The sequence below is a fragment of the Chitinophaga sp. CC14 genome, from assembly GCF_048957795.1.
In the GTDB taxonomy this organism is placed as follows: domain Bacteria; phylum Bacteroidota; class Bacteroidia; order Chitinophagales; family Chitinophagaceae; genus Chitinophaga; species Chitinophaga ginsengisegetis.
The window spans coordinates 403,701-461,371 of the sequence record NZ_JARBFY010000006.1; the positions used below are offsets into that span (position 1 = coordinate 403,701).

The window sequence follows — 57,671 nt, forward strand, 5'->3', positions numbered from 1 at the left end:
AGCCATTCCTTACCTGATACTATCGCTGGCGAATTTTGTGCTGATCCTGGTGCTGGCGGTGTTTGTGCTGGATGTGGGCATCAAAGGCAGTATCCTGCTGTTGTTTATGGAAAGTATGCTGTTTATCATTACCTGTTTATCATTTGGGCTGATGATTTCCAACACCACCAACTCGCAGCAAACGGCGCTGCTGCTGTCGATGATGGGACTGATGATCCCCACCATGATCTTTACCGGCTTTATGTTCCCGATAGAAAATATGCCGAAGATATTCCAGCTCATCTCCAATATTATTCCTTCCCGGTGGTATTTCCTGATCATTAAATCGGTAATGCTCAAAGGACTTGGATTTGAATATGTCTGGAAAGAAACGATGGTGCTGTTAGGCATGACCATTATACTGCTCACTATTGCCCTCAAAAACTTTAAAACGCGGTTATCATGAAAGTGCTGGGTTATCTATTGAAAAAGGAGTTCAGGCAGATTTTCCGGGATAAAACGATCCTGGCCATGATGTTTGCTATGCCTACCATACAGCTGGTCATTCTCCCCCTTGCCATGAACTTTGATGTGAAGAGCGTTAATCTTGCCGTAGTGGACAATGACCACAGTTCTTATTCCCGGCAGCTGATTGCGAAAGTAGGCGCCTCCGGTTATTTCAAAATAGTGGCTGCCGAGCCTTCCTTTCAGCGCGCCATTACCTATATAGAAAGGGAAAAAGCTGATGTGGTGCTGGAGATCCCACCCAATTTTGAAAGCAACCTGGTAAGAGAAGGCAAACAGCGTGTAGGGGTATCCGTAGATGCCATTAACGGCACCAAAGCAGCCATTGGCGGCAATTACCTCATGACGGTAATTGCGGACTTCAATAAGGACATCCCCATTAATACCGGCAGGAATAGGACGCCGCCTGCGGGTGTGATTGATATTACTTATTCCAACTGGTTTAATCCGTTGGCGGAATACCGGTTTTATATAGTGCCGGCAATACTGGTGTTGCTGCTTACACTGATCGGCGGCTTTATGTCGGCCCTTAATATTGTAAGGGAAAAAGAAGTAGGCACTATAGAACAGATCAATGTAACCCCCATTCAGAAGTGGGAATTTATTCTTGGCAAACTCATTCCTTTCTGGGTGGTGGGCATGATTGTGTTTACACTTGGTTTGCTGGTGGCCTGGGGAATATATGGCATCTGGCCGGTGGGGAGTTTTGTAACAATTTATGTATTTGCCGCCATATACCTGGTAGCATTGCTGGGCTTTGGGTTACTGGTATCTACCTATACCAATAACCAGTTGCAGGCTATGTTTGTAGCATTCTTTTTTATGATGATCTTTATGCTGATGAGCGGGCTGTTTACCGCCGTAGATAGTATGCCGCCCTGGGCAAAGATGATCGCCAATTTAACGCCCGTCACACATTTTATTAAAGTAATCCGGACCATTGTGCTGAAAGGCAGCGGCTTTGCGGATGTACAGATGGAGCTATTATACCTGGTATTGTTTGCAGTGCTGTTAAACGGATGGGCCATCTTTAATTACAGGAAAACAAGTTAAGCCGTCACCTCTTTTCTTAATGATCTTCCGTGCATCCGCTCTAAGCATATTACGTTTTTACACAGTATATATCTCCTTAACATATCACCAACCGCGTGTGATTACCCAAAAAAAGGTGGTTTCCAAGTCTTCCTTCAAAAAATTACAAATCACTGACTATCAGTAAAATACACTGTAAACCAGGCTCAAACACCCGTTCCTTCTGCTATTTCAGGGCCTTTTAACGCGTATTGTTAGAAAAAATATTGAAATAAAATAGATTTTATGAATAAATTTGAACAATCAAGTAGCTACTTTTAAAATTTTAAAAAATGAGCAATAAACCCGCTACCTTATTTGACAAAGTATGGGATTCACATGTTGTGAGGAAAATTGAAGATGGTCCGGATGTATTTTTTATCGACCGCCACTTTATTCATGAAGTAACCAGCCCTGTGGCTTTTCTTGGAATGGAAAACAGGGGTTTAAAGGTAATGTTTCCTGAAAAGACGTTTGCCACAGCTGATCACAATACGCCAACTATTAACCAGCATTTACCGGTACAGGACCCGCTTTCCGCCAACCAGCTGAAAGCCCTGGAAACCAATTCCAACAAGTATGGTATTTCTCATTGGGGATTAGGTAATCCCAAGAATGGTATTGTGCACGTGGTAGGTCCGGAAAATGGTATCACCCTGCCGGGTATGACCATTGTATGCGGTGATTCCCACACCTCCACCCACGGCGCTTTTGGCGCTATTGCATTTGGTATCGGTACTTCTGAAGTAGAGATGGTACTTACCTCCCAGTGTATTATGCAGCCGAAGCCAAAGAAAATGCGGATCAACGTAACGGGTAAACTGGGTAAAGGTATTACACCGAAAGACGTAACCCTTTATATTATTTCCAGGCTCACTGCTGCCGGCGCTACCGGCTACTTTGTGGAATATGCCGGTGATGTTTTTGAAAACATGAGCATGGAAGGTCGTATGACCGTTTGTAATATGAGTATTGAGATGGGTGCGCGCGGTGGCATTATTGCGCCGGACGAAACCACTTACAACTATATCAAAGGACGTGAGAAAGCGCCCAAAGGAGCTGCATGGGATACCGCGCTGGCTTACTGGAAAACGCTGCGTACAGATGAAGGCGCCACGTTCGACAAAGAGTACACTTTTGATGCGGCCGATATTGAGCCGATGATCACTTACGGTACCAATCCGGGTATGGGTATGGGCATCACCAAACATATCCCTTCTGCGCTGGCCGGCGACAGCAAATCCAGCTACGAAAAATCATTGCAGTACATGGGCTTCCACGAGGAAGAAGCCATGCTGGGTAAAAAAGTAGATTATGTATTTATAGGCAGCTGCACCAACGGTCGTATTGAAGACTTCCGTGCATTTGCTTCTATTGTAAAAGGAAGAAAGAAAGCAGATCATGTAACTGCCTGGATCGTTCCCGGATCACACATCGTAGAGCAACAGATTAAGGAAGAAGGTATCCTGGATATCCTGACAGAAGCCGGTTTCCAGCTGCGTCAGCCCGGATGTTCTGCCTGCCTGGCAATGAACGATGATAAAGTGCCCGCCGGCAAATACGCCGTGAGCACCAGTAACAGGAACTTTGAAGGCAGACAGGGACCTGGTTCCAGGACCATGCTGGCCAGTCCGCTGGTAGCCGCTGCTGCTGCAGTAACCGGCGTGGTAACTGACCCGAGAGAACTGATTGCTTAATCATCCCCTTCTTACAAATTTTATAAACGATCAACAAAAAATGGCTTACGATAAATTCACGATATTAAGGAGTACAGCAGTACCCATGCCCATTGAAAATGTGGACACTGACCAGATCATTCCTGCACGATTCCTGAAAGCTACTGAGCGCACCGGCTTTGGCGATAACCTGTTCCGCGACTGGCGCTATGAAACAGACGGCACACCAAAAAAAGATTTCGTTTTAAATAACCCGATCTATTCCGGTAAAATACTGGTAGCGGGTAAAAACTTTGGCAGCGGCAGCAGCCGTGAGCACGCTGCGTGGGCTATCTACGACTATGGGTTCCGTTGCGTAGTGTCCAGCTTCTTTGCCGACATCTTCAAAAACAACTCTTTAAATATCGGTATCTTACCCGTACAGGTAAGCCCCGAATTCCTCGATAAAATATTCACAGCGATAGAATCCGATCCCAAAGCGGAAGTGGAAATCAACCTGGAAGCGCAAACCATCACCATCCCGGCTACCGGGGAAAGCGAGTCCTTTGCCATCAACAGCTATAAAAAGCACAACATGATGAATGGCTATGATGATATTGATTACCTGCAGGCCATGAAGGACGAAATAACAACATTCGCCGGCAAGAGCCTGTACTAAAACATTCCATAAGTATTATGCCAGTGACCCAGCGCCACGTTGAAATAATGGACACCACACTCCGTGATGGTGAACAAACCAGCGGAGTATCTTTTTCGCCATCAGAGAAACTAACCATTGCACAGCTTTTACTGACAGAGGTAAAGGTTGACAGGATTGAAATTGCCTCCGCCCGGGTTTCAGAGGGTGAATTTACTGCGGTAAAGGCAATTACCAAATGGGCCAAAGCCAACGGCTTTTTGAACAAAGTGGAAGTACTCACCTTTGTGGATGGCGACGTTTCCGTAGAATGGATGCTGAAAGCCGGCGCCAAAGTAATGAACCTGCTCACCAAAGGCTCGCTTAATCATTTAACCCACCAGTTAAAGAAAAAGCCCGCGGAACATTTCGCAGAAGTAGCTGCCGTGATTGCACTGGCCAATAAAAAAGGACTGGAATGCAATGTGTACCTGGAAGACTGGAGCAACGGTATGCGACACTCCAGGGAATATGTATTCCAGTACCTCGACTTTCTCCAGAAGGTACCCGTAAAAAGGATCATGCTGCCGGATACATTGGGCGTACTCACACCTGATGAAGTAAAGGAATTTGTTACGGAGATCGTGCAACGCTATCCGAAAAGTCATTTCGATTTTCATGCGCACAACGATTACGACCTCGGCACCGCCAACGTACTGGAAGGCGTAAAAGCAGGCGCACATGGCATTCACCTCACCATTAACGGCATGGGCGAAAGAGCAGGTAACGCTTCGCTGGCCAGCGCCATCGCTGTATTAAATGACTTTTTACCGGAAGTAAAAACCTCCGTGGCCGAAACCTCATTGTATACCGTGAGCAAGCTGGTGGAAACCTTTTCAGGATTCCGCATCCCGGTGAATAAACCGATTGTGGGAGAAAACGTGTTTACCCAAACAGCCGGTATTCACGCGGATGGCGACAAAAAAAATAAACTGTACTTCAGTGACCTGATGCCGGAACGTTTTGGCCGTACCCGCAAATATGCACTGGGTAAAACCAGCGGCAAAGCCAATATTGAAAACAACCTGCAACAGCTGGGCATTAAACTGTCGGACCCCGATCTGAAAAAGGTAACGCAGCGGATCATCGAGCTGGGCGACCGGAAAGAAGTGCTTACGCAGGCGGATCTGCCTTATATCATTTCTGATGTGCTGGACAGCAACCGGATCGAGGAAAAAGTGACCGTAGAAAACTATGTGCTCACCCACTCCAAAAACCTGAACCCTTCTGTTACCGTGAAGATCTCCATTAACGGGGAAGTATTCGAGGAACATTCACAGGGCGATGGCCAGTACGATGCATTTATGAACGCATTAAAGAAGGTATACAAAAAGCTGAAGCGCGACCTGCCCACACTGGCGGATTACGCAGTGCGCATTCCTCCCGGCGGTAAAAGCGATGCGTTGTGCGAAACCATTATTACCTGGAGCCTGAACAACAAAGAGTTCAAAACCCGGGGACTGGACAGCGACCAGACCGTATCTGCCATTAAGGCCACACAAAAAATGCTGAACCTAATCTAAACTATCAATAACAACTGAATGGCTACCAAACATATTTTAATAGTTCCGGGTGATGGAATCGGACAGGAAGTAACTGCAGTAGGAAAAAAAGTATTGGATAAGATTGCTGCGAAATTCGGGCACACCTTTACTTATGATGAAGCGCTGATAGGCCACGTAGCCATTGAAGCCACCGGCAACCCGTTACCGGACGAATCGCTGGAAAAGATGCGTAAATCAGATGCCGTGCTGTTTGGCGCGGTAGGTCATCCTAAATATGATAACGATCCTTCTGCCAAAGTAAGACCCGAACAAGGCCTGCTGAAAATGCGCAAAGAGCTGGGGCTGTATGCCAACCTCCGCCCGATTAAATTATTTGATGAATTACTGGGCGCATCCAGCATCAAACCCGAAATATTAAAGGGCGCCGATATCCTGTTCTTCCGTGAACTGACCGGCGACATTTACTTTGGTGAGAAAGGCAGAAAGAATAACGGCGACACGGCGTACGACATAGCGGAATACAGTCGCTATGAAGTAGAACGCATTGCCCGCAAAGCTTTTGACGCGGCAAGAACCAGGAGGAAAAAACTCTGTTCCGTTGATAAAGCCAATGTTATTGAAACTTCGCGTCTCTGGCGGGAAGTAGTGCAGAAGGTAGCATTGGAATATCCTGACGTGGAAGTGGAACACCAGTTTGTGGATGCCACTGCGATGTTGCTGATCAAGGACCCGCGCCGTTTTGATGTGGTGGTTACTGCCAACCTGTTTGGCGACATCCTGACCGATGAAGCGTCGCAGATAGCCGGATCAATGGGTATGCTGGCCTCCGCCTCTATTGGCGATGGTACAGGCGTGTATGAACCCATTCATGGCTCCGCGCACGATATTACCGGTAAAGGCGTAGCCAACCCGCTGGCCTCTATCCTATCTGCTGCCCTGTTACTGGATATCTCCTTTGGTATGAAGGCAGAATCAGAAGCCGTGATCAGCGCCGTGGACGGCGTATTGAAAGCAGGCTTCCGTACCGGGGATATCGCCGACAAGCAAACACCGGCCGATAAAATACTGGGTACCAACGCAATGGGAGAAGAAGTGCTGAAATTACTGTAGGCAATACTGACAATCTATAAAACAAATGCCTCCCTCCGGGAGGCTTTGTTGTTTTATAGCCGAACAATAATAACCCTGACGGAATCCCGCCCATAAATGTCAGAATTGCACCACACAGGTATTCAATTTCCGGGGTATGTTTGTGATGTACTTAAAAACATATCATTATGAGAAGAATAGTTTCCTTCATGCATGTTTCCCTGGATGGTTTTGTAGCCGGACCTGCCGGAGAAATGGACTGGATCAGTGTTGGCGATGAAATATTTGATTTCGCCGCACAACGTACCAACGAAGCAGATACCGCCTTATATGGCAGGGTGACCTACGAAATGATGGACAGCTACTGGCCTACCGCCGCCGACCAACCCAATGCCAGCAAGCATGATATTGAACATTCCACCTGGTACAACCAGGTAGATAAAATAGTGCTGTCCAACACGATGAAGGGAGTACCGAAAGACAAAACCACGGTGATCAGCAATGACCTCCTCTCCGGAAAAATCAATGCCCTGAAACAACTGCCCGGCAAAGAAATTATCATGTTTGGCAGCCCGGGCGCTACCCAGTCGCTCATGCAACACCACCTGGTAGATGAATTCTGGCTGTTTGTAAACCCCGTACTATTAGGCGAAGGCATTCCGCTGTTTAAAGATATTAAGGAACGCGTAGCCCTGAAATTAGTGGCAAGTACGGCCTTCCCTGATTCGGGCGTAGTGTGTTTGCACTACGAGAAAAAATAAATCTCTTTAGAATATGAACGGCTGATAGGATCTATCAGCCGTTTGTATATTTACCGTTCATCATCTTCTAAAACATCCGGTAAGTACATACCTATATTTCCTGTAATAACACTCCCGTTATAGCATATAAATTGCGCTAATAATATACATTAGCAGGAAATAAACCCCTACAGATGAAAAAGAAAACGGTCTTTTTTATTGCCCTGATAATTTCCGTCACCACTTACATAAATACCTGCTTTTCGCAGGTGAAAGCCCAGGGTTTTACCATCAGCGGCCAGCTTCGTGCCGATGACCCTGCGTTGCTGAAAGACGTGGTGATACAATTGCTGAACGCCACGGATAAGAAGATGGTAAAAATTGAATACGCCGACAGCACCGGCAGGTTTACCTTTGAGCAAATACCCGCGGGCAGTTATGTGATTGCTACACAGAGTATGATTTTCGGGAGATATGAATCCGCCCCGTTCCGGCATGAAAAAAATACCACGGCCGGTACTATCCCGTTGCAGGTGAAGTCCACCGCTTTAAAAGAAACATCGGTGACAGCGGTGAAACCCTTTATCCAGCAGCAATACGACAAAACCGTACTGAATGTGGAAGGTTCCATTTCCGCCGCCGGCAGCACGGCGCTGGAAGTACTGGAAAAGGCGCCTGGCATTACCATTGACCAGAACGATAATATTGCCATGCGTGGCAGGCAGGGCGTGCTGATTATGATAGATGGCAAACAGGTGCCCATGTCGGGGCAGGACCTGGCCAATATGCTGCGGAATATGTCGGCCAGCCAGATTGAAACGATCGACCTGATCACCAACCCTTCTGCTAAATACGATGCCGCCGGCAACGCCGGTATTATCGACATCCGGCTGAAGAAAGGAAAGAAATCCGGCACCAACGGGAATGCGTCTCTCAGCCTGAGCCAGGGCAGGTATCCCAAAGTAAATCCATCTTTCAACTTCAACAGCAAACACCAACACCTCAATATTTTTGGTTCTTATAATTACAACTACCGGGAAGAGCTGAATGATCTTACCATTTACCGGCAGTTTTATGATGAAAACAATGCCTATACCGGCGGCAACAACTACCAGAACTTTTTCAAGTTCCGGAACAACAATCACAATGTGCGTTTGGGAGCTGATTACAACATCAGTAAAAATGTGGTGGTGGGTTTTGCTGCCAATGGCATGTTCAATGCCAGTAACATCACTACCCATAGTGTAGCCCAATCTGTTGATGCGCACCAGGCAAATACGGGTTCCTTTATTACACTGGGTGATAACTATCCCGGCAGGAACAACCGGAGCATCAACCTGAATTACAAACACACGCTGGATACCAGCGGGCGGGAACTCACCGCCGACCTGGACTACGCCCGTTTTTCCTCTTCCGAAAAACAAAATTATATTACCCGCTACTACGATATCCGGCAGGTGGAAAGCAAAACACCGTATGCGCTTTTTGGCGACTTAAATGGTGAGCTGAGTATCCGCTCTGTGAAAGTAGACTACACGCAACCCCTGAAAGTGATTGGCGCCAAACTGGATGCAGGCGTTAAAAGCAGCTGGGTGAAATCAGATAATGACGTGCAGTTTTTTGACAGAAGCAATGGCGGCAATGTTTTGGACAAAGGCAAAAGCAACCGTTTTATTTATAAAGAAAACATCAATGCGGCGTATGTAAATGCTTCCAAAAAATGGAAGCGTTTAAGCATGCAGCTGGGCCTGCGGGTGGAAAATACACGGGCCGACGGATCCCAGGTAACCAATGCGGAAACGTTTAACCGGAACTACACCCAGCTGTTTCCCAGCGGCTATGCAGGCTATGAATTCAACGCCACGCACGACCTCGGGCTTTCGGTGAGCCGCAGAATTGACCGGCCCTCCTACCGCGAGCTGAATCCCTTTAAAGTATTCCTGGACCCGCTGACTTCTTCCGCCGGAAATCCTTTCCTGTTGCCGGAACTCACCAACTCCTTTGAAGTAACCCATACCTTCCGGCAGCAGTACACCACTAAATTAGGGTATAGCCGTACCCGTGATAACATCCTTACCGTATTATCACCGGATGAAGCACCGGGTGCGGTGATCCAAACCGGCAGGAACCTGGCGAAGTACGATTATTATAATCTCAGCTTTGGCTTCCCTGTAAATATCCGCAAATGGCTGAGCAGCACTAATACCGCGTTGGTGTATTACGGCCGCTACAGCGGTAACCTGGTGAATACGGATCTTAATGTGAGCAGGGTATCTTTCAATTTCAATTCGGTGAACACCATCACTTTAAATCCGGTGACCACCATTGAAGTAACTGGCAGTTATGAAAGCCGGTCGTACTACGGCTTCCTGGACATAGGCAGTTTCTGGTTTGTAAATGCCGGTGCGCAGCGGCAGTTATGGAACCGGAAGGCATCTGTAAAAATAAACATAGCCGATATTTTCTTTACCAATCAAACCAATGCAGTGACCCGGCTTACCGGCTATGGCGAAACATTTAAGCAGAAAAGGGATACTCGTGTAGCCACGCTCACCTTCAATTATAAATTTGGCGGGAATGGCGCCGGTAACATCAAAAGGAAGACCGGCGGCGCCGAAGAGGAAAAGCGCAGGGCAGGATAAAAATTTATACATTTATTGCATGAACTTAGTTACCGAACTGGAAGAACTGGCCCTGGCCACCCGTTTAAAACGGCTGGCAGAACGCTTGTCGCAGGACGTGAGCCAGATATACAAAGAATCGGATCTGGACTTTGAAGCAAAATGGTACCTGATCCTGGAATTGCTGAGCCGTGAAAAAGTGATGGCTATTACGGAGATCTCTTCTTCGTTGCAGCTGAGTCATGCTGCGGTAGTACAGTTTGCGGAGCAGATGCAGGCGCATGGTCTTATTAAAACAGCGCCCGATGCCAAAGATGCGCGGAGACGGCTTATTTCCCTGACGCTTGCCGGTAAGCAAATGCATAAAAAGATCGGTCCTGTTTTGCAGGTGATCAAAGAAGAAAACCGGAAATGGCTGGCCGAAGCCAGCGCAGACCTTTTGCAGCTTTTATCGGAGCTGGAGAAATCGCTCGATGAAAGAAGTATGTATAAGCGTATTAAGGTGAGCCTGGTAGAGCAATCTGCCAGGTGAGCCGGTTATCTAATACCCAGTTTATCCAATACATGGTTAACCACTCTGTCGCAGCGGATAAGATGGAATGGAAATACGAGGTCGTTTTTATAGTAATCGGAGATCTTGCCGCGCAGCATGAGCCGTGCCCTGATATACCGGACCTTTACATTTACCGTGGAGATATTCAAGGCAGCAGCGGTAGCTGCTACGTTTAAACCTTCCACTTCCCGCATTACAAATACCAGGCGGTACTTTTCGGGAATCTGCAGCAGGGCCAGTTCCATTACCCTTCCCAACTCCTTATCGATAACTTTTGCCACGGGCGACTCTTTTATACCGGCAGCATTTGCCGGGTGATGATCATCTAATACAGATATATCCTCACTGCCTGACCGGCTTTTCTTTTTGAGCAACTGACTGCATTCATTAATCATAATCCGTGTAAGCCAGGTACCGAAAGCCGATTCCTTTCTAAACTTATCGAGGTTATGATAGGCATTGATATAGGTGTTCTGCATCATATCCTCCACATCCATATCGTTGTCCAGCATCGTCATTCCTATGCGGAACAGGCGGGCGTTGTGACGTCGCATCAGCTGCTCATACAGCCGCTCTTCCCCGGCCAGTACTTTAGAGATTAACTCGTTGTCAATTTCAATGTCGGTTTGCGGCAGTGTGGTCATTCTTCATTTATTAGATGATTAATCGGTGGAGAAGTTACAAAAAACTTTTATGGGATTTTGTAACCATTTGAATTTTTTATACTCTAATTACTATAGGGCCTGTTAACGGCCCCTATTTTCAATATAACCCAATCGTGTAGCGCATGGCTATGAAACCAGATAACATTTTTCATCTTCCCGGCATAAAAATGCCGGAGCTAACCCATCAGAAAATCCAGGAGCTGAAGAAAACGGCGAAAGGAAAACTGATCACCGGTACCTCTATTACGGCGTTTCCGGCATTGTTAAAATCAATGGAAGCTGCGCTACAGGAGCAACTGGCGCAATACGATCATATCAAACAAACCAATGGAGAGAACGCCAAACGGAAAATGCTGCTCCTGGAAATGCTGGACGATCATCTTTACCTCGAATTTGCCTATCACATTATGTTTATCAAATGGCGGGAACAACAAATCAGTAAAGCATCCTGATACCGGCATCTGTGACGTATGTTGCTAATCTCATTAAAACTATACATTTGCAACCAAACAAATGTTATGGAGAATTACAGCATCGTCATTTTTATACTGGCCATTATGATTGTGCTGTCTGCGGTGGCAGACAAGATAAAGTTACCCTACCCGGTGCTGCTGATTTCTGCGGGAATAGGCATTGGATTTATTCCTGCCCTGCCAAATATTACGCTGAACCCTGATATTGTGTTCCTGATATTTCTCCCGCCATTGCTGTATGATGCTGCGTTTAACATCTCCCCACAGGAATTTAAAACCCACTTCAACACCATTGGCACGCTGGCCATTGGCCTGGTATTTTTAACAGCGGGCGCTGTAGCAGTGATTGCGCATTATCTTATTCCCGGCATGAGCTGGCCACTGGCTTTTGTGCTGGGCGCTATCCTGTCGGCCACAGATGCCGTGGCGGCCATGAGCATTACCAAAGGACTGGGACTTTCACATAAAACCATCACCATCCTTGAAGGGGAAAGCCTGATCAATGATGCTTCCGCACTGGTAACCTATCGCTTTGCCATTGCGGCGGCCACAGGTACCGCCTTTGTATTCTGGAAGGCTACGCTGGAATTTTTTATACTGATGGCGGGCGGCGTACTGGCGGGCATAGTAGTGGGCAGGATACTGGCCGTGATCCTGAAAAGGGTGCATAAAAACGACCTGGTTACCATCAGCTTTATGCTGCTCATGCCTTTTGTTACCTACCTGCTGGCAGAAGAGCTGCATGTATCCGGTGTAATTGCTGTAGTGGTGCTGGGGCTGGTGATTGCAAGGATCAGCGGGAAGGTTTTCCCGGAGAAATTAAAGCAGCAGTCCAGGTCTATATGGGATATTATCATCTTCCTGCTGAACGGGCTGATCTTTATTATTATCGGGCTGCAATTTCCCTATATCATTAAAAGTATCCCCAGTCACCAGATCCTGCCCTATATCGGCTATGGGTTTATTATTACAGTAGCCGCCCTGTTGTTACGTATGGGCAGGGTATTTCTCCAACAGATCAATTTAGACCAGGCCTTCAAAAAGGGTAAGGGCCGGATCACTGAAAACGCCCTGCTGGATTTCAAGAACAGCCTGATCATCAGCTGGTCCGGTATGCGGGGTATTGTGTCGCTGGCTATTGCCATCGGCCTGCCATTGACGCTGAAAGACGATGCGCCGTTCCCGGAGCGGAATGCGATCATATTTATTTCCGTGGTGGTGGTGCTGTTTACCCTTATCGGGCAGGGCATTTCTTTACCCTGGATTGTAAAAGCTGTAAAACTCTCCCCGGCAGACAATAAGAAGCCGCAGCACTGATTGATTACTTCGCGGATGCGTCGGGCATGCTTCGGACATGGGTATCTCATGGACTATCCATACTGTTCGCATGCACTCCTCATGCACTATTGATGCACTATCCATGCACTATCCATGCACTACCAATAATGCTGCGCCCGCTAATACTTCCATTTTTTTTATCCGGGAGATGACATACTGCGCAGGGTATAATTGCCTGCAGGCAGTTCAAACAGCGTATAGCCATTCCTGGTTCCTTTCTTTTTCATATGCCCGCTGCTTTCTTTTACCTGCGCGCCTTCCGCCTCCGGGAGTTCCACGGTTGCCGTGCAATTGGGAGGAACGGTTACCTGCAGGGTAATGCCGCCGGCAGTGCGTTGCCACGCCGTTTTGATTTCGCCTGCGGAAGAGGCAAAGGAGGCATGCGCCCAGCTCAGTTGGGAAGCCGTTAACAGCGGCGGGCGGATCACAAAATGGCGGAAACCTTTCCCTGACTGTGGATCGCGGCGTATGCCGGCTACCCCGTTAATATACCATGCGCCCGGGTAAAGATAGGAACTGTGCAGGAGTGAATGACCGGGCAAATCTTTCTCCCACATTTCCCAGATAGTAGTGGCGCCGTTGGCTTTCATGTAACCCCAGCCGGGATAGGTGGTTTGCGAGGTCATGCTGTAAATAAGATCATCGCGGCCTTCATCACGCAGGAGTTTGAACAGGAGCGCGCCACCGGTAATGCCTACATGAATATGGCCTTTGCGGTTGATGAGGATCTCTGTTTCAAGTCTTTTCATTACAGCAGCCCGCTGTGCCGGTGGTGGCACTTCTGCCAGCAAGGCTGCGGCCAGATTGGCCATAGAGCTGTCGGAATAACTGTGATCAGCGGCATTGTAAAACTTTGCGTTGATAGCGTTACTGGCCTCCGCAGCCTGTTGTTCCCATTGCACGGCGGCAGTATTTTTACCCAATACCCGCGCAATTTTTGCGGCGGTGCGGAGGTTAAATACGCGGTAACAGTTATTGAGGCAAACCGTTTGTGGTTTATCGTTATTCATGCCTTCGGCGGTAGCGCCCGGCCAGAGCCAGTCGCCCAGGAAGTCCCAGGGGCCGCCAAACCTCATGAGCAGGTGATCTTTCGTTTGTGTATCCAAAAAAGCCAGCCAGTTTTTTATCATCTCAAAATTCTTTTCCAGCACCCTTCTATCGCCCTCCTGCTGGTACAGGAACCAGGGCAGCGATACGCAGATGCCACCCCAGGAAGGGCCACCGCCGCCCATAAAGGTGGGCGCCGTATGTGGCAGAATGCCTTTATGCAAATACCGGCCACTCATCAATCCTTTGTGTGCCCAGGCGGTATCATACATGTTGCCTACAATGGATTCGGTTCCCTGCACGTCGCGCCAGTCTTCCATCCATTTGGTATAAAAGGCGCCGAGGTGGTAGTTGAACATGCCCGTTTCGCAGGTAGCGTGTGCATCGCCGCCGTAGCCGAGGCGTTCGCGCTGCGGGCAATCCACCACATACCCGCCGAGTGACAGGTTTTCGTAAGTCCAGCGTACCCGGTCGTAGATCCAGTTCTGTAACGAATCCGAGCAGGCGAAGGTAGTAGCGGGTTCATAGGCCGTGCGTACCAGCCAGCCGCGGATATCGTCCGGGGAGGGTTTGTATTTCAGTCCGCGGATCGTAATCCACCGGCCGGAGCTGTAGTTAAAATGATTGCGGAATTCACCGTGTCCTTCTTTGCCGATGATAAAGGCGCTGTGCAGTCCAAAGGTCATATCCATCTGTTCCCTTTCGGAGAACTGAAAATCGATCCGGTCGCCGGGTTGTCCTTTTACGCGGATGGCGGTCCAGCCGGCGAAATTCACGCCCATGTCTACACGAAAACTCCCATCCGGGCGGGCTACAACCGCCACGGGTGTTATTTCGTTCATTACTTTATTGGGCTCCGTCATTTGTGCCGACAGCAGCAAACGGGGATGGTATTCCGTGGCTGCGCGCCAGGTGCTTTCATCGGCCTGGATGGTGTTCCAGTTGTCTATCTCTTTACTGGCATCCCACAACTCGCCGCCCATGCGGTTGGAGTCCCATACGCCGAGGAGTTTATTGGGACTGGGATGTGTGAGCCAGGTGCGGTCTGTTTTAAGGAACACGGCAGGTGTTGCCGCGTCCTTATTATAAATGGCGGCCTGTGCTATCACGATAGGCGTTTGCGGCTTGCCTGGCGCAATATAGGGCCCGAAGATAGACCAGGAGGTACCGAGCCAGAGGGTGACCACATTTTTCCCGGGATGCAGTGCCGACGCAATATCGTAGGTCACATAGCGCGCCCTTTTCACATGATTGGTAACTGCCGGGGCCATCACGCCGTCGCCTATCTTTTTTCCATTCACATACAATTCATGAAATCCTACAGAGGCAATAAAGATATTGGCTTTCTGTGGCTGTTCTGTGAGGTCAAATGTTTTCCGCAGCCAGGGGTCAGCAATATTGCAATCCCGCTGGCGTGGATCAAAAATCTCGTCCGAGCCTATCCATGTAGCTTTCCAGCTGCCGGGTTGCAGCAAACCGGTAGTCCAGGTAGCGGTGGAACTCCAGTCTGATACACGCCCCTTCTCGTCCTTTACGCTTACTTTCCAGTAGTACCGCTGATCCTCCCGCAGGGGCCTGCCTTTGTAGTCGATATGCTGCATATCGTCTGTAGTTACCCACCCCGTGGACCATACCGTGCCTTTATTGCTTTCCAGCTCCTTTGCCGTGGATGCCACCAGGATACGGTATGCCGTTTGTCTTTGCCCATAGGCATTGGAATCGGTGGCCTGCAATGTCCAGCCCAGGCGGGGTTGCAGCTCATCGATGCCAAGAGGATTGACCAGGTACTCACAACGGAGATTCACGGGCAGTACGGACGACTGCCCCCTGGCGCAGATAGCGGTGGTGCATAATACCAGCAACAGCAAAAGGGGAAACCTGTTTTTCATAACGGATAAACGACGCTTTTTACGCGGGTGAACTTAAAGTTAAAAATTTGTCCGGGCAACCTGTACTATCCTGCAGCTGATAACTGCCGGGAGAATTGTATCTTTATACAAGACTTCTTTCTACTTACTCCTAAAGGATGCGTGAATGAAAAAATCACTGCTGCTGTTCTACTGCCTTATTTTATGGATCCTTCCCGCTATTGCCCGCCAGGAGCCGCCAGATACGGTTAAAACCGGCATATACATTACCAGCATCCATGATATCGACTTCAAACAAAGTGAGTTTACCGTGAACCTCTGGTTATGGCTCACCTATAAAAATAAACAATTCGATTTTGTACAGAACCTGGAAATCCCGCAGGCCAAAACTTTTACAAAATCCTACTCCACCATCGACTCCTCCAATGGCCGGATTTATTTGCTGATGAAACTGCAATGCGTGATGAAAGATTCCTGGCGCATCAACAACTTTCCCTTCGACCGGCAGCGGTTGCGGTTTTCTATTGAAAACTCCCAGTTCGATTCCAAATCACTGGTATTTTCGGTGGATTCGCTGGGTAAACATTTCGATCCCCGCTTTACGCTGAGAGGATGGACTATCGACAGCTTCCGGATAAACACTGGTACAAAAGCCTATGAAACTGCCTTTGGCGACAACAACATTCCCAGTCCTCATACAGAATACAGTAATTTTACCGTGAGAATAGGAATCAGCAGAGATGCCACCCAGTTGTTCTGGAAGATGTTTCTCGGTATGTACGTTTCTTTCCTGATTGCGTATATCTGTTTTTATATACACCCCGACAATATTGATTCCCGGTTTGGATTGGGCGTTGGGTCGCTGTTTGCGGCCATTGGTAACAAATACATTATTGATTCTTCCCTCCCCGACTCCACCACTTTTACACTGGTGGATACCCTGCATGGCATCACCCTGTTCTTTATTTTTGTGGTGATCACTTCGTCTGCATGGTCGTTGCAGCTCATTAAAGCGGATAAATTCAGGCAGAGCCGCCGGCTGGATATCGGGTTATCGATAGTGGTGCTGCTGGTGTATGTGCTGCTGAATATTTATTTTATTACGCAGGCGGTGTATGGGAAGTAGTCCCATCTCCCTACTTCTTCACCCGGAAAAAACTGATATTCTTTCTCTGTTCAAAGCCCATGTGCTCATACAAACGCACTGCACGTTCATTGGTCCGGGTTACATGTAAAAAAGAGGTAATGCCCGCACCGGCGTGCTGATAACATAACTGTGTAATCAGCTTTTGCGCATATCCGCGGCCGGTATGCTCCGGGTGCGTGCAAATAGCGCTTAATTCTGTAAACCCGGTTAGCTGCATCCGCTCGCCGGCCATAGCGATGAGTTGACCGTTGTGCCGGATGCCATAGTAATTGCCCATCAGGCGGGTACCGTGATTGAAAAAGCCGGGCTGGATGCTATTGATCAGTTCATACATATCGCCGGCGTCTTCCGGTCCCAGCAGGGAAACCATTGCCGCGTCTTCTTCTGATAAAGGTGGGGGCATAGTTCTCCGCACCATCTGGGCGCAGGGCAGTTCATTTTCTACGGTCCAGCTATCTGGTAATACAGGCAATTCGCCGATGATATAGAATGTTTCCCCGGCATCGATCAGCGTATCCAGTGCTGCAATGCTGTCGTTGTTCGTTTGCCTGGCGGCAATAAAGGGCGCAATTTCCCGGCGGTATCTTTTAGCCTGGTCTGTTCCTTGTGCAAAGTGTGCATGCTCACTGGTTAACGCACCCCAGGCGGGGTTGTCTAAAATGGTTTCCTTCATGGGGCTAAATTATGTATTTATCAGAAGAAATAACCGGAGCGGGATATTTTTTGTCGGGTGCTAACGTGAACGGATATATTTTTCAGGAAGTATCCCCTATAAAAAGGCGGTTCCCTTTGGAGGAAACCGCCTTTCTTTTTATACCTGTTAGTGTTCCAGGTTTAATATTTCTATTCTTCTGAAATCAACGGGTTGACCTTCGCTTTGCAGGGCAATAAAGCCTTTGGAAAGCAGCTTGCCATCAACTTTAATGGTAGAGTCGTAGTTCTTTACCACGCCGCCGCCAATCTGCGGTTTGGAATACTGCAATACCGTATCGCCGTTGATGATATGTGTGATCAGGGAATCGCCGAGTACAATCAGTTCGCCCCTCACCCACTGCTCACCATCATATGTTTTGGAGGTAGATTCGATACAATGCGTTTCGTCCAGTTTTCCTTTGTATACCACATTGGTGCCAGGGGAACACATGTTACCCGTGGGTCGTGGTTTTCCATCTCCCAAACCGGCCAGCAGCTGCATTTCCACGGAGATGGGCCAATCCTGTTCTTTAGGCATGGTGCGTGGGTCCTGGGAGTGAAACATCACGCCGCTGTTCAGCAGGGTATATTCCGGTGCAGACGGATACCATTTTCCCACAAACCGGTATTCAAATTTGAGATGATAATGCGAGAAGGGTTGTTTGTAGTAGAGATGCCCGAACTGATCGTTAAAATCGCCGTACTGGTCGTAGCGTATTTTGATGATACTGTCTTCCACCCGGAAAGTATTTCCGAAGTTCTCTCCTGTTTCGTGGTGATGGATTTTCACGATCCAGTCGTTGATATCTTTTCCATTAAACAGGGACACCCATTCGGGTTTCTTATCCTGTTTTTTTGCTTCATTGCAGGAAATACTGCCTGCCAGCAGTGCCATCATCAGCAGTTTACGTAACGTACGGGTTTTGTTCATATAAATAATCAGAGGTTTTATTTTCATTTCTCTTTTTTCCGGCTGCCCGCTGGTTGTATAACACCACCGGATTGCTGTTAAAATAAAATAAAACGGACAGAAAAGTAAATAAACTGTATGATTGGGAGGGATTTATTTGCCGGGAGGAGAAAAAAAAGCCTGGCGGAGGGCCAGGCGATGGGGTATTACAACTGGAATGCAATTGATGCGTCAGGTAGATTATAAATTTTTGAGCCACTATCATAAATAAGGGACTTAATAGCAATACCATTAATTAACCCGTTTGCTGCACTACTGGTAGCATCATCATTTATGAAAAGATAGGCACCATTAGCGGGGCCGTAATCTGCGTTATATTCTCCATAACCATCCATACCACTAACAGCGTCGCGGACAACACCAACATACAAATTCCTGGTTCCGTCAGCGCTATAAGCGGGCAACACAAATTTCTCCGACATGGCGCCCAGGGCAATATTTTTTATGGTAGTAACGGAATCAGCTGGATTAGCCGTGTAGTCTTTACTGTTATTGCGATAGATAGTAACATTTATTTTCCCGGAGCCAAATCCGGTATAATTATTAACAAGGATGAAAGCGATACTATCGCTGGATGGGCGGTCAAAATCACCCGGGTTTACAAAGCGGTTAAATCCCAGCGTAGGATCATAAGCATAACTAAGTGACACTCTATCTGTTTTAACCGTTACAGTAGTATCAACCAATGCCTCAGCAGCACCTGCTTTATGGATACTGATATTTAACTGCTCCTTTTGTTTCAGTACTACGTTAAAAAATCTTCTGTTTGTTGTTTGTGTTTGTGCCAGTTTCCCATCTATATATAAGTCAAGCGTGTCACCGGTTTGGATCACAAAGGGAATATAAACTTCCACAAATTTCTCGCCTTCAAGCACAGTTCCTTTTTTACAAGATAACAGCTGCATACCCAATAATATGCACAACAAAAACATTACAGTAGAATACCTCATTTTATAAAACGTTGATTAAAAGTGGCTGATCTGTAAAACAGACCAGCCACGCCATAAAGAATAATTAGTAAGCAAAGACAGTCCATCCGCTGGCCCAGTTGTTGGTGCCATCAAATGCGCCTCTGTAGGTAGTACCGGTTAAACCTGCAGGTAAACCAGTAGTTAAACCGCCGGTTAAAGCAGGAGATGCAACGGTAGGAGCACCTGTTCTAGGCATGTAGAAGCCAGCAATACCTCTGTTGAACGGATTCACCAGTTTGAGGGAAGCGTTCGGATCAGCAGCTACATATGAAGTGTTGTTGTCAACGCCATCAGGGTACGGTTTAGTACCGGCATATGCAGGGCTGCTGGTAAATGCCAGGTTGAAAGCATGTACCATGTTGTTTTTAATGATTGAAGTACCATCGCTATATCTCTGCTGAGTAGTCTGGTCTGCTGCAGTACCACCGGTTGGAACGGTGTTGTCCAGCAAAATACCATTGTTAAAGCCGAGGAATACAGAGTTGTACACTTCAAAGCGGCTGCTTCTTCTCCACTGCGCTGCTACACCGTATTTACCGGTACCAGAAGGCGCGAAAGTGGTTTTAGTAGCCAGGGCCTGGTTAGGCAGGCCAATGATAGTCAGGTTGGCAATCAGCGGTTTAGTAACCGGCAAAAGTGGCTGACCAAATTTGTTGTTGTCTGATTCAATACCATTAGAGGCACTCTTGTCTGCGCGGGTAGAATCTTCTACTACCAGTGCATACTGAATGCGGCCACGGTAACCGTTGTCAAAATCCAGACCATCGTCCAGCGGGTTAACAACTACCAGGTGTTTTGCATTTACAGTACCTCCAAAGAATTCGATACCATCATCAGCAGCTTTGTACACTTCTACGAAGTCGATTTCAGTTCCGCTACCAACGCCGGCCAGAGTAAGACCGTTGATTTCGTTGTCTGTTGCCAGTTCAAAACCTGCGTACTCGATACGAACATATTTCAGTTTACCTGAATTGTCTGTATCAACAGAACCACCGTAGTAAGGAGTCAATGGAGGAATACCACCAATACCTTCCACTTTGGAAGTATCGCCGTTGTTGGTAGTAGCTCTTCCGAGGATGATAATACCAGCTGTTTGACCGGCAGCAGGAGATGCGCTGTTGGTAGTAAACACAATCGGAGAAGTAGCAGTACCAACGGCTTCAATTTTTCCACCGCGGGAAACTACCAGACCACCGCCTGGGTTAACACCAGGAGTACCTGGAATTCCTTTAATAACAGAACCGGCATCGATCTGGATTACATCGAGGGTATCGATGTATACCAGTCCGCTCAGCAGGTAAGTACCACCTGTGAGGTGAATGGTATCACGGATAGTTTTTCCGGTACCTAAGATACCACTGAGCGTGGCACCATTTGCGGGCACAATCTGGGTAGCGCTCACAGGACGGTTAGCCTGTTGTGCGTCTTTTTTGCAAGATGCTGTGAACACGCTGGCAGCCAGGATAGTTGCAGCTGCGGCGTAGAGGTTAAACCTGGTCATCAAAAAAAGGATTTAAATTAGAAAATAATAACAATGATTGAAACTGTATATACCGGTATGAATACATGCTGGTTGAATTATAATTCCTGCCTGTTGTTAAAAACTATATCCTAACGTGAAACTGTAAGTCCTGCCTGGTTTTGCCTGATAAAATAAGATGTCTTTGTCTTCCTGATACAACATATCCTTCACGGGGTGTTTTTTCCCGTCTCCTATATCTCCATCTCCTGCATTTTTATATATGATAGAATAGCTGTTGAGCAGATTACCGACGTTGGCGCGGAATAACATTTTATCTTTCAGCAGGTGAAAGGCAATTTGTCCATCGAGCGCTTCTACCGGGCGTTCATACAGCGACATATAGGAATTCTCATTAGGCATAAACAGGCGGTTACTCACATAATTATACAGGAGGCTAACAGATACGAATTTCACATCGTAGTACACGCCACCATTGATCATGTAGTTGCTGGCGCCCTGTTGTGGCCTGTCTTCCCAATCCCCGATATCCTGTTTCAGCACCATCTTCTTTGATCCCGCCGGTTCTTCCACATAGGTAGGATTAATGGCTTTCCGTACCCGTGAAAACAGCCTCGTTCCATTGCCGTACAAGGTGAGATTGCGGATCACCGGTACATCAATAAAAGACAACGATTTCCTGATTTCCATCTCCACTCCCCTGTTCTCTGCCTGGTGATTATTAAGCAGGGTGAATTCATTAACAGCATTAGCCTGGTAAATCTCCATCGGGTTGTCTATTTTCTTGTAGAAAAGTGACAGGGATAAAATTTCACCGGGACCGGGATAATATTCATACCGGAAATCCAGGTGCTTTAATTTGCTGGATACGATAGGTCTTGTACTGTTATATTCTCCTCCCAGTTCAAAATCATATTCGCTGAAGAAGGATAGTTCGCGCAGATCCGGCCGGATAATGCTCTGGGCGTATGTTGCGCGGAAGTTCATTTTAGGCGTAAGGCTATACGTCAGACTGGCAGAAGGAAACAGGTTCCAGTTCTTTTCCCTGTTATAAAGGGAGCTGAGATCATACGCTTCATGGTCTGTAATTTCACCGATACTTTTTTCCAGCACCTCATTAATGCGGTTGATGTCGTAATATTCTGCACGCACACCCCATACCAGCCGGAGCTTACCTGCCAGTTTATGATCAAACATACCATAAGCAGCATGCAGGGTGGCATTGCGTTGGAAATTATCGGAGAAGTCGTCAAAGGCAAACGTGTAACCTTCGTGAGCAGGATTAAAGAAATAATCCATCGGCTGTGGAATCTTGGAATCATATCCACCTGTACCGGCGCGGGCTACGTAAAAGGAGCGGTCTTTATACCAGCCGGCATATCCTGCTTTAAAAGTATTAGTAACTGCCGCATTCCCGATATTAAAGCGGAAGGGCACTACGGTATTCACATCCCAGTTCAGATCCGATTCATAAGCACGTGTCCACCAGCGCATGGCGCCATCAATACCGCGGGATTGCGGAGGACCTACCATCATAATAGGAGAAGTTGTAAGACTGTCGTCCGGAGCTGGTGAACGCAGGTAATGATTATCCGGCCGTTGCCTGTCGAGATGCACATACGTACCGGACCATTGCACTTTAATCCCTTTACCACCAACTGCATGTTCTCCTTTCAACTGCGTTTGCCACAATTTTGTCCATTGCACATTATCGTAAAAGCCAATCGTTGGCGCAGGTACTCCAATACCACTACCATCTACCCCCTTTCCCATAAGGAGTTGCTGGTCCAGCGTATTTAAATAAAGGCTTTGCAGGCTTATTTTATGTTTACCGGCGCTATAGCCTATTCCTGCCAGAAAGCCGGTGTTTGTAGAAAACCCATATTGCTTGCCTTTAAAAAGAACAGAATCTTTCTTAGTTACCAGGCTGGGAGCATATATGTAGCCGTCCTTCTCTCCCATCCTTATATCCTGTGTTTGTAAGGTATTGCGATAGCTGGCACTGGCGATCAAACCCAGCTGCCGGCCTTTACCCAGATTGAGCACATGCCCCCATGACAACTGGTAGTTTTGCGAAGGGTGTGCATTCTTCTGGTATACTTTCCAGTTATTGGAAATAGAAGCCGGATCTTTTAATACATGCCCCGTACCTGTACTGCCCGGATTGGTATTAGCCAGGATATCATCCAGGTTTTTCCAGTTCAGTTTTCCAAAGAGATCACGGTGGGAAGATGGTTTGCCAAGATACTCGCTGCCGCCTATTTCCAGGCTGTTGAATGCTTTGCCGGTAGTATTATCATTGATGCTGCCGCCAATGGAAATGGTGAAAAAGTTTTCAGTAGGAATGGCTTTTGTTTCCACGTTCACCAGTCCGCCGCCAAACTCCGCGCTCATATCCGGTGTAATGGTTTTATATACGGTGATGTTATCGATAATGTTAGAAGGGATAATATCGTAACTGAAGTTCTTCCTGTTCAGTTCTGTGCTGGGCATGATCTGGCCGTTGAGCATAGCAGCGTTGTAGCGTTCGCTCATACCACGCACCACTACATATTTGTTGTCTACTGTGGTTACACCGCTGATGCGTTTCAGCACCTCTCCCACATTTTTATCGGGTGTGCGGGCAATCTGTTCTGCACTGATGCCATCGGATAAGCCGGCGGCATTTTTCTGTTTGTTATAGAGGGCGGAAATTGTTTCCCGCTTTGCCGCGGCGCTTACTGTTACTCCTTTGAGGTTGGATGATGAGGTAGCCAGCATTACATCTTTCAATGTTACCTTACCCGCTTTTACCACTACATTGTTAAAGCTGGACTGGGAGAAGGCCAGGTGACTGAAACGTATGTTATACGTACCTTCCGGCAGCTGAAGGCTATAAGTACCGTCCACACGGGAAGTAGTAACGTGATTGTTATCTCCTGCAAAAATGGTTACGCCGGGTATGGATTCATTCTGGTCATTAAAGATCTTTCCCTGCAAAGTGCCTGTCAGTACCTTACTGGCTACCGTAGCTTTACGGTCTTCATTGCGGATAGCAATGATATTGTCTTTCACCTCTACGTCGAGCGGAAGTTGCTGATCCAGTAGTTGTAATAATCCGGATAAGGAAAGCGTGCCTTTGGGAATATTGATGCTTAAAGATTCCACCTGGGCGGGATCATACAGGTACCTGTAGTTTCCCTGCTGCTGCAATGATTTCAGGATTTCCTTCACCGGTTGTTTTCCGGCAGGCAGTTTTACCGTTTCCGATAATCCCTGGTATTGCTGGGCGTGCAAAAGTGAACTGTTGAGTAGTGAAACAAAACACATCATTAAGCATAATCTGCGTACAAATGGCATCATTGATCGTATAGCTTTTATATTGTTTTTAAAAACGCCCCATGTGGGCAATGGTATGGCCGCACAGCAGTTCCGGCTGCTGACAGGTTAAAAAATATGAACGGGTATGTAATTAGTTTTTAGTGATTGTGCATCCTTCCGGTGTATATTTCACCTGTAGTTTGTGAACGAAGGTGATAGCTGATATAATTGTTTTGAAATCGTCTGATGTATTAAACATTCCTGAGATACGCTGCTGACCAGCATCTCCTGTTGCAATCACCTTTTCACCATACTGCCAGGATAATCTTCTGCATACCTCTTTCAACGTAGCATTGTTAAAATAGATTTTGTCTTTCATCCAGCCGGTAGCATTAAAAACGGCGCTGTCGGTGATGGCTTCCTGCATATTATTTCCTTCAAAGTTCACGGCCATTCCCGGTGTGAGTACCTGTGTATCGTTGCTGTCGGCCGATGCTACCGCTACTTTTCCTTCCAGTAAGCTGATGCAGATAGCCGTGTCCTGCCGGGTAAACGCGCTGATGTTAAAAGCGGTTCCCAACGCGGTAGTGGTTACATGCGCCGTGTGCACGCGGAAAGGCAGACTACTGTTTTGCGCTACTTCAAAATAGGCTTCTCCAATCAGTTCCACATCTCTTGATACTTCATTATAATTATCGGGATAACGGAGCACGGCATTTTTATTAAGCCATATGCGGGTACCGTCTCCCATTACCACGGATCTGATATCGTTGCCGTGATTATTCAACTCCTTCCACTGCTGGCGGGCGATGGGGTTCACCGGTACTTTCTTTCCGGTTGTTAAAAACAGGAAGTATGCGGCGGCGGAGAGGACCAGCATACCAGTGAATACGGCGGCCCATTTCAGGCCCATGTGGCGTACTTTGGTATGCGATGGCAATTCAATAGCGGGTGGCACTACCTGTATAGTGGGTCCTGCTGCTGCTTCTGCCCATTTACCATGTAAGAACTCATCCAGCAGGGTGTGATCTGCTCCCTGCAGGTACGCTTCAACAGTTATCCGTTCTTCTGCAGAACATTGTTGTTTAAAATAACGATCCAGTAATTGCTTCGTGATCACCTTTTTTATTTTGAATGATGTAACTAAATACCAGGACTATACATACAGTACGTATGGGCATTAAAAAGTGAGTAGGTAAAAAAGCGGACTTCACATTTTGGTAACATTGGAATGGGTTCACGAAGCCGTTCAGGGGCGGCTGATCAATACGGGATAGGCCATAGCAGGCGATGTAGCGGCATTTTTGGGGGCTTTTAACCCGCTATTGGAAATACGGCCGCCGGCAACGCCTATCAGTTCCAGCGCCTTGGCGGTGAGGGGATCGGCGGTGCTGCCCAGTGGCTGCAGGGGTAACGAGGCCAGTTCATCTACCTGGTAGGCCGGTACAATACCGGTGCTGTAACCACCCGCTCCTGCTGCGTTCTGTAACTTATAGGTAATGGGCATCAGTACCCAGGGGATACGTTTAGGATTACGGCCATCTGCAATGGTGATCATGCCTTCATCTTTACCCAGGGTAGTACTGCCTATCTGTATGATATTCGTATAGGGTTTGAGGTTATTAACGATCATTTCTGCGGCGGAAGCCGTGTGTGTACCTGTTAATATATATATCTTACTTAATTGCAGCTGGAAAGGCTTTACCTGGTCAAAGGCAACCGGCGTACCGCTTTCCGGGAGCGCCATTGTTTGCGCAAAGGTCATGGTACGGTTTCCCAACCGGCTGTTGCCGGTGTATTTGGCAAAGATACTTTCTGCATTAATATTGTTCCCGATCAGCGCGGTGAGTATGGCGGCCATAGCCGTGCTTCCACCCGGACTGTAGCGCAGATCCAGCACCAGCTGTTTTACGCCCTGCTGTTTATAGTTGCTGAATGTTTGCAATAAGGCGGCGCTTTGTGTATCGTCGAAGTAATTGAAGCAGAGGTAGGCAGTTTTGGGCGTGGTGTTATCCAGGATTACCGACTGCTGCACGGCAGGTTCCTGTGTGATGCCACCGGCAGTTACTTTCAGGATCGTGGTTTCGGTGATGGCGCCGTCTGCACTTTGCGTGGCTATTGTGAGGTCGCCTTTTTTATCGGCAACCAGTTTGGCAAGCAGGGAGGCGGCATTGCCGGTATTGAGCAGTGTACCGTTGATGCGTGTAAAGAGTTGTCCGCGTTTCAGTTCTTTTGAGGCAGCAGGCGATCCGGGTTGCACCAGCTGTACAACGCCCAGTGCGCCACCCGGCGCTTTGGCGTAGCTGATCACGGTAGCTTCCATGCCGTAAATGCTGCGTAAACCAGCGGGATAGGTTGCGGGTACTAAAGGATCGTACATAATGGAGAAGCGGTCGGCCGCATTTTTCAGCTGACCAAACCAGGCGGCTGCCTCCATCGACGGATCGGGAGTTGCCGGCAGGCCATCTTTCCAGTAATAGAAATAGGTCATGCTGTCCAGGATCCAGCGGTTTATTTCCGCGGTGGTAACGGGGCCTGTGGGAGTAGCCGGATCTTTATCCTTACCGCATGCCCACAGCACGCAGGCGGCGGCAATGATAACAGTGGTATTCCCTATATTTTTACGGATGAGGTGTGTGGCGGTCCTTAAATGGGTACGTACCGTGGTAATAGAGATGTTCAGCATGTCAGCAATTTCTTTGTGGGAGTACCCGGAGTCGCGGTATTGGTATACCTTACGGGGTTTATCCGGCAACGACTGGAGCACATTGCTAAGCCGGTGCCTGAGCTGTTTATAATGCATCCTGCTCTCCGTTTCATCTACTGTTCCCGGGCTGGTATGGTAGATATCTTTATGGGCTAAGGCCGATGTGGTGGCCTTCCTGCTTTCATCGATCACTACCCGTTTGGCGATCACAAACAGCAGGGGAAATATGTCTTCAGTATCACTGCTGATCGTATCTATTTTTTCCCATAAGCGGAGGAAACATTGCTGGGTAATGTCTTTAGCACGGTGGCGGTCACCGCAAAGCTTATATGAAAAGTCATAGACTTTCTGGTAGTTAACATTATACAACCTGATAAAAAATATCTCTGCAGACATGCATCTTAGAATATGGAAACCAAAATAAGCCCCCACTATTAACCCAATGTTAAAACCGGGATTTATTTTTGAAGATATCGCCTGTAAAGGGGTTATACTTATACAAATTTAATCATTTATATAATATTGATAACTTGTCTACAAACCGGCCGTTAATATCTTCCAAAGAAATAATTATTTCCTTACCCGGTTGCTTTCTTCGGCAGCCCCGCTCCGCTGCCTGCGCTGCTGCTGGTTTCCGAACGTTTTCGCCCATGTCAGCTTTATAATTTGCGCTTTACCTGATTCTGCCTGGAAGGTCACTTTACTTTTCAGGTTAAACGCTTCTTCTGCCAGCGTACCAAAATAACTACTGATACGCACCGTGCGTAGTATATCCGTTACCGTTAGCTGCAGACTTCCCCCGTTATTGTTTAATTCTTTTTTAAGTCCGGCATTCAGCGCACCGAATGGATCTGCTTTTTTGGAACCATCGTACGTTGTGCTGTTATACCAGCCGGAGATTTCAAGATTGAAACGGGCAGGCAATGTAAAGGCAGTAGAGAAGTTGGTGTTAAAGCCGAAATAATCTTTCTGTACCGGCGTGGCGGTAAAATCCAGTTTAAATTGCCGCCAACCGCCGGTAAACCCGAAGCTCATGTTCCACCAGTCGTTCACCTTCCACGGCACCAGCGCCTGGAGCGACAGGTTATGCTGGAACAACAGGTTTTGCGGAGACACCCATATCACTTCGCCGGCGGGATTGGGTGTAAGCTGGTAGCGGGCCACCGGCGCATCATCCTTGCTGTAGAGCAGCGAAAACGAGTAGCCGTGATAGTTATATCCCAGCTTTACATTATTGGTGACGGTTGGCTTCAGCATGGGATTGCCGGTTTCTACCGAGGTAGGTCCGGAGTAAACAACAAAGGAAGCCAGGTCGTTATACGCAGGCCGGCTGATCCTTTTTGTATAAGACAGCTGCCATTCTGCTTCCTGTTTTTTCCAGGTCAGGAAAATGCCCGGGAAGAATTTACCGAGAGTCCGTTTGGTGATCTGTTGTTTATTTTGCGGATCATCCATTTGTGTTTGCGAGTATTCATATCTCAAACCCGCCACCAGCCGGAGCGCCGGATGCAGCTGCGTTTCCAGCGAACCATAGGCAGCTCCTATCGCTTCTTTCATGATGATGTTATTGGTTGCCGCGGTGCTGCTCACCCAGGCGCTATCGAGGAAACTTTCTATCCTGGAATTGCTGTTGTTTTTTGTATAGGTTCCTTTTATACCTGCTTCAATTTTTATTTTGGGAGATAGTTGCCGGCTGTAATCCATTTTAAATACGCCGATGCGCATAGACGACACAGAGAAGGTTCGTTGCACCGGGGCAAAAAGCGTGTCGTTGGTACCGGGCGTATGGCCGGCGCTATCTACAAAAGAGCTGACAGCGGAAGAAGGCCGGTTGTTTTTATAGTAGAGATAATCCAGGTCGATATTCAGCTGCTCCCCTTCGCGTATTTTCTTTTCTGCATACACCGATGCGCCCAGGTTATCCCAGTTATTATTCACCCTGATATCTGCATCCATATTATAGGCAGTAGTTTTGTTTACGAGGTATTCCCCGTGATTCACCGTATGATCTGCCATCCGGCTGATGTTGCCGTTGATACTGCCGCCGATGGTAAGTCGTGGCGTGAGGTTCACATCTGCCCCCAGTATAATATTATGCGTGTTCCCTACCGGCTTTATCACGCTGAGAAAATCGGAGGAGCTGGGGCCTCCCAGCAACTGCATATCATCGGTAGCGCGGGCAAACCAGTCGTAATAAGCCCTGTCGTGCGAAAAGGAATAACTTCCATACAAGCCGGTGTTCCGGATGGTGCGGCCAAAATTGAGACTGGCAGCGGCTTTCTCCCCGTAGCCATAACCACCGGTAAGGGAGAAATTTCCCTGGTTCCGGTTTTTCTTTATTACAATATTGATCATGCCGGCGTTGCCGGAGGCGTCGTACTTTGCGGGCGGCGTATTGAGCAGTTCTATTTTTTCTACGTCGGCGGCCGTCATGCCCTGCAGGTAGATCATGAGCTGGTCGGCCGACATGCGCAGCAGTTTACCGTTCAGCATCACCATCACCCCGCTTTTGCCGTTGAGGGCGATCCCGTTGGTTCTCCGGTCGATGTTTACACCCGGAGCGCGTTCCAGTACTTCGAGCACGGAGCTGCCTTTTGTAAGTACGCTGCTTTGTACATTCACAACCGTTCCATACGCCTGTTGCTGCAGCAGTGGTTTACTTGCCTGCACCCTCACTTCTTTCAGCTGTTTTAAGGCGGGCAGGCTATCCGGTGCGGCAGACTGGCCGGCGGCCGGTGCAAATGGCAGGAGGAATAAGGTAAGGAGTAAGTAGTTCATAAAGGATAACTTCTGCTGCAAATAAATGCGTATCTCCGGCGATGGAAAAACCCGGATGACCACGGGCAGCAGGAAATTGACCACCTGCACAAAACGGGCGGTTTCCCGGTAAAACCCTTTAAAAGCGGGGAATGCAGCCGTTCAGCAGTTGTGTTGCGCGGGTGGTCATTTATTTGCTGCCGTTGATATAGTACGGGAGAAGAATCAGCAAAATGTAGTTATCTTTAGTAACAGGTAATTTTTTATATGCTGAATACCACTACAAGCCGGAACTGGCTGCTGAAATATAAACTTTACCACATTCCCTTCTGGTGTCTTTACCATTATCTCTGGTGGGTAGTGGCAATAGGGAATCCTGTGAAAGCCGCAAACTCCATTATCTTATTCCCTTTCTATATCAAGTTTGCGTTTTATGTGATCTTCCAGGCAGCCGCGGTATATTTCAACCTGTATTACCTGATTCCAAAATACCTGGAGAAGGGCCGGTATACAGCCTACATTACGCTGCTGGTAATGACCATCGCAGCAACCGCCTGCGCTATTGTTGGCGGGTATTATCTTTGCTCAGCGGTATCGGGCAAAACATTTGAGGTGCTTTTCGGGCCGGGAGATTATTGCTTCCTGCATTTCTTTGGCAACGCCCTCCCCTCCACCCTTGCCAGTATGACACTGGCCATGAGTATAAAGCTTACCCGGAACTGGCTGCAAACCAAAAGACGACAACAGCTGCTGGAAAAAGAAAAACTGGAAACAGAACTTAACTTCCTGAAGAACCAGTTTAATCCGCATTTTCTTTTTAATACTATTAACTCCATCTTCTTCCTGATCCATAAAAATCCTGACGTAGCTTCCGCTTCACTGGCGAAGTTTTCTGAATTGCTGAGATACCAGTTGTACGAATGCAACGATAAACAAATTTCCCTCAGCAAAGAGATCGGCTACCTGGAAAATTCTATTGAGCTGGAAAAGCTGCGGCTCAATAACAATGTGGAAGTTACTTTTGAGTATTACCGGCAGCCGGTATCACACCTGAGCATTGCGCCTTTTATCCTGATGACCTTTGTGGAAAATGCGTTCAAGCATGTATCCAAACATGCCGACGGCCCCAACTGGATCAGGATACAACTGCATCTCGAAGGACCGCTGCTGGCATTCAACGTTTCCAACAGCAGCGCAGCAGACGAATACAGCGCACCCATTATTGATTATGGCGGTATCGGTTTAAAAAATGTACAGCGGCGCCTGGACCTGGTATATCCCGGTCAATATGAACTGGAGATCCTCCGGGAAGCCGGCAGCTTTGAAATAAAGCTGCAACTGCAACTGGCCGAATTAAGAGTGCCACAATTGTTAGCTACTTAAATGCCTTTATTATGATCAACTGCGTGATTACAGACGACGAACCACTGGCCAGGGAAGGCATCGCCAATTACGTAAAGGAAGTGGATTTCCTCACGCTGACCGGCATCTGCGAAAACCCGGTGGAGTTGGTAAACCTGTTAAAGCGCCAACCGGCAGACCTGATCTTCCTGGATATACAAATGCCAAAACTCAGCGGACTGGATTTCCTGAAGATGGTACAAAATCCGCCTATGGTAATTATCACCACGGCGTTCCCTGAATACGCGCTGGAAGGCTTCCAGTTAAACGTACTGGACTACTTATTAAAACCCATTACGTTCGACCGGTTCTTTAAATCAGCCACCAAAGCTAGGGACTATTACCAGCTGGTAAACCCCGGCATTAAAAACGATGCTGCGCCCGCAGAAGCCGGCGCAGATCACTTCTTTATCAAATGTGGCAGCCGGTATGAAAAAATCCAGGTGGAAGATATCCTTTTTGTGGAAGGCATGCAGAACTACGTAAGCATTTATACCCGTAAGGGTAAATACATGACCCTGCTATACCTCAAAAACCTCGAACAGCAATTACCCGCACAGGCATTTATCCGGGTGCATAAGTCATACATTGTAGCGGTGAATAAAATAGACAGTATCCAGGGAAATGAAATCTGTATACAATCGCACCAGATCCCTATCAGCCGGAATTACCGGGAAGCGGTGATCCAGCAGGTGGTCATGAATAGATTGTGGGATAAAGTTTCGCGGCCGCCATTGCCGTAGGGTTAAAATTTGTATTTTTAGCGCCCTATATCCATTTTAAGTAGTATACCATGAAAGCATACTCGTTAGCCCCGGGCTGGAAAATTTTTTTTTATATATTCAGTATCCTCATAATGGGCGGTGGGGCTGCCGGTTTTGTTTATGTATTTTCAGAGGGGAATGATTCAACAGCTATCACACTTGTGAGTATCTTTTCCGGACTGGCTGTAATTGCTGGCGTATGGATCATCCTGAAAACGTATATGGGCAAAGTGATACATGGGGAAGACTTTATCCGGACAGAAACCCTGTTTGTAAAAAAAGAGCTGCTGTTTAACCAGATCAAGGGCTACACGGTAGATGAACACTATCTTCATCTTATTCCTAATGCCGAAGGATTAAAAAAATTAAAGATCGCCCTTTCTTATAACGGTACCCATGAGCTTCAGGCATGGGCGCGGAAACGTTACAGGAACCTTATTGTATCTAAATCGGAAGCGGAGGAAACGTTAAAAGAAGTAATGTCAGATGAGCGGTATGGCACTCAGCGGAATGAGCGCAAAAACCATCTTAAAAAAGCACGTTGGGATGCAAGGATGGTGACGATTATCAGTTTTATTATATCCGGCTGTATTTTCATTACACCGGTTGCATTGTATGCAGCCATATTGGCTATGATAATACCCTGGGTTGCCATTGCACTTACTTACTATTACAAAGGGCTCATTACGATTTATACGTACAAAGAAAATCCACTGCCCTCCATTTTCCTGGCGATAGTTGTTCCCGGATTTATTCTGCTGATAGACGGAAGCAGAGGTATTCATCTGGCGGATACAACGCATGTCTGGCTACCGGTGATTGCTATTACTTTACTGATGGGATCGTTTATAATCGCTACTGTCAAACACGGAATGCTTATGGCTAACCGGGCATCAGCCTGGGCGGGTACTCTCCTGTATTTATTTTTAGTTCCAACCTACAGCTATGGTGTTGTTATCACGCTAAACACCAGCTTTGATAACAGCCAGGCGCTTTATTATGAAACGCATGTTACCAACAAAAGAACCACCAGCGGAAGGTCATCCAGCCACTACCTGCAACTGGAGCCATGGGGGCCGGTACACAGGATTGAAGAATTGAAGGTACACAGTAGTTTTTACCAGAGAACGCCAGTGAGTGGCAGGGTGGGCATCTATCTGAAAAAAGGCTGGCTGGATATTCCGTGGTTCATTGTTGCGGATGCACAATAACAGAAAAGCCTTTGAATCCTTGCGATCCAAAGGCTATCAACTCAAAGTAAATCTGATTATGTAAATGTAGTCCTGCCAGGTGGTAGATACCAACGGCATCATTTCGTATCCTTTTTTCAGTTAGGTTCCTTTAACAGGTGCCTCGCAAAAACGGGGTAGCCCTGAAAAAAAGAATGGCGGCTTTCAAGAAACAAAACTGCTGGCATTCCTTTTTCCATATATCAGCAATTAAAAATTGTAAGAAGCAAGCCCGGAAAGAACCGTGCCGGAAGAAGTTCCTTCTGCTTTCACCTGCCCATCTACCAATACCTGTACTTTCAGCGTAGCAGAGACATTGGGGCCTAGACCATTGATCACTGCTTTCACGTTCCTTGCAGAAGCCGGTGCAGTAATTTCATTGCTGGTCCAGGTATTACCACTCAGATTGGAGAGTGTAGTTGCCTGGTCATCATATCCAAATACCGCAATATTCAATTCCACACCAGTGGACCCAATGGCTTTAAACACTACTTTGTGGGAAGTACCAGCTGGTTTGTCGTCGTCTTTGCTACAGGAGGTAAACAATGCGGCTACCATTAAAGCCGGGAACAAAATCTTCTTGAGTATTTTCATAAATGACAATTGTAAAACGCCTACTCTTTTTAATGCACAGTTTTCGGCAGCCCTGTTATAAAATTTCCAGAATACAGATGGTTAAAACCTTTATCGGCATCACCGCAAATGTACCCTGGATGGGCTATTTGCACAATACCGGCATACAATGATTTATTTATACCTGTTTTCAGGTATTTTTGCCGGCAACGATCATGTATAAGCAATTGTTTTATATTTTGGCTTTATGAGAAGACTATCTTTCCTGGTATTCCTGCTTACAGCAACTTCCTGGTGTAGCGGACAAACGTTTCCGTTGAATGAAAAGGCACATACAGACAGCCTGGAAAATGTATTGCAACGAACTACATCAGACAGTATCCGCGCCCGGGCAAACTACTCCCTGTCGGAATACTGGGCTGCAAAAGACTCTGTGAAATCATCACAATACCTGGAAAAGGGGAAACAGTACAGTGGAAAAAATCCCTTCCTGCAGGCACTTTATTATTATTACGAGGCGAATATCCAGAAGAAGACGAACCTTGATAAAAGCCAGGCCAACTTTCTGAAAGCAGATACATTGCTCAGCAGGTTTAACACAGCGGAAGCTTATTCTTTCCGGTCTAAAGCCTGGTACGACTACGGCGCTATTGCCCAGCGGAAAGACGACTACAAAGCATTCGCAGAGATTTTACTGAATAAGGCGATTCCATTGGCACAGCAGGCCGGCGATCAAACAGCGGTAGGGAAAAACTACCTGGCAGTGGGCATCGTATTTAAAAATGCAGGGCAGTTTGATAAAGCAGAAACATACTGCCTGAAGGCCATCGAAACATTCAGGAACGCGCACTCTCCTACCCATGAACTGGTGACCGCCTATCATACCATCGCGGAAAACTATTCCCTGTCGGCCCAGAATGCTAAAGCCAAACCCGCACTGGACAGCGCCTGGAAATTACTGGCACCTTTCCCTGAATCCGAATACCTGCTGGATCATTACGCCGCAGAAGGCATGTACTATACCCTTGAAGGGAAATTCAAAGATGCACTTGCCAGTCTTGATAAAGGAATACAACTGGCCAGGAAAAAAGGCTTACGGTATGAAGAACAGCGGTTGCAAATGCAACAGTTCTATGCCTACTTCAATGATAATAATTTTGTAAAAGCAAAGGAAATGGCTGCCCTGCTCATGCAGCAGGAGGAGATGATGAAGCTCGCCACTAACCGGCTCCAGTTGTTTTACGGCATGGCGCTTACCTGTGAAAACCTTCACGAGATGGCGCCCGCCTACACATGGATGAAGCGATACAGTGAGCTAAGTGATAGTCTCTCCAAAGCCCAGCTCACAAACGATGTACACGCCCTGGAAATAAAATACCGGAATGCAGAGAAGCAGAAAGAAATTGACGCACTGAAAGCCAAAAGCATCCAGGATGCGCTGCACACCAAAAATTCCCGGCTGGTAAACTCGCTGCTGGGCGCTGCCAGTGTAATTTTACTGGTGATACTGCTGTTTGCCATCTTCGTTTACCGCAGTAAACAAAAACTGGCGGCACAAAAAGAGCTGACCTACCGGCAACACCTGCACGAAATTGAACAACAGCAGCAACTGCAATTCAGCCAGGCCGTGTTACAGGGCGAAGAACAGGAACGCCGCCGCCTTGCCAGGGATCTCCACGATGGCCTGGGAGGCATGCTTGCCGGCGCCAAAATAAACCTCTCTGCACAGATTGAAGATACCTACTCACAGGGCCAGCGCGCGGAACTGGAAAAGATTACCCTTCAGCTGGATCATTCCGTTACGGAACTGCGGCGCATTGCACATAACATGATGCCTGTTAACCTGCTGAAGTTTGGCTTAAAAACAGCACTCAAAGACCTCTGCGAATCGCTCATGAGTGAGGCTACGCATATCGACTTCCAGGACCTGGGCTTTGAAGATACCCTCCGGGAAGAAGTTCAGATCCACATTTACCGCATTGTACAGGAACTGCTGTCCAATGCGATCCGCCATGCACAGGCTACCAATATCATATTGCAGTGCAGCCAGAATGATCATATCTTTTTTATTACCCAGGAAGATAATGGCAAGGGTTTTGACATGCAGGCCGCAGGTACTGAGAAGGGAATCGGGTTAAGCAACATCCGCAACAGGGTGGGATTCCTGAAAGGAAAAATTGATATCGACTCCGCCGTGAACGAAGGCACCACCATAAATATTGAATTACATGTTGATTAATCCCGCCACACTGGCTATTGTAGACGACCATCCGATTGTGCTTGAAGGACTGCAAAAGTTGCTCACAAATGTGAAGAGCATACAAATTACCGGGTGCTTTACTTCCGGACTGGCTTTTATGTCTTTCCTGAAAGAAAATAAAGTAGATGTACTGCTGCTGGATATTACCCTGCCGGATGCAAACGGGATAGAGCTATGCCGCGAGGTTAAGGCGCTGTCGCCCGATACACATGTACTGGCGCTGAGTAATCATTCGGAACGCAGTATGATCCTCCAGATGATCCAGAACGGCGCTACCGGTTATCTCTTAAAAAATATTTCTTCCGAAGAACTGGTGGCCTGTATCCAGGAAGCCCTCAGCGGCATGATCACTTTCAGCAAAGGCGCCAAGGAAATCATGGCGCGCCCGTCTATCAGTGAACTGAAAGGTATTCCTCAACTCACGAAACGGGAAAAGGAAATACTGCACCTCATAGCAGATGGTAAAACTACCCCTGACATTGCGCAGCAGCTTAACCTGAGCCCTTTAACCGTAGAAACGCACCGGAAAAACCTGATCCAGAAATTCCAGGTAAGAAATGTGGCGGCGCTGATTAAAATCGCTTCCCAGCAGGGGTTGTTATAAACGTTGTTGCTACTCATGCAAACCTTTTTTGCGCAGGTAAGCCAGTAACTTCTCCGGGTAATCCGTTTGGAGCACATTGGCGAAAGCGGCCTCTTTACGCAGCTGATCAAAACCGGTATCGCCCTTTTCTGATTCCAGTTTATCATACTTTCCCAAAGCGTTCATCCATACCCGTGTGCCGGCGGTGGTGATGCTTTTCATTAGGGAATCAGAATAAAAAGAGGGATCTCCGTGAATCACCGGGAACTTTCCCTGCGTTGCGGCCATCTGTTGTATTGCTACTATTTCCTCGACGCTGTGCGCGCGGGGCATTATAGGGATCTTCGGATTCCAGCTGTGCAGGGTGGGCGCTGTATGATGATCATAAATAAAGAACAACACCTGTTTTTCCATGCCATGCGCCGCAATCTGTGAATAGGCTTGCTTCGCAGCGGATTCACTATCTTCTTTAAAATCCACATCTACAATGATCCTTCCTTTGGTGAGTTTCAGCACCTGTTCAAACGAAGGGATGGTTTCGGTGGTAGGTTGACCTTTAAACAGCAAAGGAAACTGTTGCAGTTCCTGGTAGGTATAATCCCTTACTTTTCCCGGTTTGCCCGTGGTACGGGTAATGGTTTCATCGTGCATCACCACGAGGATATGATCCTTTGTTTCATGCAGATCTATTTCTACTATGTCTATTCCCTGTTCAATAGTTTCCTTTACAGCAGCAAGGGAATTTTCCGGGTATTTATTATGGGAAGCGCGGTGTGCCGCCACCATGATGTGTTCCGGGTGATGCTGAAACTCATTGAGGATAGCGTCGACAGGTATTTTTTGCTGCGCAGCTACCGGCAGGCTGATTGCACATAAGGCGGCTAATAATAAACGGTTCATCAGGTATTTATTTTTTTTCAGAGATAGACAGGATAATCATGTGAAAGTAAATCAATTCACAGAAGATCTCTACCGGCTTAATAAAAAGTTAATCTACAATTGCTGCCGTTTTAGTTCCTTCACGGCGTAATCCGCTGCCCCCATTTCGTAAATGGCCATTCCAGGGTAAGAATCCCGGTTAAAGGGCGTTACATTTGTGTTTTGCGCCTTAGCTTTAAGGTTTAAGTTGATCATACGCAGAATATATAGATAACAAGGAAAATAGTAAAAATAAGGGAACGGGTGTAAATAATTGGTATGGACGGTTGCCGGAAAAAATAGTTACATTATAGCATATTAGCACTCATCAAACAATAGCCATGAATATTACCACGCAGCGGTTAACTACGCATCACCTCGCCGAATTTGTTGAATTGCTCCAGGTATATGAAGCGGTATTTGACATGGAAAATTTCCAAATGCCCGATAAAAGCTATCTCAAAAACCTGTTGAGTGGAGAGGACCTGATTATGTTTGTTGCCATGCATGAAAAAGCCGTTATAGGCGGACTTACCGCTTATGTGCTCCCCTCCTGCTACTCGCGCTCAGCGGAGATATATGTGTATGACTTTGCGGTGCATACCAACTTTCAGAGAAAGGGTGTTGGCAAACATTTACTGTCCGCCTTCGCGGACTACTGCCGGAAGAATAACTACGCCACTTTTTTTGTACAGGCAGTCACCACCGATGTACATGCCGTGGAATTTTACCGTGCTACCGGGGGCACGCCGGAAAATGTAGTGCAGTTCACTTACACGGATATCAGATAATAAATGATCTTCCTTCTTTGTTCATTTCTTTCCGGATACCGTTTACCACATCATCCAGGGAAACCAGCGCTGATTTGCGTTCCAGTGCTTTCAGGCAGGCATATTGTACTACGTTGATAATATTTCCGCCGGTGATTTCATACTTTTTCACTTTACCGGGAATATCTTCTTCATCCAGGAACTTTACATTTGGCGGAAAGGTTTTCTGCCAGATAGCCGCCCGCTCGCGCTCTCCGGGCACCTGGAATTGTATGATGGCATTGAAGCGACGGATAAAGGCGTCGTCAATATTATTTTTCATATTGGTAGCCAGTATTACCAGGCCATTAAAATCTTCTATCCGCTGCAGCAGGTAAGATACTTCCTGGTTGGCGTATTTATCGTGTGCATCCCTAACGCTGGTGCGTTTACCAAACAACGCGTCTGCCTCATCAAAGAAAATGATCCAGCCTTTGTCGGCCGCTTTTGCAAAAAGCGTTTCGAGATTCTTTTCTGTTTCCCCGATGTATTTGGATACTACCATCGACAGGTCAATCTTATATACATCCCTGCCGGTATATTTGCCCAGTAAGCTGGCCGTGAAAGTTTTACCGGTACCGGGAGGGCCATAGAACAACGCACGGTAGCCTTTCTTCAGCTTATGCTTCATGCCCCATTCATTCATCAGCTGATCATTGTGATGCAACCATGTTTCCAGTTCCCGGATCTGCACCATAATGGATTCATCCAGCACCAGGTCGTTCCAGGTGAGTTCGGTGGCGATGAGCCGGGCAGGGAAACTCATACTGAAATGCGGCCTGCCGGGTTTTCCTTTTATAAAGAGATTTACATAGTCGATGTCCATCATGATACGGGCGCTCATCAGCGGCTCTCCTGCCTGCACATCTTCCAGCCATAATATTCTTTTGAGCGCAAATTCATGATCCGGCTCAAACAGTTCCTGTACTTCCAGGCGTTTTTTCCAGTTGGTACCGGCCAGCAGGAAGAGGGCTGTTTCCCCGGTGGGCAGGAAGCCGCGGAATTGTTTTCCGCGCACACCTCCAAGCTGCGGGAATTCGCCGGCCTGTGGCAGGAACTGCTGGATAGCGGTGTCGTAAAACTCCGGCAGGATATGCGGTACCAGTGCAATCAGTAATAAGGTGAGTTCTTCATCAGTCCATTTATTTTGCTGCATGGCTTCCGGCCTTACAATTTGCCAGGTGGCCCTGGCGGGTACGGCAGGTGGTTTGGAGGGCGTGCCTTCTTTTTTAAAGTAGGTGCCCAGCTGATAATTGATCAATGCCTGCAAATAGGCGAGTTCCGGCGCCATCGCGGTAGTTTCCGCAATGGGCGCTGCAGTTATCTTCTGTTTCGCGGTTGTTTTCTTTGGAGATACCGTGTTGTTGATCTTACTCATATGTTTGTCCCTCCTGGTTGTGTAGCTGATTTTTCTTTGGCAGCACCCTGTTGTACCACATGCGTCAGTTCATGCGCCAGCAGGTGCTTTCCGTTACTGGTATCAGGATTATATTTTCCTGCATTGAAAAAAACGTCATTCTTATGCGTAAATGCCTGTGCGCCCAGTTCCTTACTCATTTGTACGGCCGAGGCGCCTGTGTGGATATTAACATGGCTGAAGTCCACCCCGAATTTGTGCTGCATTTCATGCGCCGTTTGCCGACTCATGGGATTGCCTTTACCGGCGGAGCCTTCAATTTGTGCGGAGAGTTGTGGCGTAGCGGAAGTACTGCCGCCGCCTGCCGCTGCTTCGGACTTTTGTACATTGCCTTCTTCCTCGTGTTCGCAGGCGGCGCATTTCCGTTGCAGTTCGGGCTTGGTTTGAATATCTTTATCACGGCGCATGCGGGCGTCGTTGGTACCCAGTTTTTCTTCTGCTTCGGAAGTAGCCAGCCGCTGAACGGAGCTGATGTTTTTTTTCTGTACTACCGGGCCTACGCCACCACCGCCGCTTACCACCTTATCGGCTACGGAGTCGGCTTCGCGTTCAAAGGCATCTCCGGGTGTGTTCACGGATAATTTTGTCTGGAAGAAAGTATTATCTTTCTTTTGTTGCACGCCGCTGAAAAAGGGTTCTTTCGCGGAAGCGGCGGCGGGTAAAGATTGTTTACTATCAAACATAACCAACTATTTTATTCTGCTTAGAAAATCTTCTCCCAGTCTGCGGTAATCTTTTGCGCCATGCGAAACGGGGTCAAAGCTGAAAATATCCATGCCGGCTTCCTGTGCTTTGGCCAGTTGAATATTGGAGCGGATATAGGTATCCATCACTTTTCCATTGTATTCTGTTTCCAGTTGTTTTAACACCTGCCGGTTCATTGATTTACGGTCGTCGTACTTGGTTAAAACAATGCCGAGCACTTCAAGGTTGGTGTTCAGCTTCTTTTTTATATTCTCAAAATGATACATAAAACTGCGAACACCTTTCAGCGGGAGAAATTCTGCCTGTAGTGGCAGCAATACATAATCGCTGGCCACCAGTGCGTTTACAGTGAGCATCCCGATGGCAGGCGGACAGTCGATCAATATAAAATCAAACTGCGGCAATAAAGGTTTCAGCATCCAGCTGAACACCTGTTCACGTCCATACATGCCTACCAGTTCCAGTTCTGCGCCTGCGAGGTCCAGCGACGACGGAATGAGCATTAGTCCGCATGGCGAGGTAAGGATTACCTGCGACAACAACGCCTCTTCTCCCGCGATCTCTTTTTTCAGGGCAGTGTACAGGTGTTGCGCCGGATCTTCGGCATACCCCAGCGCCTGCGTGAGGTTCGCCTGGGGATCGGCATCTACGAGCAACACCTTCTTGCCTGCCAGCTGCAACGCGGCAGCCAGGTTAATAGCGGTGGTGGTTTTGCCGGAACCTCCTTTCTGAATAGCCAACGATATTACCGTCATAAGAAATCAGTTAATCATAATGTTCCGTTGAAAAAATACTTTGCTTTTTCCCATACAATCTTTCCTACTTTCTGACCGAGGTATTGCCCTTCCTGGTTGCCGCGCGCAAAATGGATTCCGCCGTATAACCGCGATACGCCCGCCTGTACGGCCGCTTCTGAAAAGGTATTCCAGCTTAATGATATATCCCTTGAAGGGGTATGCCCCGGTTCTATCAGCGAACTGCCTTTACTGCATAGTACGGTGGCGCCCAGTTTATCGCCGCCGGTAAACTGCGCCAGGATATATGCTGCGGCGCTGCTGAAGGTACTGTGACCGGAAACATATTCTGCAAAGGGAGGCGTGATAGCAGCTGCAGGCTGGAATGGTATCCACTCCTCTCCTTTTATTTCTTTAGTGCCCTGCCCCGGGCCGCCCCAGGCTTTTATAGTGCGTCCTTTGTATACATAGCGTACGGCTGAAACAGGACGCACGGCATCATAGTGCCGTTTGCTTTCCCAGCAGGCGATACTGGCATCCAGCAATGCGTTGCTGAGTGCAAAAAACAATTTCAGGTCCTGGTGATTGCAATGCTGATCACGATTGGATACATACTGTGCGATCTGGCACCAGTGGCCGGGTGGCGTTACTGTTCCGGGGCCATCCCACCAGTATTCTGCGATTACTTTTTGCAGGTCTGTCAGTCCTGCGCTGAGTCCGATCACCTGGTCCACCTGTTGCTGAAACTCTGTACTGCCGGGCATATAAGGCACCGGCGGACGAAACTGTTCCGGGCGTTGTAAGGCAAAAGGTTGTACCAGCGACCAGTGCGGCGTGAGGAATTGTTGTGATTTAAAGTGCCCGTTGCCATCCGGGATGAGCAGCGGTTGCCAGCGGCCCGGTTCTTTCAGCTGCTCCGGTGTATTCACCGGTTTATAGCCTGTATAATCCGACCAGGCAGGCATTTGCAGGGTGCCATATGCGTTGGCCCCATCACCGGCAAAAGCTTCCAGTACACAACGGGCGGCGAGGTTGCCGATACCTGCTGCTTTGGAAATATCCAGGGTGGTGATGGCCGGATCATAGTCGAGATGCAGCATCATATCATGGAACATATTTTTATTTTCCGGCGGCAATATTAACCGGAAGAGTTCCGTGAGTACGCGGAAAGCGGCGTAGCTATAGGCTTTGCGTTTATAAGCTGCTTTGTGTTCTTCTTTGGGGCGTTTGATATAGGCGCCGGTATTGGTACTGATGGCACAGGGGTTGTAGGCTGTCCACGCATCGTACATGGCGGTATGCACCATAGCCAGTGCGCGTGCGGCTAGCGGCGGCGGAACTGCCGAGCAGCGGATCGCTTCCACTGCCAGTTGGTTCCATTGCACTACGAGTGTTGTCGGGGTTGACATATCATCTTTTCATTTATAATAATGTAGTAATTCTCACAACGGCGCCATGCATAAAAAAGGCCAGCAGCCGTTCGTTGTCTGCCGCCACGGAGAAGATAGCGCCGGGGGCATCTATCTGCTGCTGTTCAAGTGGTGCAGTGGTGCTGATAAGAAACGGTTTACCTTCAAAGTCAACGGCTACTATGTACTTTCCATCCGGTGTGATGGTGGCGTCATTCCAGTTCCCTTTCCAGCGGTTCATTTCCTTTCCGGTGCTAGTATCCCACAAACCGATGTGATCATGCTGTAACAGGAGCAGTTGTTTTTCATCTGCCGTCATTTCAATTCTCACCGCGGGCAGCTGCTCCGGGATGATGGTAGCTGTAAATGTTTCTTTGTCGAACACGCGGAACTGCGGTGTGCCTGCCAGGATCCATTTATCGCTGATATACAACGCTGCCACCGGCAGGTTGCTTTCTTCCCAAAGAGTTTGCAGCAGGCGGCCTTCTTTGTCCAGCAGCAGCACCTTTGCGGGTGGCGGGCCGGGGTTACCGGTCCATTGCACTGATACCGCCACGGCGCTACCATCCGGCGCCCATGCAAAAACACTCGGCGTGTATTCGTTACCGTGAGATGCCCGGTATTGTCCACCTGCCGTTCTGATAGCTTCCTGCATACCAGGTATTTCGTGCCGCACATTGGCAGCCAGGTCGAGAACGCCTGTGCCCCAATACAGCTGATCGCCGATGAGCGTTGGAAAGCCCGGCTGCTGCGTATCCGTATGATGTTGCAGCAAAGGCTTATCTTCTTTCCATACGGTTACCTGGTGCAATGAGGCAGCTATGATATAGTTGTTTTTGAGCACCAGTTTGTTGCCGCCGTTACCTGCTAATGTTTTCCAGTTCTTCATCTTTCTTTTTATCATTTTGTTTTTGGGAGATGTGCAACTGCTGCACTACTTCCTATAACAACATTTATTCACGGGGTGTTTGTATAAATTGATTCGTTACGGAGGGGTAATCTGTGTTTTATCTACATATCCCAGTTTGCCTTTAAAATCAAATGCGGCCCATGCATCGGTGAAGCCGGCTACCTGTAAGGAATCTCCCGGGTTTACCCAGCCAATGCCGGTATGTTTTGGACCGGGGCCTCTGAATACAGGGAGTTTTATTACCGAAGTCACCGTGGCGACGTATGCCTTTGGCTCTATCAGTAAGGTATTTCTTTTTCTTCCCGGTATCTGTGCATTTGCCTGCTTGCGGCCCATAGGCGCAGGCGCTAACCGGCCCAGAGCCTCCAGTATTTCATCGGAGCCTCTTCCTGCCAGTTGTGCAATAACAGCAGCAGACAGCACCGGACCGGTGGGCGTGTCTGTAATTTCAGTATTAAAGAATGCTGTCACCAACGCATTCGTTGAATCCTGGTCGAGCCAGGCAAGTGCCAGCTTGATCCGGCCGGCGGTATGAGGTGCAGCGGGCGCAAACAGGGTCGCATCATATTTACCAATAACGGCCCTGTCGAGATGCACTTCCATTTGCCGCACAAAATCAGGAGGCGTGCCATTCAAAAATGTGATGAAAGACGCTTCTCTTCCGGCAACCAGGCTAAACCATGCCTGCTCCATAGCAAACCTGCCAAGCCGCAGATCATTTGTTGCCGGTGCCAGCATCATGGGTACATTGAGCGACTCACGATAAATAACGGGTGCGGAGCCCAATGGGTTTACGTCTTTTACGAAACTGGCTGCCGAAACGCCAAAGTCTGTTCCAAAGCCACTAAGGAAAGGCAAGTGGGCTACTTCAGCCAGCTCCAGTAAGCGGGCAAGACTTACCGGGCTGCCCAGCGGTACGCCATCCAATGCCACTTTTACCATCGCAATCACGCACTGATCCCACCAGGGATCTGATATAACGCCAAAGCCTAAACGGGAATGGAGCAAATTAGAGGCGACTATCGGGTTGGTGGCGGCTACTTCCACGGCGGCCCGCATGGTACCTTCCGGTTCATGACCTGCTGCCAGATATGCCGCTGCAGTACCAAACGCCTGCGGGTCAAATGGATAAGTGATATGCAGGTCTTTGGTAACCGGGTCCATTAAACTCGTTTCAGAAAGCGCGACCGATGCACGGGCAGCTTCTACCTGTACTGGTTTGCCTTTCGCCACACCACGTTGTTGTGTGAACTCACCCAGGTTCGGATGAGCAGCGATATGAGGTTGTACATTGGCGGCGGCAGTGCCAACAGGCACCGGGTGGGCACCCACCAGACAACCTGCATATACAATTTTCGCGGTGGCCGGATCAAGGTTCTGGATCAGTACATCCAACAGCGCCTGTGTTTTGGCTTTTGCTGCCGCATTACTGATATCAAGACTTTCTGTTGTATACTCCACACGTCCCTTTACGATGCCCGGAGCGCTGGTTCCTGCCAGCTGCACGCTCTCCGGAGATCCATGCCCTGCAATGATCACCTGTGCTATACTAAAATTACCTTTGGCATCTTTCTTACCAAACCGCTGGGCAATAATGGGTATTTCCGTCTGGATCTGCAACAGCGAATCCCGGCCTTCCAGCATCAGCACCAGGTTGGGGGAAGTATTAATAACGTCTTCAAATTTAGGAGCAGCATCCTGGAAAGCGCCGGCATCATTTGCTGTTTGAATGATCAGGTGCAACGGAAGCGTATGTGAGAAATCCGTAAAGTTACTCTTCAGCTTATTGAGCGCAGCTATGCTAAAGCGATGCAGGTTGCGTATACGGCCCAGTAATGCAAAGAAATCAACCGGCGATTGCGCGGTGAACATATTTATTATTTTCTGAAACTCCGCCCCCCTTTCTCCTGGCTTCACTTCATACACCCTTTGCAGGTGCGGATGAAAGAAGTTCCAGTAGGTAGTAATCCTGGCCCATAAAACAGGGTTGGCCTCCACATCAATCAGCTGATTTTCAGATACTGTTCTTTTAATCACTTTACCACCAATCAGCGCTTCCATCTTTTGCATCATATTGCCTAATGCGATGCGGCGGGCCAATGGAATCCCGCTATTCAGTATGATAACCGTTTCGTCCCGGTGACAACCATGCCCAAAGGTAGCCAGCGCTGCCCAATCTGCCGGTGGAAGCGGTATCAGGTCCTTCATTTTCAGATCTCCGGCGCCCGACTGAATATGATCTCCACTCTCATTTTTAGCGATGAGCGCCCATAGTGCATCCCTGTCGGCTTTCCCCAGCGTAGGATGTGCAAACCAATCCGCCTGTATCCGGATGTAGCTGGTAAATTCACTGAGCGTTATACCGGTGTTGGCCGCTGTACCATCTCCCAACAACTGCTTTTTATTTTTCCTCCGTACAGTAGTATAATCATAGAGCAAAGGCGCCCGCGAAATCATCTGTGCCGGCTTTTGCTGCACCACATGCGTCAACTCATGCGCCAGCAGGTGCTTACCTTCTGTACTGTCGTTGTGTTGATTTGCCCCGAAATAAATATCCTTTCCGTGTGTAAATGCTTTTGCCTGCAGTTGCCTGCTCATATCCGCAGCACCGGCATCTTCATGGATACGGACGCCGCTGAGATCTGTGCCAAAAGCGCGGCTCATTTCTTCATTACGCCGCGATGGCAGCGGCGCTCCGCCACCTTTGCTTTGCGACAGCTGTTGTTCAACTGCCGGTGTTACATCCGGCGTGCTGCTGCCTGTGGCTTCCCGTTGCAGGGTACCGTCTTCTTCTCCATGCGGCTGCTTCCGCTGAAAGAAAGGATCTTTCGCAGGGGCAGGACCGAAGAATGGCCCCTCCCGCTGCTGCGGTGCAGAAGATTTTAGTCCGGGTGGTTGTATTTGTGTATTTACTGCTGCCACTTTTTAAAAGCTTTTATTCAAACGTTTCGGTAGGTCTGCATACGTTTTCCTTGCCGGTAACCTGTTCTGATCGTCTCACATATCTGCAGGTGGGACCGGCGTAAATGGCTTCCAGGTTCATTCCCGGCGCCATACCGGGCTGCCAGTCGCTTACCACGGAAATAGGCGCCATACCGCTTACTGATTTCTTTTTAATATTCACATCTTCCGATGCGGCCACACTCCAGAAGGCGTGGTTCAATGGAATGAAAGCCCCCATCTCCCTAACCCCAAGTATCACGGTAAAATCCATCATCCAGAAATAATGGGTGAGATGAAACGGTCCTGTTTTGGAATCCGGATAATGCAACGGGAACACGGCTCCGGGGCGGTCCCTGATGGCTACTTTGCCTTGAGTAGTGCCAGGCCCGGAGTTAAACATGCTGAGGCCATCGAGCGCAAAATGACTGGTAGCATTCTCCAGGTCTTTGCAGGGCAGCAGGTTACAGTTGCCATAATCCAGCACCAGCGTACGACCTGTATTATCGCTGTATTGCGCCATCAGCGTATCTCTTGTAAGTACCTGCGAAAAGCCAACACCGGTACCGCCCAGCGAGGTAAGGGTGATGTCTGCCGATGCCTTCATGGAGAAATGATTCCGCGCAAAAAAATTATCTGTTTCGTTAAAAGTAGGTTTAGGCGTGGGCACTCCCTGCTGACCAATGATCAGGTTTTGTACCTGCACATCCACCCAGGGTGGCAGTTTATTTACCACGGGGGTAGACCGGAACAGGAACAGTTCCACTCTCCTGTTGCGGGCCTGGTTTTCCGGCGATGTTTCCGGCGCCATACTCCGGGGGCTTGATGTTGTATCTATTACAATCCTGCTGTCAGGAATTTTCTTTGCAACGAGGAAGTCTCTGATAATGCCCGCTCGTTGTGCAGCCAGGGCTTTGTTACTGTCTGCATTGCCGGAGGTACTGGCAGCTCCCTGCAGTTTTACTTTCAGATTACTATCTTTCTTTAATAATTCTACCCAACGGTCAGCCACTTCGTTTAGCCGTTCACGATGGGCGGCGCGCATGGCTGCTTCTCCCACACAATAGTTCCAGAAAATAAGTTCATTACTTTCTGATTTACCTGAGGATCTGTCTTCCACACCAAATACCTTTCCGGGGTTATCGTTGGCCCACCTGGATTCGGGTGTACTGCTGGCTTTACATGCATCTGCCACAGCAGCGGTGGGTGCGGCATCTTTGGCTTTTGTATCAGCCGGTTGTAGTTGCAGTGTATTGTCTCCGGGTTTGCTGAAAAAAGATTCCCCGTTTTCAGCTTTACTGAAAAAAGGTTTATCATTTTCTGCAGATTTGTTTTTAGTCGTTTTCGGAGATTTTTTCATGCAATACTATTTAAGTCGTCTTCATTACGGTGTGGTACAGGGGTATCCGTAAGGCGCGGCGTTTAGTGATGACCGTTGTCTTACAGGTTCCCATACGTAGTCAAATGAAGGGGTTGTAAATGGTACGTTACAGGTAGCCGGGCAATTCGGTTTGTTGCCACCGGAAGGAACGCCCGATGGTCCGCCATTATATGTGGCGCTTGCCCAGGCAATAGGATCCATCGGATTTTCGTGGTCGTACAGCTTATAGGCGGTGATCAGCGCCACCATAGAAGCATAGGAGAAGGCGCCGCTCAACATGCCGAATGGCGGCGGCAAAAATCCGATCGGGGAAATAAAGCCATTGCACAGGCGCATCATAATGCCATAGGTACCATAATTCACGGTGCCTGATTTCCAGCAGCCACTTCCTGTTTGCACCGTATTGGAGCATACATCATCTGCTTCATGCAATGGATCCCGCGACCAGCATGGATCACCGGTTGATCCGGGTACGCCGCATGGCGGATGATAAGGGCCTTGCTGTGTCCATCCGGCAGTATTCAGGAATAAGCCGAATGTATCAAATGCGTCTTTATTGAGTTCTGGTCCGCCGCTGCCCACAATCACGGGTTGTATGAGATAACGGCAGGCATTCAATTTATCTGTGAATCCCCAGCTGTTGAAATTACTTTGTACCTGCGCCCATACCCGCGCTATTTCTGAAGTAACATTAGGGCCGCATTTTCTTTCAGGAGTAACGGGAGGCGTTGGACCCGGTGGTGGCGGCGGTGGTACAGGCACTACCGAACTGATAACGGCTACCCTGTTGGCCACCGGATCGGTACGGGAGAAGTGATTGGTTTCGCCATGTGCAAAAATAGAAATAAACCCGGCGCCGATGCCCGGGCTGCCATCAGATGGGGTGATCATCTCATCTCTTACTGCCTGCGCGCGGTGGCACGACAGCTCCCAGTTGAACGGATCGGAGCCATCCACACTGGCGAAGCCATCTATCCTTACTGTAGCACTCGCACCAAGGCGATGCCAGTTAGCAGCAAATCCGCTGATCAGCCGCTGGTTCGCAGGCGATAAGCCGGAAGAAGATACGGTGAAGGGGTAGCTGTCTTCCACCCTCGGAGTACTGGTATCCACGGGGCAAGCCAGTGTTGCAGGCACCTGCGACAGGTCCCCGTGTTCTTTCACCGGAGCTACCTGCCGCGCTATACCCGTTGTTCCCTGTCCCTGTTGTAAAGTATGTGTCAGCTCATGCGCCAGCAGGTGTTTACCAGAGCTGCTGCCGGGAGCATATTTTCCTTCGTTAAAATAAATATCGTTGCCGGTGGTAAATGCCTGTGCATTCAGCTGGCGGTTAAGCCCTGCTGCATTGTTGCCGGTATGGATCTTCACCTTACTGAAATCTGCGCCGAACGCGCCGTTCATTTCCTGCAGGGTATCTCCTTTCAATCCTTCTCCCTGGCCTTTGGTACTGTTGATATTACTTTCTACTGCTGTTGGGGAGATGGCGGCCGGAGAGGCTTCCTTCCGCTGCACGTTGTTTTTCTTTTCCTCTTCTTCGCAATGAGCACATTTACGTTGGATGGCGGGCTGGAAAAAAGATTGCGCCGCGGGCTTCCCCCAGAAAGGGGTTGCTGCCGGCTGTTTAAGGCCGGAGGCGTGCGGTGCGCCCTCTCTTTGGATATTTGCGGGTTGTAATGTTTTTATGCTCACCTGGATATTTTTAATTCATTTGCAAATAAAAATGCTCCTTACCGCCATTGCACATGCAGCGGTATTTTCATCCACTTTAATTTGATGATACTGATGTTCCAGGGCAAACGGTCCAGCAGGATGTCGATGGTATCCGACTCCATTTGCAGCTGATGCTTATCAGTACCTGTGATCAATCTTCCCGGCCGTTGCAGGAACCCTTCCCGTAATCCATCTGCAGAAATATTTTTTAATGCCTTCCAGTGGCTGATAGCATTTTCTATCAGTCCGTCAGCTTCTTCCATCGCGTCTTCTGTTGGCGCCAGCTTCGTATCCAGCGGCCTTTTCAGCGGCCAGCCACATAACAGTTTCGGCAACACCACTTCAAATTCGTCCGCCTCCGTCTGGCCTGTTGCCATGTAGTGCAGCAACATAATGGCTTGCTGCTTACACGCGGCATTGAGGAACCGCTTACCATCGGTCCATTCCAGCTGGCGGAACATGGGCAGCAACCAATGATGCAGCAAAATGATCCCGGCATTTACCACGTAATAAGTATGGGCGCCGGTAGCTGGTTCTGATATTTCTTCTTCAGATGTACCTGTTTCCGGGTCAGCGGAAGCCTCATTGGTTAATGGCCTATCCGCCTGTTTGTTTGGCAGCGCTGCGGTATGTTGTGTGTTGAAAAAAGTAGCGGCAGCTAATAATTTATCCCAGCTGTTGTTGCGGCATACCGTTATCAGTTCCGGGATCTGCGTAACAAATACCGGCTGTCCGATCAACAGTTCATTCATTTGCGCAGATTCGCTTACGGTGGGATCCTTTGCTGCCTGTACTAACAACGCATACCAGCATGCCTGTTCAAAAGCGCGGCGGTTCATGCCGCCTTTGTGCGTGAGTTGCAACAGGCGGTAGGCGTCATAGAGCTGATGAATCGCTGATGCCCAGCTGTCCTGTTTTTTGGCGGTGATGATGGCAAGCAGCTGCGTAATAAATTCCGGCGAATGCTGCATCAGGATGCGGCGGAGATAATCCGGGTTATTCAACAGCTGTTTGCGGAGTGTGGTAATCGCCTCGTGACTGGTAGCCAATATCTGTAATACCTGCTGGTACCATACATCACCGGGCCGTGCGGCATTCCAGGGAAGTGTGCCATGTTCCATGTAGTAGCACCACTGATCGAAGGTGTGCTCCGGCAGGGATTTACGCGGCATTTCTTTTACGTGAAGCGTGGCTAATGCAGCGGTCATTTTTTCCAGCAGCAACGCTACATAATGATCATTATTAAGATCGGCTGCCTTGATTTTTCCGAGGTCAATCTCGAGGCGGTCTATATAAATAACCGTGTCGTCGCTGCTATGACTGTCGAACAGCCTCTCCAGTGCAGGGATGATCTTATTCCAATACAGCGCTGTTACCTGGTGTTGCCAGGTAAAAACAGTGTCTTTGTTATGCACTGTCAGCAGGAGTGTTTGTTTACGGATCTTATGCAACATGGTTATTTATTTCATCCATCGCAGGCATTGTGCTACGAGGTCTTCATTTTCGTCAGAGATCAGGTCTTCCGGTTTCCAGTCTTTTGCCAATGCCGCGAGGTTGATTCCTTTGTCTTTCATTTTGCGCAATGTTTGCTGCAGCTGTTTCTTTTCGTGTGCGGCAATGCTTACCGGCACCCGCAGCAGGAGCTGATCCAGGCAAAGCCAGGTGGCATTGCGCAGCAGGAGCGCCTGTTCACTCGCGGCTGCTTTTTTCCCGGCCGGCATCTTTTTTAGTAAGAAGTCGGCCAGCGTGCTGTATTTATGCATATCCAGCGGGCCCGCTTCCATAAATTTACCGGTACGGTCGTACGCTTCTGTGTCTACAATATTATCAGCATCTACCGGCAGGATTTGTTGTTTGTACTTTGAAATACGCTGACGGCCCTTCCGGTCGCGCAGCAACACATCTTCCGGGGAGTTGCTTCTGTGCGTGGGAACAGCTTCCACCAGTTGTGGCGGTGTTGCTGCAGGCGCGATGTTCCGTTTATCCGCCAGGATCCTTCCAGGTGGCGGCGTGCTTTCATTCGAGAGACAATCGATCTCCTGCATGTCGCAGTTTTTGCGGAACAGTCGATTGATCCAATCCCCGAAATCTGCTTCCGGTAGTCTGTTCTTCCGGTTATCGTCGAAGCACGATGGCCTAATCTGTTCGCAATCCGGATCAGTAGCCGTATCAGGTACTGCATCCATGATATCGGTTTGTCCGAAGAGGTAACAGATCAGGCAGCATTGAATATGTGCGTCATCGCCGCAAACAGGTTTACAGGCGAGGTGCTGCAACCAGCGGCGGTAGAGGGTTTCAAATTCGCAGAAGCTGCGTGGCCGGAGCCAGAGTATATTCAGTAGCACATGCGCAGGCGCTTCTTTGCGGAGCAGGTTTTCCATCATGGCGCGGGTGCTGGTATTGCGGAAACGCACGGGCCAGCCGGGCAACACAATGGTGGCCACAAAGGAATAAGGATCCGTAAACGGTACCACCGTTGTTTTAAACACCGCATCTTCCGGATCTACATCATAGCCAACCACTTCTTCTTCCCACGGCAGCCTGCAAAGCGGTTCAGGTTTCACCGGCAGTAAACACTGGCAATCGTCCGCTACACGTGGCCGGAGCAGGATGTGTTCCACTACATGCATGCCTTCATCATTAATGGCGGCGGAGGTGCGCTCAATGGCATCTTCCATTGCAGGCAAGGTGGGATAACACTGCGGATTGGCGGCGAGCACGTAAGTGCCGTCTACCAGTTCAATGCCAAACGGGCCGCAACCTCCGCCAAGAGTGGGCTTGTAATTATCGGGGATGGCCAATGCTGCGCAGAACCGGTAAAAGCCCTTGATGGCGGCATTCAGGCATTCATATTGTTCTGCACTTTCCCAGATGATGGCGCCTGGTTTACGTACCGGTGGCGGCGCATCACAGGCGCATCCGCTGTTTTCATCCGGCAAGGGCTCTTCCGGAATGAAATCATCGTGGTATAAACGGAAAGAGTAAGTATAGCCAAAGGCTGTTTTTACACGGCGCACCGGGTAATAAAGCGCGCTTTGCTGCAATTTTGTTTTCCATTCTTTCAAGTCATCTACTGATAACACAGCATCGTCATCAGATGGTTTGAAATAGCCGCTCACCACGTTGCCATTCAGCAGTTCAAACCGGTTGGTGGTGGTGTTCAGGGAGTAGTTGCTGTCTTTCCACAACAACGATAGTACTTCAAACAGCCAGTCGTCCTGCGCCCTTTCGGCATTGGTACCCGACGTGTATTGCTGTCCTGATACCAATATCACTTCACCATTGGCGATTAACTGCAGCTGGAAATAGTTACCCGCATAATAAGGTTTTACCTGCAGCGATACCTGGCAGCTTTTACCGAGTTTCAACCCGATCATTTGGAGTTGCTGCAGGTATTTGGCCCTGATTTCCTCCGTGTTGTATTCATAGGGGTGTACTGCCAGCCGGTAGCCTTTCTTCACTGCTTTAAAACTGTAACAGCCATCCTCTTTTACATATCCGTAATAGGCGCTGTTGCCCCGGCGGGTGGCGTCGAGCAACAGTTCCAGCCCGGTGTACACGTAATCGCCGTTAGCGTTTTTCGTGGCGGCGCCCCATGCATCTTCCAGAGAATTATAATGCTGGGTACTTTCCAAGAGCACTTCATTCATTACTACCTGGTAGCGGCAACTCGTTTCATTAAGCCGTACGCCGCTGTTACCGGCGTACCGGGCCAATGCCAGGAATAGTTTCAGCGCTTCACTGGCTGCGGCCATATCCACAAAGCCGTTGCAGAGCTTCCAGATCTTTTCCCTTTTGGTAATATCGTACAGGCTTACCCGTAGTCGCTGTACATTATTCAGCCAATGATAAGGGAAGCTCCGCATGATATGCGGCACAATGTCCAGCAGCTGGGCTTTTCCGCCGAATTGGGTAATAGTGTCGGCGGGTACAATAGCCAGCGGGATGGTATCCGTTACCGGATCCCCTGCCAGGATAATGCTGCTGCCATAGGCAGCGGGGTTACCGGCCAGATGTACCAGTTGCAGGTATTGCTGACGAAATGCAGCCAGTGCTTCTGCTGAAGATTTATAAGATTTATAACTGCGGAAATATTCGGTTTCTGTTTTTGGATAGATGGGTGAATGATAGATTTTTTCAATGCCCCGGATCATATAATAGTAGCTAACGGCCTGTGTTTGCGGATCTTTCACGCAGGTAACCACCTCTTCTCCCCCCATACATATTTCCAGGTAATCGATACCCTGCTGGTTGCGGCTGCGCAAGGCTGCCAGGCGATCGGTGGCCGGCGCTTTGTCTGCAAAGGTTTTGGGGAACCGGGCAAAGCAACCGGTTTTATTGATCACGCGGTATACAAAGGCGCCTTCTGCGTTAACAGCGGTGCTATGAATATAGGAATCGATGTCTGCCGGCGCGGCGCCGCTTCTCAACTGCGCGAGTGATAAAGCACTCTGCAGTTTACCGGCTGCAGCTGCTGCGGGCATGATGATCTTTTTATTTAAGCCGGCATGCAGCAAAACAGGTTTGGCGCCCTTTTCTGCTTTGAGTTCCAGGTGATCCAGCGACGCCATAAAGGTGTCCATTTCTGTTTTTGCCAGCTCTTCTGTGGAATATTCTTCTTCGCTGTTAAACAGGTAAGGCTTTCCTTCCATACCCTGCAGCTGTACTTTGTATTTCCACGCTGCGGGCTGCCGGGAGTAAGACACCTGGTATAACTGCGCCTGTACAATCTGTTGTATATGCAGTACGGTGTTATCGGCCTGTAACTCTTCATCGAATAAGGCAGGATGCGTCGCTTTTACATGGCTGCGTTCTACCAATACCACTTCATACCTGCCATCGGTGGTTTGGCGCACCAGATAACCCGCAGGTGTAGCCGCCAGTTGCAGGAGCAGGTGAAATTCTTCCGTAGCCTGCTGCTCATTTTTCACGGCCGATGCAGAAGTAAACATAATGAACGCATCTTCTTCAATGCTGATCTGCACCTGTAATTTTCCGCCTTTCTGCTGAATATTATCTGCCTGGAAAGCAGCAAGATTGATATAGGTAGTATGTGTGGCGTTTACGGGTAACAACTGCAATGCCGGCAAATCCAGCGTTGGCGGGATGTTCCAGTCGTCTTCCTTCACATTGGCGAGCAAGTCGTCCGTAGCCGCTATAGCCGCCTGCTGATCGGGGAACGCCTCATTGGAATGCAGCAGCGGTTTCCCGGCAGGATCAGTCACTTCAATAAAATGATCATAGCGGCTGATTTCCGCGGTACCATTCAGCGGCTGCTGTGTAAAATGTTCCTGTAACTGCAGCAACCGGCTCTCACGTTCTTCGGGTGAAGCTGCGGGAGATGCCAGGAATGCCTTGCCTGCCGACAACGGCACCTGTAAACCGAACTTCCCCTGCACAGGATCATCTGTGCGGATAAGCTGTTCCGGGTGTTTTAATTGTTGCGCAAGATAGATCAGTGCGGCAGAAGCATCTTCCTTTGTAACATAGTTACTTGTTCTGAACAGCACCTGGTTATCGGCATCTTTTATTTCTGCATAAAAAAAAGTTTCATAAGGTCCAACAATAAACGGGCACAAATAATGACGGTCACTTCTTTCTATGCCCGCCAACGCATTCACCCGTTGCTCGTAACCGGAAGTATTGGAAGTATTCCATTTGTTTACGCGGTAGTCGTAGGCTTTACCGCGGTTCCTGCTTAATTTATCATAGGAAGAAAGGAACTTCGCTTTGGCGCGCAAACCCTTTTCCGCAGCCTGTTGCCGGTCGCTGATACCATATAACACCAACGCATAATCGGTGAACGTTTCTGCAAAGCGGCTGAGCAGGTGATTGAGCATGGTTTCGCGGCGCTGCTGATACAGGGCTTTATCTTCCACGATCTTTTGCAGGTAGCCCTGGTAGTCTGCCAGGCTGAATACCACATCAAATGCATACTGCTCCTTGTTGGCGGTATTTTTAAATCCGAACGACCGGAGGTTTTCCGGGTATGCGGCGAGGAATATGGCCGATTGCGCTGCCTCTTTTGCTTTTTGCTGAGAAGGATAATAGCGGCATCCAAGCAATACATATTCCCTGCCGGGAGTGGCTATCACAAAGCACCAGCAGCCATCGCCATAGAGATACGTAGTAATGTTAGTAGTATTGCCCTGGTGACTCATATCCAGCAAAAGCTGTTCCACTGCAGTATTCCGTGCAGAAAGATAATCGAAGCTGTAGTATTTATTACGCCAGCGCTGGACTACATCTTTCTTAACGGTAACGCCTGTATGCAGTTCGTTGAGCAACTCTTTTCCAACCGGCAGCATGAGGGTATCATTCTGTTTCCAGCCCAGATCGGCATAGAATCCGCCCTGCTGGAAACGCAATAGTTTATCGAGGTCCGGCACGTCGGTAACGGCGCCGCTGAAATACGTTTGCGCGGGCGCATCCGGCGACATGGAGAACAGGTCGCGCAGGTGCTGCAATTGCGCCAGGTAGTTAGACAGGAGCTGGTCAAAGAACAACAGGAAGCCTTTCAGCTGCCACGCCTGCACTTTACGCTGAGGCGAAGCATCGTTGCCCAGTTCCCCGTTGCCGATACCATATACCCGTGGAAAATCGCGTTGCAGGGAATAGTAATTCCCGAGGTCCTCCCGGTAAAAACCAGCAGGTACTCCATGATCAAGGTATGCGGACGACTGGTTGTACCATACTTTCGTGCCATTCAACAGCGAAGCATTTAAGTACTGTTGCAAGTTGGTACCATCAAAAGTAAACGTGGCGCTGCCGCGTTTAAACACAAACCGGCTGTATACCAGCGACAGCAGCGGCAGGTGGCCATCCAGCAAAGGCAGGACCCAGGCGGTGCCGTTCGTGCTGGCTACGGGCGTGTTGTCGCCTGTAACGTAGCCGGCTATACTAAGACCGGAAACAGTGGATACGCCCGGCACATCAAACATTACATGATATACATCCGATACGCGGATCTCCCGGAGCGGCTTGATCGCCTCCAGCTCGGCAGTGTCAATGAAACCATGACTTCCGGCGGCATAGGCCCTGCCGGCAAAAATTTCTTCCATCGTCACCTTTTTTTCTTCCAGCATCTGTTGCAGGGTATAAAAGGTAACGCGGGGAGAAAAGAGATGATATAACTGAAGCACCAATTCATTTAGAACCGTGGTCACATCGGCATCTTCCTCCAGCTGAATTTCTGTGCATACGCCAATCTCTTCATGGCACAGGATGGTGATCTTATAAAAATCCTCACACAAATTACGGTGTGCCATCAATGCTTTTCGGATACGCTCTTTCAAGTCAGCCAGCGCTTTTGCTCTTTCCTGGCTGTCGTCCGGCAGCGTTTCGGGTTCAATAAAAATATTATAGAGCCCATTCAGCTCCAGCAGGGAAATATCTTCCCCGGTGGCCGCCAGCTGTGGATTGCGGCTGCGGCATTCCAATCCTTCGTTTCCAAACCAATGCACTTCCGGCGGGATATTGGTGGCAATTTCCAGCCAGGCGTTTCTTACGCCATCGATATCGGTGAGCAGTTTGCGGTAGTCGGTAATGGTGAGCGGGTTAACGGTGAGGATCTTTGCCGGGGTGAAGAAATTATCTTCCTTCCCGTTTCCCGCGGGATTCATGGTGAGCAGGTCTTCCAGCGGCAAACTGGTGCGGTAGCCCATATCCAGCAGGGAATAGCACAACACTTCCAGGATGGTGATGCCCGGATCATGTGCGTTGTGATCAGTCCATATTTTACCGGAAAGTTTTCCGAGGTAGTCGATGCCTTCACTCCGCAACTTTTCAAAATCCAGTTCCGGTGGAAAAGCAGGATCATTTTTAATGATCACATTCTTGGTATTTGTGTCCTCAGCCATAACGATGTAGTTAATTGATGATAGGGCCCTGCGGCTCTTCAGGCGATTCCGGCCGTGTATTGTTACATGGCGGTATCAGGGGTTCCGGAATATTACAGTCTGTTTCCCGCTCAGGTATGCGTGTTACCACATCCGGGCAAACCACGGCATTCTTCTGCGTGCTTACGGTGATGTTGCCACTTACGAGGATAGAACGCGGTGTATGCGGCTCCATGTGC

The 57,671-nt window shown here is 48.5% G+C and carries 42 protein-coding genes (2 of these 42 cut by a window edge); 18 read left to right on the forward strand and 24 right to left on the reverse strand.

Annotated features, from left to right (window positions below):
• The 9 genes from PV783_RS32115 to PV783_RS32155 all read left to right on the forward strand — a co-directional run.
• A protein-coding gene (locus tag PV783_RS32115) for an ABC transporter permease (RefSeq protein ID WP_420990871.1) crosses the window boundary here: on the forward strand, positions 1-445 show its 3' portion. 662 nt of this gene lie to the left of the window's left edge; only the last 445 of its 1,107 coding nucleotides appear in the window; the start codon falls outside the window, past its left edge; it ends in the stop codon at positions 443-445.
• Complete coding sequence (locus PV783_RS32120; RefSeq protein WP_420990872.1) at positions 442-1,557, forward strand: ABC transporter permease; 1,116 nt, start codon at positions 442-444, stop codon at positions 1,555-1,557. Before PV783_RS32115 ends, PV783_RS32120 begins: the two co-directional genes overlap by 4 nt.
• 311 nt (positions 1,558-1,868) lie before the next feature.
• Complete coding sequence (gene leuC / locus PV783_RS32125) at positions 1,869-3,272, forward strand: 3-isopropylmalate dehydratase large subunit (RefSeq protein WP_079472129.1); 1,404 nt, start codon at positions 1,869-1,871, stop codon at positions 3,270-3,272.
• Positions 3,273-3,312: 40 nt separating this feature from the next.
• A complete protein-coding gene (leuD, locus tag PV783_RS32130; protein WP_079472130.1) occupies positions 3,313-3,909 on the forward strand; it encodes a 3-isopropylmalate dehydratase small subunit in 597 nt (198 codons plus the stop codon).
• Positions 3,910-3,926: 17 nt separating this feature from the next.
• The gene (locus tag PV783_RS32135) at positions 3,927-5,450 is read left to right on the forward strand and encodes an alpha-isopropylmalate synthase regulatory domain-containing protein (protein ID WP_200817334.1); all 1,524 of its coding nucleotides are present in this window, start codon (positions 3,927-3,929) and stop codon (positions 5,448-5,450) included.
• A gap of 18 nt (positions 5,451-5,468) precedes the next feature.
• A complete protein-coding gene (leuB, locus tag PV783_RS32140; RefSeq protein ID WP_079472131.1) occupies positions 5,469-6,542 on the forward strand; it encodes a 3-isopropylmalate dehydrogenase in 1,074 nt (357 codons plus the stop codon).
• Positions 6,543-6,709: 167 nt separating this feature from the next.
• A complete protein-coding gene (locus PV783_RS32145; RefSeq protein WP_336388390.1) occupies positions 6,710-7,282 on the forward strand; it encodes a dihydrofolate reductase family protein in 573 nt (190 codons plus the stop codon).
• A 173-nt stretch (positions 7,283-7,455) separates the two neighbouring features.
• Positions 7,456-9,903, forward strand: a complete 2,448-nt coding sequence (locus PV783_RS32150; RefSeq protein ID WP_420990873.1) for an outer membrane beta-barrel protein — start codon at positions 7,456-7,458, stop codon at positions 9,901-9,903.
• A 19-nt stretch (positions 9,904-9,922) separates the two neighbouring features.
• Positions 9,923-10,414 (forward strand): MarR family transcriptional regulator, encoded by a 492-nt coding sequence (locus PV783_RS32155; RefSeq protein WP_168771369.1) that lies wholly within the window; start codon positions 9,923-9,925, stop codon positions 10,412-10,414.
• A gap of 5 nt (positions 10,415-10,419) precedes the next feature.
• Here PV783_RS32155 and PV783_RS32160 read toward each other — a convergent pair whose 3' ends face one another.
• The gene (locus PV783_RS32160; RefSeq protein ID WP_079472135.1) at positions 10,420-11,079 is read right to left on the reverse strand and encodes a sigma-70 family RNA polymerase sigma factor; all 660 of its coding nucleotides are present in this window, start codon (positions 11,077-11,079) and stop codon (positions 10,420-10,422) included.
• Between the two features lie 143 nt (positions 11,080-11,222).
• Between PV783_RS32160 and PV783_RS32165 the strand changes: the two genes are divergently transcribed.
• Both PV783_RS32165 and PV783_RS32170 read left to right on the forward strand, forming a co-directional pair.
• On the forward strand, positions 11,223-11,552 hold the full coding sequence (locus PV783_RS32165) for a hypothetical protein (protein ID WP_111578352.1): 330 nt from the start codon (positions 11,223-11,225) through the stop codon (positions 11,550-11,552).
• Between the two features lie 66 nt (positions 11,553-11,618).
• Positions 11,619-12,890: a Na+/H+ antiporter gene (locus PV783_RS32170; RefSeq protein WP_079472137.1), complete on the forward strand. Its 1,272-nt coding sequence runs from the start codon at positions 11,619-11,621 to the stop codon at positions 12,888-12,890.
• A gap of 158 nt (positions 12,891-13,048) precedes the next feature.
• Here PV783_RS32170 and PV783_RS32175 read toward each other — a convergent pair whose 3' ends face one another.
• Positions 13,049-15,847, reverse strand: coding sequence for a family 78 glycoside hydrolase catalytic domain (locus PV783_RS32175; protein ID WP_420990874.1), 2,799 nt, complete (start codon positions 15,845-15,847; stop codon positions 13,049-13,051).
• 145 nt (positions 15,848-15,992) lie between these two features.
• Between PV783_RS32175 and PV783_RS32180 the strand changes: the two genes are divergently transcribed.
• Positions 15,993-16,952: a hypothetical protein gene (locus tag PV783_RS32180; RefSeq protein WP_420990875.1), complete on the forward strand. Its 960-nt coding sequence runs from the start codon at positions 15,993-15,995 to the stop codon at positions 16,950-16,952.
• Between the two features lie 10 nt (positions 16,953-16,962).
• On the opposite strand, the gene PV783_RS32185 is transcribed toward PV783_RS32180, so the two are convergent.
• The 8 genes from PV783_RS32185 to PV783_RS32220 all read right to left on the reverse strand — a co-directional run bounded on the left by PV783_RS32185 (position 16,963) and on the right by PV783_RS32220 (position 29,872).
• A complete protein-coding gene (locus PV783_RS32185; protein ID WP_420990876.1) occupies positions 16,963-17,646 on the reverse strand; it encodes a GNAT family N-acetyltransferase in 684 nt (227 codons plus the stop codon).
• 147 nt (positions 17,647-17,793) lie between these two features.
• Positions 17,794-18,597 carry a 3-keto-disaccharide hydrolase gene (locus PV783_RS32190; protein ID WP_363436487.1) on the reverse strand — a complete coding sequence of 268 codons (804 nt, stop codon included), beginning with the start codon at positions 18,595-18,597 and terminating at the stop codon, positions 17,794-17,796.
• Positions 18,598-18,782: 185 nt separating this feature from the next.
• A complete protein-coding gene (locus PV783_RS32195; RefSeq protein WP_133256192.1) occupies positions 18,783-19,541 on the reverse strand; it encodes a hypothetical protein in 759 nt (252 codons plus the stop codon).
• Positions 19,542-19,650: 109 nt separating this feature from the next.
• The gene (locus PV783_RS32200; protein WP_420990877.1) at positions 19,651-21,108 is read right to left on the reverse strand and encodes a hypothetical protein; all 1,458 of its coding nucleotides are present in this window, start codon (positions 21,106-21,108) and stop codon (positions 19,651-19,653) included.
• A gap of 96 nt (positions 21,109-21,204) precedes the next feature.
• A complete protein-coding gene (locus tag PV783_RS32205) occupies positions 21,205-24,363 on the reverse strand; it encodes a TonB-dependent receptor domain-containing protein (RefSeq protein WP_420990878.1) in 3,159 nt (1,052 codons plus the stop codon).
• Positions 24,364-24,538: 175 nt separating this feature from the next.
• Positions 24,539-25,507, reverse strand: a complete 969-nt coding sequence (locus PV783_RS32210; protein ID WP_079472143.1) for a FecR family protein — start codon at positions 25,505-25,507, stop codon at positions 24,539-24,541.
• Between the two features lie 129 nt (positions 25,508-25,636).
• Positions 25,637-27,490 (reverse strand): sigma-70 family RNA polymerase sigma factor, encoded by a 1,854-nt coding sequence (locus PV783_RS32215; RefSeq protein ID WP_420990879.1) that lies wholly within the window; start codon positions 27,488-27,490, stop codon positions 25,637-25,639.
• A gap of 174 nt (positions 27,491-27,664) precedes the next feature.
• Positions 27,665-29,872 carry a TonB-dependent receptor domain-containing protein gene (locus tag PV783_RS32220; RefSeq protein ID WP_420990880.1) on the reverse strand — a complete coding sequence of 736 codons (2,208 nt, stop codon included), beginning with the start codon at positions 29,870-29,872 and terminating at the stop codon, positions 27,665-27,667.
• A gap of 246 nt (positions 29,873-30,118) precedes the next feature.
• Between PV783_RS32220 and PV783_RS32225 the strand changes: the two genes are divergently transcribed.
• Genes PV783_RS32225 through PV783_RS32235 form a run of 3 tightly spaced genes read left to right on the forward strand, consistent with a single transcriptional unit; the run spans position 30,119 to position 33,227 of the window.
• The gene (locus PV783_RS32225) at positions 30,119-31,234 is read left to right on the forward strand and encodes a sensor histidine kinase (protein ID WP_111578362.1); all 1,116 of its coding nucleotides are present in this window, start codon (positions 30,119-30,121) and stop codon (positions 31,232-31,234) included.
• Positions 31,235-31,245: 11 nt separating this feature from the next.
• The gene (locus tag PV783_RS32230) at positions 31,246-31,995 is read left to right on the forward strand and encodes a LytR/AlgR family response regulator transcription factor (RefSeq protein ID WP_111578363.1); all 750 of its coding nucleotides are present in this window, start codon (positions 31,246-31,248) and stop codon (positions 31,993-31,995) included.
• A 50-nt stretch (positions 31,996-32,045) separates the two neighbouring features.
• A complete protein-coding gene (locus PV783_RS32235; RefSeq protein WP_420990881.1) occupies positions 32,046-33,227 on the forward strand; it encodes a hypothetical protein in 1,182 nt (393 codons plus the stop codon).
• A 228-nt stretch (positions 33,228-33,455) separates the two neighbouring features.
• Here the strand turns inward: PV783_RS32235 and PV783_RS32240 are convergent, their stop codons facing one another.
• Positions 33,456-33,839: a hypothetical protein gene (locus PV783_RS32240; protein ID WP_420990882.1), complete on the reverse strand. Its 384-nt coding sequence runs from the start codon at positions 33,837-33,839 to the stop codon at positions 33,456-33,458.
• A gap of 226 nt (positions 33,840-34,065) precedes the next feature.
• On the opposite strand from PV783_RS32240, the gene PV783_RS32245 reads away from it, so the two are divergent.
• A complete protein-coding gene (locus tag PV783_RS32245) occupies positions 34,066-36,057 on the forward strand; it encodes a tetratricopeptide repeat-containing sensor histidine kinase (RefSeq protein ID WP_420990883.1) in 1,992 nt (663 codons plus the stop codon).
• A complete protein-coding gene (locus PV783_RS32250; protein WP_079472152.1) occupies positions 36,047-36,682 on the forward strand; it encodes a response regulator transcription factor in 636 nt (211 codons plus the stop codon). Before PV783_RS32245 ends, PV783_RS32250 begins: the two co-directional genes overlap by 11 nt.
• Before the next feature lie 9 nt (positions 36,683-36,691).
• Here the strand turns inward: PV783_RS32250 and PV783_RS32255 are convergent, their stop codons facing one another.
• The gene (locus tag PV783_RS32255; protein WP_420990884.1) at positions 36,692-37,561 is read right to left on the reverse strand and encodes a glycerophosphodiester phosphodiesterase family protein; all 870 of its coding nucleotides are present in this window, start codon (positions 37,559-37,561) and stop codon (positions 36,692-36,694) included.
• A gap of 93 nt (positions 37,562-37,654) precedes the next feature.
• On the reverse strand, positions 37,655-37,795 hold the full coding sequence (locus PV783_RS32260; RefSeq protein WP_420990885.1) for a hypothetical protein: 141 nt from the start codon (positions 37,793-37,795) through the stop codon (positions 37,655-37,657).
• Positions 37,796-37,920: 125 nt separating this feature from the next.
• Here PV783_RS32260 and PV783_RS32265 point away from each other — a divergent pair, with 125 nt between their 5' ends.
• Positions 37,921-38,370 carry a GNAT family N-acetyltransferase gene (locus PV783_RS32265; RefSeq protein WP_079472154.1) on the forward strand — a complete coding sequence of 150 codons (450 nt, stop codon included), beginning with the start codon at positions 37,921-37,923 and terminating at the stop codon, positions 38,368-38,370.
• On the opposite strand, the gene PV783_RS32270 is transcribed toward PV783_RS32265, so the two are convergent.
• The 11 genes from PV783_RS32270 to PV783_RS32320 form a co-directional block, all read right to left on the reverse strand.
• The gene (locus PV783_RS32270; protein WP_336388374.1) at positions 38,363-39,766 is read right to left on the reverse strand and encodes an ATP-binding protein; all 1,404 of its coding nucleotides are present in this window, start codon (positions 39,764-39,766) and stop codon (positions 38,363-38,365) included. The two genes, PV783_RS32265 and PV783_RS32270, sit on opposite strands and share 8 nt — an antisense overlap.
• The gene (locus PV783_RS32275; RefSeq protein ID WP_420990886.1) at positions 39,763-40,488 is read right to left on the reverse strand and encodes a DUF4157 domain-containing protein; all 726 of its coding nucleotides are present in this window, start codon (positions 40,486-40,488) and stop codon (positions 39,763-39,765) included. The genes PV783_RS32270 and PV783_RS32275 overlap by 4 nt, the downstream gene beginning before the upstream one ends.
• Positions 40,489-40,494: 6 nt before the next feature.
• On the reverse strand, positions 40,495-41,265 hold the full coding sequence (locus PV783_RS32280) for a ParA family protein (protein WP_079472156.1): 771 nt from the start codon (positions 41,263-41,265) through the stop codon (positions 40,495-40,497).
• Positions 41,266-41,279: 14 nt separating this feature from the next.
• Positions 41,280-42,653: a DUF6851 domain-containing protein gene (locus PV783_RS32285; RefSeq protein WP_420990887.1), complete on the reverse strand. Its 1,374-nt coding sequence runs from the start codon at positions 42,651-42,653 to the stop codon at positions 41,280-41,282.
• A 13-nt stretch (positions 42,654-42,666) separates the two neighbouring features.
• Positions 42,667-43,542 (reverse strand): hypothetical protein, encoded by an 876-nt coding sequence (locus tag PV783_RS32290; RefSeq protein WP_420990888.1) that lies wholly within the window; start codon positions 43,540-43,542, stop codon positions 42,667-42,669.
• Between the two features lie 96 nt (positions 43,543-43,638).
• Positions 43,639-46,485 (reverse strand): DUF4157 domain-containing protein, encoded by a 2,847-nt coding sequence (locus PV783_RS32295; protein WP_420990889.1) that lies wholly within the window; start codon positions 46,483-46,485, stop codon positions 43,639-43,641.
• A gap of 13 nt (positions 46,486-46,498) precedes the next feature.
• Positions 46,499-47,863 carry an OmpA family protein gene (locus tag PV783_RS32300; RefSeq protein ID WP_336388369.1) on the reverse strand — a complete coding sequence of 455 codons (1,365 nt, stop codon included), beginning with the start codon at positions 47,861-47,863 and terminating at the stop codon, positions 46,499-46,501.
• A gap of 24 nt (positions 47,864-47,887) precedes the next feature.
• Positions 47,888-49,573, reverse strand: coding sequence for an eCIS core domain-containing protein (locus PV783_RS32305; protein WP_420990890.1), 1,686 nt, complete (start codon positions 49,571-49,573; stop codon positions 47,888-47,890).
• Positions 49,574-49,611: 38 nt separating this feature from the next.
• On the reverse strand, positions 49,612-51,048 hold the full coding sequence (locus PV783_RS32310) for a contractile injection system tape measure protein (RefSeq protein ID WP_420990891.1): 1,437 nt from the start codon (positions 51,046-51,048) through the stop codon (positions 49,612-49,614).
• 6 nt (positions 51,049-51,054) lie between these two features.
• Positions 51,055-57,453, reverse strand: a complete 6,399-nt coding sequence (locus PV783_RS32315; protein ID WP_420990892.1) for a hypothetical protein — start codon at positions 57,451-57,453, stop codon at positions 51,055-51,057.
• Positions 57,454-57,463: 10 nt separating this feature from the next.
• Positions 57,464-57,671: the 3' portion of a hypothetical protein gene (locus tag PV783_RS32320; protein ID WP_420990893.1), read on the reverse strand. It continues 4,265 nt past the right edge of the window; the window shows 208 of its 4,473 coding nt (coding positions 4,266-4,473); the start codon falls outside the window, past its right edge; it ends in the stop codon at positions 57,464-57,466.

Excerpts from the sequence above, each read along its gene's own strand:
- PV783_RS32145 (WP_336388390.1), top strand. The coding sequence starts at position 6,710 with ATGAGAAGAATAGTTTCCTTCATGCATGTTTCCCTGGATGGTTTTGTA.
- PV783_RS32270 (WP_336388374.1), bottom strand. The coding sequence starts at position 39,766 with ATGAGTAAGATCAACAACACGGTATCTCCAAAGAAAACAACCGCGAAA.
- PV783_RS32250 (WP_079472152.1), top strand. The coding sequence starts at position 36,047 with ATGTTGATTAATCCCGCCACACTGGCTATTGTAGACGACCATCCGATT.
- PV783_RS32245 (WP_420990883.1), top strand. The coding sequence starts at position 34,066 with ATGAGAAGACTATCTTTCCTGGTATTCCTGCTTACAGCAACTTCCTGG.
- PV783_RS32190 (WP_363436487.1), bottom strand. The coding sequence starts at position 18,597 with ATGAACAAAACCCGTACGTTACGTAAACTGCTGATGATGGCACTGCTG.
- PV783_RS32155 (WP_168771369.1), top strand. The coding sequence starts at position 9,923 with ATGAACTTAGTTACCGAACTGGAAGAACTGGCCCTGGCCACCCGTTTA.
- PV783_RS32300 (WP_336388369.1), bottom strand. The coding sequence starts at position 47,863 with ATGAAAAAATCTCCGAAAACGACTAAAAACAAATCTGCAGAAAATGAT.
- PV783_RS32180 (WP_420990875.1), top strand. The coding sequence starts at position 15,993 with ATGAAAAAATCACTGCTGCTGTTCTACTGCCTTATTTTATGGATCCTT.
- PV783_RS32185 (WP_420990876.1), bottom strand. The coding sequence starts at position 17,646 with ATGAAGGAAACCATTTTAGACAACCCCGCCTGGGGTGCGTTAACCAGT.
- PV783_RS32215 (WP_420990879.1), bottom strand. The coding sequence starts at position 27,490 with ATGTCTGCAGAGATATTTTTTATCAGGTTGTATAATGTTAACTACCAG.
- PV783_RS32135 (WP_200817334.1), top strand. The coding sequence starts at position 3,927 with ATGCCAGTGACCCAGCGCCACGTTGAAATAATGGACACCACACTCCGT.
- PV783_RS32160 (WP_079472135.1), bottom strand. The coding sequence starts at position 11,079 with ATGACCACACTGCCGCAAACCGACATTGAAATTGACAACGAGTTAATC.
- PV783_RS32315 (WP_420990892.1), bottom strand. The coding sequence starts at position 57,453 with ATGGCTGAGGACACAAATACCAAGAATGTGATCATTAAAAATGATCCT.
- leuB (WP_079472131.1), top strand. The coding sequence starts at position 5,469 with ATGGCTACCAAACATATTTTAATAGTTCCGGGTGATGGAATCGGACAG.
- PV783_RS32200 (WP_420990877.1), bottom strand. The coding sequence starts at position 21,108 with ATGACCAGGTTTAACCTCTACGCCGCAGCTGCAACTATCCTGGCTGCC.
- PV783_RS32255 (WP_420990884.1), bottom strand. The coding sequence starts at position 37,561 with ATGAACCGTTTATTATTAGCCGCCTTATGTGCAATCAGCCTGCCGGTA.
- PV783_RS32165 (WP_111578352.1), top strand. The coding sequence starts at position 11,223 with ATGGCTATGAAACCAGATAACATTTTTCATCTTCCCGGCATAAAAATG.
- PV783_RS32285 (WP_420990887.1), bottom strand. The coding sequence starts at position 42,653 with ATGTCAACCCCGACAACACTCGTAGTGCAATGGAACCAACTGGCAGTG.
- PV783_RS32175 (WP_420990874.1), bottom strand. The coding sequence starts at position 15,847 with ATGAAAAACAGGTTTCCCCTTTTGCTGTTGCTGGTATTATGCACCACC.
- PV783_RS32265 (WP_079472154.1), top strand. The coding sequence starts at position 37,921 with ATGAATATTACCACGCAGCGGTTAACTACGCATCACCTCGCCGAATTT.
- PV783_RS32310 (WP_420990891.1), bottom strand. The coding sequence starts at position 51,048 with ATGTTGCATAAGATCCGTAAACAAACACTCCTGCTGACAGTGCATAAC.
- PV783_RS32195 (WP_133256192.1), bottom strand. The coding sequence starts at position 19,541 with ATGCAGCTGTTATCTTGTAAAAAAGGAACTGTGCTTGAAGGCGAGAAA.
- PV783_RS32225 (WP_111578362.1), top strand. The coding sequence starts at position 30,119 with ATGCTGAATACCACTACAAGCCGGAACTGGCTGCTGAAATATAAACTT.
- leuD (WP_079472130.1), top strand. The coding sequence starts at position 3,313 with ATGGCTTACGATAAATTCACGATATTAAGGAGTACAGCAGTACCCATG.
- PV783_RS32120 (WP_420990872.1), top strand. The coding sequence starts at position 442 with ATGAAAGTGCTGGGTTATCTATTGAAAAAGGAGTTCAGGCAGATTTTC.
- PV783_RS32235 (WP_420990881.1), top strand. The coding sequence starts at position 32,046 with ATGAAAGCATACTCGTTAGCCCCGGGCTGGAAAATTTTTTTTTATATA.
- PV783_RS32290 (WP_420990888.1), bottom strand. The coding sequence starts at position 43,542 with ATGAAGAACTGGAAAACATTAGCAGGTAACGGCGGCAACAAACTGGTG.
- PV783_RS32275 (WP_420990886.1), bottom strand. The coding sequence starts at position 40,488 with ATGTTTGATAGTAAACAATCTTTACCCGCCGCCGCTTCCGCGAAAGAA.
- leuC (WP_079472129.1), top strand. The coding sequence starts at position 1,869 with ATGAGCAATAAACCCGCTACCTTATTTGACAAAGTATGGGATTCACAT.
- PV783_RS32220 (WP_420990880.1), bottom strand. The coding sequence starts at position 29,872 with ATGAACTACTTACTCCTTACCTTATTCCTCCTGCCATTTGCACCGGCC.
- PV783_RS32170 (WP_079472137.1), top strand. The coding sequence starts at position 11,619 with ATGGAGAATTACAGCATCGTCATTTTTATACTGGCCATTATGATTGTG.
- PV783_RS32260 (WP_420990885.1), bottom strand. The coding sequence starts at position 37,795 with ATGATCAACTTAAACCTTAAAGCTAAGGCGCAAAACACAAATGTAACG.
- PV783_RS32230 (WP_111578363.1), top strand. The coding sequence starts at position 31,246 with ATGATCAACTGCGTGATTACAGACGACGAACCACTGGCCAGGGAAGGC.
- PV783_RS32280 (WP_079472156.1), bottom strand. The coding sequence starts at position 41,265 with ATGACGGTAATATCGTTGGCTATTCAGAAAGGAGGTTCCGGCAAAACC.
- PV783_RS32150 (WP_420990873.1), top strand. The coding sequence starts at position 7,456 with ATGAAAAAGAAAACGGTCTTTTTTATTGCCCTGATAATTTCCGTCACC.
- PV783_RS32240 (WP_420990882.1), bottom strand. The coding sequence starts at position 33,839 with ATGAAAATACTCAAGAAGATTTTGTTCCCGGCTTTAATGGTAGCCGCA.